General features: G+C 46.4%; 42 protein-coding genes (2 of these 42 running past the window's edge). 17 read left to right on the top strand and 25 right to left on the bottom strand.

From position 1 onward, the window contains the following. The 10 genes from Q4Q54_RS06190 to Q4Q54_RS06235 form a co-directional block, all read left to right on the top strand. Positions 1-1,182 carry the 3' portion of a glycoside-pentoside-hexuronide (GPH):cation symporter gene (locus tag Q4Q54_RS06190; RefSeq protein WP_311987978.1) on the top strand. Its footprint begins 144 nt before the window's first position, so the window shows 1,182 of its 1,326 coding nt (coding positions 145-1,326); the start codon falls outside the window, past its left edge; its stop codon occupies positions 1,180-1,182. A 58-nt stretch (positions 1,183-1,240) separates the two neighbouring features. Next, positions 1,241-2,245: a LacI family DNA-binding transcriptional regulator gene (locus tag Q4Q54_RS06195; protein WP_311987979.1), complete on the top strand. Its 1,005-nt coding sequence runs from the start codon at positions 1,241-1,243 to the stop codon at positions 2,243-2,245. Between the two features lie 688 nt (positions 2,246-2,933). Beyond that, positions 2,934-5,930 carry a TonB-dependent receptor gene (locus Q4Q54_RS06200; RefSeq protein ID WP_311987980.1) on the top strand — a complete coding sequence of 999 codons (2,997 nt, stop codon included), beginning with the start codon at positions 2,934-2,936 and terminating at the stop codon, positions 5,928-5,930. Between the two features lie 246 nt (positions 5,931-6,176). Beyond that, the gene (locus Q4Q54_RS06205) at positions 6,177-7,808 is read left to right on the top strand and encodes a tryptophan halogenase family protein (protein ID WP_311987981.1); all 1,632 of its coding nucleotides are present in this window, start codon (positions 6,177-6,179) and stop codon (positions 7,806-7,808) included. A gap of 58 nt (positions 7,809-7,866) precedes the next feature. Further along, positions 7,867-8,589, top strand: coding sequence for a SapC family protein (locus tag Q4Q54_RS06210; RefSeq protein WP_259589164.1), 723 nt, complete (start codon positions 7,867-7,869; stop codon positions 8,587-8,589). A gap of 13 nt (positions 8,590-8,602) precedes the next feature. Further along, entirely contained in the window at positions 8,603-9,622 is a 1,020-nt protein-coding gene (locus Q4Q54_RS06215; protein ID WP_311987982.1) for a cupin-like domain-containing protein, read from the top strand. A 20-nt stretch (positions 9,623-9,642) separates the two neighbouring features. Continuing rightward, complete coding sequence (locus Q4Q54_RS06220) at positions 9,643-11,154, top strand: tryptophan halogenase family protein (protein WP_311987983.1); 1,512 nt, start codon at positions 9,643-9,645, stop codon at positions 11,152-11,154. Between the two features lie 9 nt (positions 11,155-11,163). Further along, a complete protein-coding gene (locus tag Q4Q54_RS06225; RefSeq protein ID WP_311987984.1) occupies positions 11,164-11,952 on the top strand; it encodes a DUF6445 family protein in 789 nt (262 codons plus the stop codon). 241 nt (positions 11,953-12,193) lie between these two features. Continuing rightward, positions 12,194-13,747, top strand: coding sequence for a peptide MFS transporter (locus Q4Q54_RS06230; protein ID WP_311987985.1), 1,554 nt, complete (start codon positions 12,194-12,196; stop codon positions 13,745-13,747). A gap of 533 nt (positions 13,748-14,280) precedes the next feature. Then, on the top strand, positions 14,281-15,288 hold the full coding sequence (locus Q4Q54_RS06235) for an LLM class flavin-dependent oxidoreductase (RefSeq protein WP_126491377.1): 1,008 nt from the start codon (positions 14,281-14,283) through the stop codon (positions 15,286-15,288). Positions 15,289-15,436: 148 nt separating this feature from the next. On the opposite strand, the gene gabT is transcribed toward Q4Q54_RS06235, so the two are convergent. The 10 genes from gabT to Q4Q54_RS06285 form a co-directional block, all read right to left on the bottom strand. Further along, entirely contained in the window at positions 15,437-16,714 is a 1,278-nt protein-coding gene (gabT, locus tag Q4Q54_RS06240) for a 4-aminobutyrate--2-oxoglutarate transaminase (protein WP_012196786.1), read from the bottom strand. 32 nt (positions 16,715-16,746) lie between these two features. Then, the gene (gene gabD, locus Q4Q54_RS06245; RefSeq protein ID WP_012196785.1) at positions 16,747-18,195 is read right to left on the bottom strand and encodes an NADP-dependent succinate-semialdehyde dehydrogenase; all 1,449 of its coding nucleotides are present in this window, start codon (positions 18,193-18,195) and stop codon (positions 16,747-16,749) included. Between the two features lie 50 nt (positions 18,196-18,245). Beyond that, positions 18,246-19,532 (bottom strand): FAD-binding oxidoreductase, encoded by a 1,287-nt coding sequence (locus tag Q4Q54_RS06250; RefSeq protein WP_311987986.1) that lies wholly within the window; start codon positions 19,530-19,532, stop codon positions 18,246-18,248. 286 nt (positions 19,533-19,818) lie between these two features. Then, the gene (locus Q4Q54_RS06255; RefSeq protein ID WP_006080702.1) at positions 19,819-20,634 is read right to left on the bottom strand and encodes an ABC transporter permease subunit; all 816 of its coding nucleotides are present in this window, start codon (positions 20,632-20,634) and stop codon (positions 19,819-19,821) included. After that, a complete protein-coding gene (locus tag Q4Q54_RS06260) occupies positions 20,631-21,536 on the bottom strand; it encodes an ABC transporter permease subunit (RefSeq protein WP_006080701.1) in 906 nt (301 codons plus the stop codon). Before Q4Q54_RS06260 ends, Q4Q54_RS06255 begins: the two co-directional genes overlap by 4 nt. Next, positions 21,533-22,669: a polyamine ABC transporter ATP-binding protein gene (potA, locus tag Q4Q54_RS06265; protein WP_006080699.1), complete on the bottom strand. Its 1,137-nt coding sequence runs from the start codon at positions 22,667-22,669 to the stop codon at positions 21,533-21,535. The genes Q4Q54_RS06260 and potA overlap by 4 nt, the downstream gene beginning before the upstream one ends. A gap of 178 nt (positions 22,670-22,847) precedes the next feature. Continuing rightward, positions 22,848-23,948: a polyamine ABC transporter substrate-binding protein gene (locus Q4Q54_RS06270; RefSeq protein ID WP_006085019.1), complete on the bottom strand. Its 1,101-nt coding sequence runs from the start codon at positions 23,946-23,948 to the stop codon at positions 22,848-22,850. Between the two features lie 601 nt (positions 23,949-24,549). Next, positions 24,550-25,905 carry a glutamine synthetase family protein gene (locus Q4Q54_RS06275; protein WP_063884501.1) on the bottom strand — a complete coding sequence of 452 codons (1,356 nt, stop codon included), beginning with the start codon at positions 25,903-25,905 and terminating at the stop codon, positions 24,550-24,552. A gap of 2 nt (positions 25,906-25,907) precedes the next feature. Then, positions 25,908-26,669: a gamma-glutamyl-gamma-aminobutyrate hydrolase family protein gene (locus tag Q4Q54_RS06280; RefSeq protein ID WP_011846116.1), complete on the bottom strand. Its 762-nt coding sequence runs from the start codon at positions 26,667-26,669 to the stop codon at positions 25,908-25,910. Between the two features lie 433 nt (positions 26,670-27,102). Continuing rightward, positions 27,103-27,651 carry a cupin domain-containing protein gene (locus Q4Q54_RS06285; RefSeq protein ID WP_006080693.1) on the bottom strand — a complete coding sequence of 183 codons (549 nt, stop codon included), beginning with the start codon at positions 27,649-27,651 and terminating at the stop codon, positions 27,103-27,105. A 236-nt stretch (positions 27,652-27,887) separates the two neighbouring features. Here Q4Q54_RS06285 and Q4Q54_RS06290 point away from each other — a divergent pair, with 236 nt between their 5' ends. Then, complete coding sequence (locus Q4Q54_RS06290; protein ID WP_311987987.1) at positions 27,888-29,195, top strand: FAD-binding oxidoreductase; 1,308 nt, start codon at positions 27,888-27,890, stop codon at positions 29,193-29,195. A 257-nt stretch (positions 29,196-29,452) separates the two neighbouring features. On the opposite strand, the gene Q4Q54_RS06295 is transcribed toward Q4Q54_RS06290, so the two are convergent. The 4 genes from Q4Q54_RS06295 to Q4Q54_RS06310 form a co-directional block, all read right to left on the bottom strand. Further along, a complete protein-coding gene (locus Q4Q54_RS06295) occupies positions 29,453-29,965 on the bottom strand; it encodes a DUF2937 family protein (RefSeq protein WP_311987988.1) in 513 nt (170 codons plus the stop codon). A 99-nt stretch (positions 29,966-30,064) separates the two neighbouring features. Further along, positions 30,065-30,922, bottom strand: coding sequence for a sulfurtransferase (locus Q4Q54_RS06300; protein WP_311905065.1), 858 nt, complete (start codon positions 30,920-30,922; stop codon positions 30,065-30,067). A 213-nt stretch (positions 30,923-31,135) separates the two neighbouring features. Then, complete coding sequence (locus Q4Q54_RS06305) at positions 31,136-31,549, bottom strand: septal ring lytic transglycosylase RlpA family protein (RefSeq protein ID WP_220593019.1); 414 nt, start codon at positions 31,547-31,549, stop codon at positions 31,136-31,138. A 738-nt stretch (positions 31,550-32,287) separates the two neighbouring features. After that, complete coding sequence (locus Q4Q54_RS06310) at positions 32,288-33,784, bottom strand: aldehyde dehydrogenase (RefSeq protein WP_006085008.1); 1,497 nt, start codon at positions 33,782-33,784, stop codon at positions 32,288-32,290. Between the two features lie 279 nt (positions 33,785-34,063). On the opposite strand from Q4Q54_RS06310, the gene Q4Q54_RS06315 reads away from it, so the two are divergent. The 4 genes from Q4Q54_RS06315 (at position 34,064) to Q4Q54_RS06330 (ending at position 38,290) form a co-directional block, all read left to right on the top strand. Then, positions 34,064-35,428 (top strand): aspartate aminotransferase family protein, encoded by a 1,365-nt coding sequence (locus tag Q4Q54_RS06315; protein ID WP_259527129.1) that lies wholly within the window; start codon positions 34,064-34,066, stop codon positions 35,426-35,428. Positions 35,429-35,497: 69 nt separating this feature from the next. Beyond that, positions 35,498-36,988, top strand: coding sequence for a CoA-acylating methylmalonate-semialdehyde dehydrogenase (locus tag Q4Q54_RS06320; protein WP_311987989.1), 1,491 nt, complete (start codon positions 35,498-35,500; stop codon positions 36,986-36,988). A gap of 30 nt (positions 36,989-37,018) precedes the next feature. Then, positions 37,019-37,384: a cupin domain-containing protein gene (locus Q4Q54_RS06325; RefSeq protein ID WP_006080672.1), complete on the top strand. Its 366-nt coding sequence runs from the start codon at positions 37,019-37,021 to the stop codon at positions 37,382-37,384. A 183-nt stretch (positions 37,385-37,567) separates the two neighbouring features. Continuing rightward, positions 37,568-38,290: a TorF family putative porin gene (locus Q4Q54_RS06330; protein WP_311987990.1), complete on the top strand. Its 723-nt coding sequence runs from the start codon at positions 37,568-37,570 to the stop codon at positions 38,288-38,290. 102 nt (positions 38,291-38,392) lie between these two features. Here Q4Q54_RS06330 and nagP read toward each other — a convergent pair whose 3' ends face one another. The 8 genes from nagP to Q4Q54_RS06370 form a co-directional block, all read right to left on the bottom strand. Continuing rightward, positions 38,393-39,691 carry an N-acetylglucosamine MFS transporter NagP gene (nagP, locus tag Q4Q54_RS06335; protein ID WP_311988017.1) on the bottom strand — a complete coding sequence of 433 codons (1,299 nt, stop codon included), beginning with the start codon at positions 39,689-39,691 and terminating at the stop codon, positions 38,393-38,395. Positions 39,692-40,019: 328 nt separating this feature from the next. Continuing rightward, a complete protein-coding gene (nagX, locus tag Q4Q54_RS06340; protein WP_311987991.1) occupies positions 40,020-41,174 on the bottom strand; it encodes a transmembrane glucosamine N-acetyltransferase NagX in 1,155 nt (384 codons plus the stop codon). A 137-nt stretch (positions 41,175-41,311) separates the two neighbouring features. Beyond that, on the bottom strand, positions 41,312-42,448 hold the full coding sequence (gene nagA, locus Q4Q54_RS06345; RefSeq protein ID WP_311987992.1) for an N-acetylglucosamine-6-phosphate deacetylase: 1,137 nt from the start codon (positions 42,446-42,448) through the stop codon (positions 41,312-41,314). Between the two features lie 55 nt (positions 42,449-42,503). Continuing rightward, complete coding sequence (nagB-II, locus tag Q4Q54_RS06350; RefSeq protein WP_311987993.1) at positions 42,504-43,502, bottom strand: glucosamine-6-phosphate deaminase NagB-II; 999 nt, start codon at positions 43,500-43,502, stop codon at positions 42,504-42,506. 17 nt (positions 43,503-43,519) lie between these two features. Next, positions 43,520-44,455, bottom strand: coding sequence for an N-acetylglucosamine kinase (nagK, locus tag Q4Q54_RS06355; RefSeq protein WP_311987994.1), 936 nt, complete (start codon positions 44,453-44,455; stop codon positions 43,520-43,522). Between the two features lie 223 nt (positions 44,456-44,678). Beyond that, positions 44,679-47,477 carry a family 20 glycosylhydrolase gene (locus tag Q4Q54_RS06360; protein WP_311987995.1) on the bottom strand — a complete coding sequence of 933 codons (2,799 nt, stop codon included), beginning with the start codon at positions 47,475-47,477 and terminating at the stop codon, positions 44,679-44,681. A 28-nt stretch (positions 47,478-47,505) separates the two neighbouring features. Beyond that, the gene (locus tag Q4Q54_RS06365) at positions 47,506-48,993 is read right to left on the bottom strand and encodes a methyl-accepting chemotaxis protein (protein ID WP_311987996.1); all 1,488 of its coding nucleotides are present in this window, start codon (positions 48,991-48,993) and stop codon (positions 47,506-47,508) included. After that, entirely contained in the window at positions 48,993-50,084 is a 1,092-nt protein-coding gene (locus tag Q4Q54_RS06370; protein ID WP_311987997.1) for a transporter substrate-binding domain-containing protein, read from the bottom strand. The genes Q4Q54_RS06365 and Q4Q54_RS06370 overlap by 1 nt, the downstream gene beginning before the upstream one ends. Before the next feature lie 496 nt (positions 50,085-50,580). Here Q4Q54_RS06370 and Q4Q54_RS06375 point away from each other — a divergent pair, with 496 nt between their 5' ends. Further along, entirely contained in the window at positions 50,581-51,492 is a 912-nt protein-coding gene (locus tag Q4Q54_RS06375; RefSeq protein ID WP_311987998.1) for a sulfite exporter TauE/SafE family protein, read from the top strand. A 140-nt stretch (positions 51,493-51,632) separates the two neighbouring features. Here the strand turns inward: Q4Q54_RS06375 and Q4Q54_RS06380 are convergent, their stop codons facing one another. The 3 genes from Q4Q54_RS06380 to Q4Q54_RS06390 form a co-directional block, all read right to left on the bottom strand. Further along, positions 51,633-52,286, bottom strand: coding sequence for a putative 2OG-Fe(II) oxygenase (locus tag Q4Q54_RS06380; protein WP_311987999.1), 654 nt, complete (start codon positions 52,284-52,286; stop codon positions 51,633-51,635). Between the two features lie 19 nt (positions 52,287-52,305). After that, on the bottom strand, positions 52,306-53,835 hold the full coding sequence (locus Q4Q54_RS06385; RefSeq protein WP_311988000.1) for a tryptophan halogenase family protein: 1,530 nt from the start codon (positions 53,833-53,835) through the stop codon (positions 52,306-52,308). 61 nt (positions 53,836-53,896) lie between these two features. After that, positions 53,897-56,593 (bottom strand): TonB-dependent receptor, encoded by a 2,697-nt coding sequence (locus tag Q4Q54_RS06390; protein WP_311988018.1) that lies wholly within the window; start codon positions 56,591-56,593, stop codon positions 53,897-53,899. A 428-nt stretch (positions 56,594-57,021) separates the two neighbouring features. Between Q4Q54_RS06390 and Q4Q54_RS06395 the strand changes: the two genes are divergently transcribed. Beyond that, positions 57,022-57,671, top strand: partial view of a LacI family DNA-binding transcriptional regulator gene (locus Q4Q54_RS06395; protein ID WP_107946759.1) — the 5' portion only. It continues 367 nt past the right edge of the window; the window shows 650 of its 1,017 coding nt (coding positions 1-650); its start codon is at positions 57,022-57,024; its stop codon lies off the right edge, out of view.

Consider the following 57,671-nt stretch of genomic DNA (forward strand, 5'->3'; position numbering starts at 1 on the left):
CTGGTACGGTTGATTGATGCCGTCACCGATCCTTTAATGGGCGCATTGGCAGACCGCACGAACACCCATTGGGGTAAATTCAGACCCTATTTACTCTGGTTTGCCCTGCCCTTTGGGATTATCAGTGTATTGGCATTTACCACCCCAGATTTATCTGATGATGGGAAAATGATTTATGCCTTCGTGACTTACACGGCATTGATGATGGTATATACCGCCATTAATATCCCCTATTGCGCCTTAGGGGGAGTACTGACGGCCGATCCCAAAGAGCGAGTTTCGGTGCAATCCTATCGGTTTGTGTTCGCTATGCTCGGTGGCTTACTGGTCTCAGGACTTACCCTTCCTTTAGTCGAGTTTCTCGGTAAGGGGGACCAAGCAAAGGGCTATCAGCTTACAATTCTCGCCATGAGCATCTTAGGTGTTGCCATGTTTTTGGCCTGCTTCTGGGGCACAAAAGAGCGCTTACATCCGCCAGTGGATCAAAACTCCAGCTTTAAACAGGACTTTACCTACCTATTAAAGAATGACCAATGGCGAGTGCTATCCGCCGCCGCAGTTTGCCTATTATCCGGCATGGTGTTACGCACTAGCCTCGCCATTTACTATGTGAAATATTTTCTTAACCTGCCGGATATGATCACTCTTTTCATCACCTTAGGTATGGTTGGCAATATTTTTGGCTGCATTCTCGCAGAGCCATTAGCCAAACGCGTTTGTAAGGTCAAAGCCTATATTGTGTTGCAACTCATCGCCGCAGCCCTGTGCGTATTGCACTTTTTTGTCCCTAAAGATCAAGTCGTTCTCGCCTTCACTCTTTATATTGTCTGGGGCTTTACCTTCAATATGGCCACGCCATTACTCTGGGCGAAAATGGCGGATACAGTCGATTATGGTCAATACAAAACCGGCGTGCGTATCACAGGCATGATTTACTCCTCGGTGATTTTCTTTATCAAACTTGGAGTCGCAATTGGCGGTGCAGCGGCAGGATGGTTACTGGCAAGTTATGGTTATCAAGCCGATGTGGTTCAGAGTGAAACGACACTCAATGGCATCTTAATTTCATTTACCCTTTATCCCGCTATCGGCTCAATTTTGGTCGCATTTATCATGCGTCGTTATACGCTAAATAACCAGAAAGTGGATGAAATCCATCTGGAATTAAATAGAGCCACCTAATAAAATTATGCTAATCTTCAAGGCATTGTACTTTTCAGTACCTCTAATTTGAGATGATATGGCCACTATTTACGACGTTTCGGTACTTGCAGGCGTTTCACTTGCGACTGTGTCACGGGTGATGAATAAAAACACCAATGTCAGTGAGAAAACCAAACAAAAGGTATTAGACGCTATGGCTCAGTTGGACTATCGTCCCAATGCGATAGCCCAATCATTAGCGTCCAACTGCTCAAATAGTGTGGGCGTCCTGGTATCACAACTCGATGGCCCATTTTATGGACCTATGATGACTGAAATTGAAGATGCCCTGCGTGATGCGGGTAAACACGTCATTATTGCCGCGGGTAAAAGCAATGAATCCCTAGAAAAAGATGCGGTGCAATTTTTACTTGATCGCGGCTGTGATGCGTTAATTATCGATGTGGAAGCGGTTTCAGATGACTATCTTATCGATCTCTGTCAGCAGAGCACGCCAATAGTACTGATTAACCGCTATGTTGCCGCCATACGAGAACGCTGTATTTATCTCGATAACGAGCTTGGCGGTTACCTCGCGACTCAGCATATGTTGTCGTTAGGGCATAAACATATTGCTTATATATCAGGACCTTTATTCAAACTAGATGCTAGGCAGCGTCTGATGGGCCATAAGAAAGCGCTCACTGAATCGGCCATTCCCTATGAGAGTGAGCTGTTCTACGAAGGGACGTTTAAAGAGTCGAGCGGTTGCGATGGCATGCGACATTTACTCAGCCTGCAACGGCCGTTTACAGCGGTGATTTGCGCCAATGACCAAATGGCATCGGGTGCGATTTCAACCTGCCTTGAACAAGGGCTTAAGGTGCCCGAAGATTTGTCCTTCATGGGTTATGATAACATCCCGTTTCCCCAGTATATTTCCCCTAAGCTCACCTCTGTCAGCAACCCCATCCATGAAATGGGTAAAATGGCGGCGCTCTGGGTACTAAAACACGTATACAATAAAACCGATGTGGAAATCGTTAGCCATTTTACGCCTTCATTATTTGTAAGAGATTCAGCAATTAAGCGAGAAAAATAGCGAATAAATGAAGGCTAGCACTGCTCTAGCCTGACCATGTTGAACTGCAAGAATAAGCACTGCATTGCGCCTTCTTGTTAGATTTTTCGGGCCTAAGTGAACAAGCGCGGCTCAAATGACAGTATAAAAAACGACCTACAAACCCAAGTGCAACTCGCTCATAACGTACTGATTAAAGGGCATTTAATGAGTGTTAACGATGCTTTTCAGCATCTTTAAAACCCGTATTTATCGGCCTTTGAACACCTACATTCTGCCCCAACGAAAGCCTTAATAATTCCCCTTTTAGGCGTGAAAACCACTGCCGAAATGGTCAATCATCCCCGCTCGCGCGAAATAACCCTCAAATTTTGGCATTCCCCCTAGCGTAAAAACACCATTTCAAACGTCATAAAGTGAATTTAGCACACCCTTCCTCACCAATTTCATCATAAATGTGTAACAAAATATAAAACTGGTTTCATTTTAAAACAATGATTTAGAATATAACCACAAACAAAAAACGCATTATATTGCAACAATAAAGTAACTTACCGTTGACTCTGTTGATAATTTAAACTAGCTTTATGTAAGCGCTTACATAAACCTAACTCGAACAAGAATATGAGCAAGCTGTACATAATTTGTTCTACCCAAAAACAAAATCAGAGAGTTGTAGCCTGAATATCTACTCAACGGGGAGATGTAGATGGAACTTAGAACATTTAAAAAAACCAGATTGGCCACTAGCCTTTCGCTAGTCTTAGGCGTGGGCGCTATCATGCCCGCCTATGCCGCCGATACTGACAAAAAAGAAGAAAATATTGAAGTTATTCAAGTAACAGGGATCCGCGGTAGTTTAGTCCGTTCGATGGACGTAAAACGCGGCTCAGAAGGCATTGTTGATGCCATTAACGCCGAAGATATCGGTAAATTCCCCGACAGTAACTTAGCTGAGTCGCTACAACGTATTTCTGGCGTATCTATCGACCGTCAAAACGGTGAAGGTAGCCGAGTGTCGGTCCGTGGTTTTGGTGCCGATCAAAACTTAGTACTGTTAAACGGACGTCAAATGCCTGTCACCACTGGCTCTCGTTCATTCGACTTTGCCAACATAGCGTCAGAAGCCATCAGTGCGGTTGAAGTGGAGAAAACCGCTAAGGCGGAAAATCCAACGGGCGGTATTGGCGCAACGATCAATGTGCTCACCCATAGACCGCTAAGCTCGCCAGGCATGAAGGCCACTTTCGGTGCAAAGGCCGTTGATGACTCATCCACGGATAAAGGATCTACCACACCTGAGCTTTCTGGCTTGTACTCAAATACCTTTGCCGATGATAAATTTGGGATTTCTATTTCAGGTAGCTATCAAGAAAGGGAGAGTGGTAATCAACAAGCCCAAGTCGGTACCGGTTGGCGCAGTTTTCCAGGTATTGTTGACCAAGATTACAGCGGCCCCAACGCAGAATGGGGCGGCGTTCCTAAAAACGACAATCAAGTCAATCGCCCTGGCGATGATGACGTGTATAGCGTGCCACAAACCACGATTTACCGTTTTGAGGAACAGCAACGTAAACGCACCAACGGTCAATTAGTGCTGCAATACGAACCAATTGACTCGCTGCGCGCAACGCTTGATTACACTTACATGCGTAACGACATCGATACTCAAACGCACGACGTCTCGGCATGGTTTAACTTTGTGCCGTCCCAAGAAAATATTTGGAGTGATGGCCCAGTTTCATCACCACTCGTTTATTCCGAAACCTACGATGCACCCGCCGACCTTTCAATGGCTGCTGGCGATTTCGGCACCCGCGACCAAAGTGGTTCACTGGGTTTTAACTTAGCTTGGGAAGCCAGTGATAATCTGACGTTAAACTTGGATTACCATAACTCCTACGCCGAACGTACGCCTAACAATGTCAATGGCAGTACGAGCAACCTCAGTACCGCCGCCTTTATTCGTACCAGTGCAGCGACCGATTTTAGCGGTGATGTCCCAGTACTCGCCGTTGGTGGTGGAAATGCGGTTCGCCCAGAAGATATGCGCGTGACAGGTTCAACCTTCACCAATGCCGTCAATCGCTCCGAAATCGAACAGCTGCAAATGTCGGGTAAATATGATTTAGCCGAAGCAGGCAGTATCGATTTTGGTATTGCGATGTCAGACGTGAATAACCACTCCCAACAGGTTGATATTCAACGTAACGACTGGGGTGGCGTTGGTGCAGCGGGCGATTTAGACGCAGCTTGGTTCCCAACCAGTTCAGTTATCGATAAATTTGATGGTTCAAAAGGTAATTTTGCAGGTTATAACGGTAATGCCTCGACAGATCCGCTAAACACTATGTTTCTGTGGGACTTTGAAGCGGTTCGCGCCCGTGCTGCAGAACTCTATGCAACCAACATAGTGGGTGATTGTGGTAATGGCTTCTGCCCTTCTACCGATTACTCCAAAGGCACAGACCGTTTCACTGAAGAAAAATCTCAATCTGCCTATATTCAATACAACTTCGCCAGCGAAATTGCCAATATGCCCTACGATGTGCATTTCGGCTTACGCTACGAAAAAACAGATGTTGAATCGACTTCTGTTGTTTCCTCCTATGATACAGCTACTTGGATTGCAGAATCTGAAATCGCGCTAACGAGTTCTGTGGATAATAATCGCGTTTATCAAACTCAAAAGGGTGATTACGATTACCTACTACCTAGCTTCAATTTTAATATTGAAATGCTGGAAGATGTGTTCGTCCGCGCCGCCTTTAGCCAAACAATTGGTCGTCCTGATTACACCTCGATTCAAGGTGGCACCACAGTAGGAACGCTTGCCTATCGCAACGGTGGTAGCGGCTCTGCGGGTAACCCAAGTTTGTTACCACTTGAGTCAACAAACTACGACCTATCGACAGAATGGTATTACAACGATGCCAGTTACGTCTCAATCGGTTATTTCCGTAAAGATGTGACTAACTTTATCAGTAGTAACCCAGAAAACTCAGACATCTACAACATTCCGGATCCAGCGCACGGTAAATATGTTGATGAAGCCATTGCGGCAGGTGCCACCACTGCAATTCAACAACGCCAATGGATTTATGACAAATACGGCGCAACCGATCCGAATGTGAAGATCAATCCTGATAACGGCAATATCGAGATTACCGGTAACCCAGGAGATCCATCGTTAAACTTCCTCATTACTAACCCAACAAACAGTGATTTAAGTAATGTGATTGATGGTTGGGAGTTTTCTATCCAGCACTTCTTTGGTGAGTCAGGATTTGGTATCCAAGCCAACTACACTATGGTGGATGCCGGGGACAGCTATGATAACACTAACTTAGGTCGCCCTGGTGATGCGACCCAGAACGTGATTTTAGGGATCAGCGATACCGCAAACTTAGTCGGTATCTATGAAAACTATGGTTTCTCGGCCCGTATCGCCTATAACTGGCGTGATGAGTTCTTAAACTCAACAGGTCAGGATACTGGATCTAACCCTAAATACACCGAAGCTTATTCGCAGGTGGACTTTAACATAGGCTACGACGTTGAAGCGGTTGAAGGTTTAACCATCTTCATCGAAGGCTTAAACATCACCAATGAAGCCACGCGTGTACACGGCCGTGCGACGGAACAAGTCCTTAACTACACCCAGACGGGTCCGCGTTACAGTATAGGTGCACGTTACACTTTCTAGTCGTACCGATTTAAGAGCAACAGATCTTTACCCTAAGGTCGTATGAGGTATGCCATAGATGCCTCATTTTTATCAGGATGACAGCAGGCTACACGGACGTAGCCGCTCTTTTTAGTCAATATGAGTAAAATAAATACTGGAAATCGCAGTAAAACTATTCAATCCTAACGCAAGCGCTAACCGCGTTAGTGATAACGAAAAAATAAAAGCCTTTTATAAACAACAATAAAAGATTAGGCACTCGATATGCAGCAAGCAACTCACACAGCCATTAATAACATTGTCATTGTCGGTGGCGGCACAGCCGGTTGGCTAACCGCTGCCCTTTTGGCCGCCGAGCATAATGTCGATAAAGGCCAGCTTGCGCACTCGCCTAAACTCAATATCACATTAATAGAATCCCCCGATGTGGCCACTATTGGCGTCGGCGAAGGCACTTGGCCTTCGATGCGTAACACCTTAGATAAAATCGGCATCAGCGAAACCGAATTTATCCGCCAATGCGACGCGAGTTTCAAGCAAGGCTCACGCTTTATTCACTGGCAGTACGATGATACTGAACATACTAAACCATTCGGTTCTAACCAATATTTACATCCCTTTAGCTTACCCCATGGCCATCAAGAGTTAGACTTGTGTCCCTTTTGGTTGCCTCACAGTGACAAGGTCAGTTTTGCTCAGGCGGTATCCAACCAAGATGCGCTGACTCAGCTAGGGCTGGCGCCTAAAACCATTGCGACGCCGGAATATCATTTTCAAAACAATTACGGCTATCACTTAGATGCGGGGAAATTTAGCCAACTGTTAATGCAGCATTGCACCGAAAAACTGGGGATAAAGTACATTCGAGATCATGTCACTCAGGTTCAAAGCCTTGATAATGGGGATATCGAAAGCCTTGCGACCAAAGAACATGGCGTGATCTTAGGCGATATGTTTGTCGATTGTTCTGGCACTAAATCATTGCTGTTGGGCGAGCATTTTAACGTGCCCTTCCTCTGCCAAAAAGCTGTGCTGTTTAACGACAGCGCCTTAGCGATTCAAGTCCCCTATGCCGAAGAAAACAGCCCTATCGCCTCATGCACACTCTCGACGGCGCAGCCCAGTGGCTGGATCTGGGATATAGGTTTACCGACTCGCAAAGGCGTGGGTTATGTCTATTCATCGGCCCATTGTAGCGATGACGAGGCTGAACGAACCTTAAGAGCCTATTTAGCCAATGACACATCAACTAATCCTCAATCGGCATCCAGCAACGCAGTTGATCGTCGTAAACAAGAATATCGAAAGCTGAATATCAACCCCGGCTACCATGCAAAATGCTGGCAAAACAACTGTATCGCCATCGGCATGGCGGCAGGCTTTATTGAACCTTTAGAAGCATCGGCATTGGCTTTAGTGGAATGGACGGCAAATACCTTAGCCACACAACTGCCAACGCATCGCGGCGTGATGGATACAATTGCCCAGCGAGTGAATGAACGCTACGAGCGCCACTGGCAGCAAATCATCGACTTTTTGAAACTGCATTATGTCGTGAGTCGACGCGAAGTAGATGATTACTGGCGCGATCATAGAGACGCCGCATCCATTCCTGAAAGATTACAGCAGCAACTCGACCTATGGCGTTATCAAGCGCCAAGCAGCCACGACATTAGCTACAAAGAACCCTTATTTCCGGCGGCGAGTTTCCAATATGTGCTTTATGGTATGGGGTTTAATACTGCCCTGCCCACCCATATCAAGCCGTCGCAACAGCAAGTTGCACAAAGACTTTTTAGCGAGAATCAGCAAAAGGTCCATGCATTGAGCCAAAGCCTTCCGAGCAATCGCGACCTATTAAACAAGGTCTGGCAATTTGGTTTCCCTAAGATTTAGCAAAAATAACAAGAATAACTCGCGGCAGTGAGAACCAACAAAGGACAAAGGTAACCCTATGAACCAACACGTATTACTTAACAGCGTAGATCATAAAGATATTAAAATTATCACTGAGCGTAATGCTAAGTACGGCGATAATGTCTGGTTCAGTGTCACTTTTCCGGCGGAGTTTCGCAGCGTACAGGCGCATTATCCGATTTTTTTCCAAAAGGATCAGACCACAGGCCAGTTCTTTGCAGTGGCGCTTTATGGTTTTCAAAATAATGAGAATCTGTTTTTAAATAATGGCACTTGGCAGGCTTCTTACATCCCTCTCACCCTACGTCGTCAGCCGTTTCTTATTGGTCAGCAAAGCGTGCGCGAAGACGGTGTCGAGCTAAAACAAAGGGTCATACATATCGATATGGCGAGCCCAAAAGTCAGCACAACCGAAGGCGAAGCTTTGTTCCATCCCTATGGTGGGAATACGCAATATCTGGATGACATTGGGGATATGTTAGAAGGTATCCACCACGGGCTTATCGACAGTAAGCACTTTATCGATTTGCTTATCGAACATAAGTTGCTGGAATCCTTTACCTTAGATATCAAGCTCGACAATGGCCACCAACATCAAATGATGGGTTTCTATACTATTAATGAAGAAACGCTAGCGGCCCTTTCGGCAGAAGTGCTCGCTCAATTACATGCTAAAAGTTATCTAGAGGCGATTTACATGACCTTGGCCTCACAGGCAAGAGTACGTGACTTGCTTAACCTTAAAAATGCGCAAGGTTAACTAGGTCGCAGCCATGAGTCTTGATGTGATTAAACCTAAAACTAATGTCGTCAAACACCTTGAAAACTGCTCAACCGAGGAGATGCTCGCGCTGATTAAAGATGCTGAGCAGCCTTTGGTATTTAAAGGACTTTGCGCAAACTGGCCTTTAGTGAAAGCAGGACTTGAGTCCAGCGATAGCGCGATGAAGTATCTGGCCCAGTTTTACCAAGGCATGCCCGTCACCGCCTATTATCTAGCGCCTGAACATCAAGGCCGCGTATTTTATAACGACACTTTAGATGGGTTTAATTATCAGGCGGGTAAGTTAGATTTGCGGCAAATCTTCACGCAGCTCACTGCGCCGCAAGCCGCCAGTATTTATATGGGCTCAACCGATATTAATCAGTGCTTACCCGGACTTGGCGACGACAATAGTTTCAATCTTGCACCTTTGTCACCGCTCACCAATATCTGGCTTGGCAATCAAACTCGTATCGCTGCGCATTTCGACTTTCCCCATAACTTAGCCTGCAATGTCGTCGGTCGACGCACTTTTACCCTGTTCCCGCCGGAGCAAGTCAGCAATCTGTATATCGGCCCAATGGAGCTTGCCCCAGGCGGCCAAGACATTAGCTTAGTCGATATGGATAACCCAGATTTTGACCGCTTTCCTAAATTTGCCAAGGCGATGGAAGCCGCGCAAGTCGCCGCACTGGAACCCGGTGATGTGTTATTCATCCCCAGTATGTGGTGGCACCATGTGCGTGGAATGGATGACTTTAATGTGCTCATTACCCATTGGTGGCGAGATACGCCCGGCTATCTTGGCCGCCCCAATAATGCCTTACTGCACGCGATGTTAAGTTTACGCTCCTTACCCAAGGCCCAGCGCCAAGCGTGGAAAGCCCTGTTCGAACACTATATTTTTGACCATGAGGATGGCGATCTAGAGCACATTCCTAGTGCGGCCCAAGGTATGCTGACCACCCCACTCGATGAAATCAACGCCCGAAAACTGCGGGCAGATTTAACCAATAAGCTCAAACGTTAGCCCAGTTGAGGATATAAACGATGACAACAGCCATAAAAAGAGTCGTGATAGCGGGTGGCGGAACAGCCGGATGGATGGCTGCTGCGGCGCTCACTAAGTTGATGGGCAAACACTTAGAAATTGTGCTGGTCGAATCCGATGAAATTGGTACGGTCGGCGTGGGCGAAGCGACGATTCCCACATTACATATTTTCCATCGATTACTCGGCCTCAAAGAACAAGAGGTCATGGCAGCGACAAATGCGACCTTTAAACTCGGGATCTCCTTTGAAAATTGGCAGGATATCAATAAAAACTACCTGCATTCCTTCGGTTTTTTAGGTAAAGATTGTTGGGCCTGTGGTTTTCAACATTTTTGGTTAAAAGGTAAGCAGCTTGGCATGGTGAGTGAAATAGGCGACTACTGCGCCGAACATCTCGCCGCCCGCCAAGGACGCTTTGCCGTATTGCCAAACCAAGATTACAACCATGCTTACCACATGGACGCCAGCCTCTATGCCAAGTACCTTCGAAAAATGGCCGAACAACACGGCATTCACCGTATTGAAGGAAAAATAAAACAGGTATTACAGCATCATGATAGCGGCAATATCAAAGCGCTCGTCCTAGAGAATGACGAAACAATCGAAGGGGATTTGTTTATCGATTGCACCGGCTTTCGCGCACTGCTGATCGAGCAAACACTTAATACTGGCTTTGAAGATTGGAGCCATTATCTCCCCTGCGACAGTGCGATTGCGGTGCAAACCCAGTCCGTGGGAGTGCCTATTCCCTATACTCGCTCGATTGCTCGCGACTCGGGTTGGCAGTGGCGTATTCCACTGCAAAATCGCACGGGCAATGGCCTGGTCTTTTGCAGCAAATTTATCTCCGATGAGGATGCCACTGAGTTGCTCCTCGCGAATCTTGAAGGGGAACCGCTGAATAAGCCTAGGGTTATCAAGTTTAAAACCGGCACCCGTCGCCTGCATTGGCATAAAAACTGTGTTGCCGTCGGGCTGTCCGGCGGCTTTTTAGAGCCACTGGAATCCACCAGCATTCATTTGATCCAACGTAGCATTATCAGGTTGATGCAACTATTCCCGTCGGCGGGCATAGTGCAATCCGATATTGATGAGTTTAATCAACAAACTAAACTCGAAATGGACAATATCCGCGACTTTATTATCTTGCATTACAAGGCCACGGAACGCGAAGACAGCCGTTTCTGGCGTTATTGCAAAAACATGGACATTCCGGCGTCGCTCAAACATCGTATCGAAATGTTTGCCGACAGCGGTAAGGTCTATAAATACGGTAGCGAACTCTTTGGCGAAAGCTCATGGATCCAAGTGATGATGGGCCAAGGCATAATGCCAAAACACTATCACCCGATAGTCGATGTGATGGAAGAGCCTGAACTCGAAGCCTTCTTAAACAACATAAAATCAACCGTTAAACGCAAGGTAGAAAGCCTACCTGCCCACATCGATTTTATTCAGCACTATTGCCCATCTGAGGTTTTAGCCAACACTAAACCTATGCCAATGTGAGGGACAGGGATGCAAACAATAGATCGCAACGCTGATACGAATAAGTCACAGGCAACTAAGCAACAAGCAACTAAGTCACAGACAATTAAGTCACAGACAGTCAAGCTCACGCCTCAGCTAGTTTATCTTGGCAATGAAAAGACGCCCTTGATTATTATCGATGATGTTGCGGCGGATCTGTTGCCAATACGCCAGTGCGCTTACACCCAAGCGCACTTTTCTGCCGATAACGGGTCTTTTTACCCCGGCGTGCGTGCTCCCTTGCCACAGGCCTATGTCACCGATGTACTCAATCTTGTGTACCAACTGATTTATGATGTGTACCAAATCCCTTCGAGCTTAAGCATCAAATTACAGGCATTGTATTTCTCGCTGATCAGCACCCCCGCGAGTGAGCTTAAACCGCTGCAATGCCTGCCGCATTTTGATACTCCCTCACCGCACTATTTCGCGCTGTTACACTATTTAAACGACGGTCCCCATGGCAATACGGCGTTTTTCCGCCATATTCCGACGGGCTTTGAGCGGATAAATGAAGAGCGTATGCCAGACTACTTTAAGTCGGCTCAGCCTCTGGTCGATGACATTACTCGCCATCCGTCGGGCTATTGTGTTGAAAGCGACAGTCATTATGAGATTTATCATCAAGTCGAGTATCGCCCGAATCGTTTAGTGATTTATCCCAGTAATTTACTGCATTCCACCTTAGTGAACCCACAAACCGATATTGATGCCAACCCAAGAACAGGCCGGCTAACGAGCAATATTTTTATCGAGTTTAAACCCTCAGTCCGCTAACCCAGCGATTCACAAAGTGTTATATCACTGTTACTGACGCTGACGACTTTAGGTTTAGCTGGGTTTATTGACGTCCCCAAAGTCGTAGTTAACACAGTCCAACGCCTTAAACACACATTAAAATTCATCAATTCATTTGTAACAAAGTCTGTTTTGTCAGCCTCTGCCATTGGTTTGCTTGGGTTATCGCCTTATACTTTTGAACTCAAATATTAAAACAACAATGTTGGAAGCAAGCGATATGACTATTGGGACTGCTCCGGTAAGTAAAACACATTCATTTATGACTGTGTCTCTTATCGAATTATGGGAACGCTTTGGTTATTACGGCATGCAAGCGCTGATTGTGTACTTTATGGTGCAGCGCCTTGGCTTTGATGACTCACGTGCAAACTTAGTGTGGAGTGCCTGTGCGGCGCTCATTTATGTATCACCGGCGATTGGTGGTTGGGTTGGGGATAAGATCCTCGGCACTAAACGCACTATGCTGCTCGGCGCGGGGATTTTGTCTCTGGGTTATGCGCTGATGGCCGTACCCACTGAAAATACGTGGTTTATGTTTTCAGCGCTCGGTGTGATTGTGGTCGGTAACGGCCTGTTCAAACCGAATGCGGGTAACTTAGTTCGTAAAATTTACGAAGGTGACGATTCTAAAATCGACAGTGCGTTTACCATCTATTATATGGCGGTCAACGTCGGCTCAACCTTCTCTATGTTGCTGACGCCTTGGATTAAAGATTACGTCAACGCCCAGTATGGTAACGAATTCGGCTGGCATGCCGCTTTTGCCGTGTGTTGTGTCGGTATATTGGTGGGTTTAGGCAACTATGCACTTATGCGTAAGAGTTTAGTCCATTACGGTTCTGAGCCAGATACTCGCCCAGTGAACAAGAAAAGCCTCGCAATTGTGTTAGCTCTATCCGCATTGTCGGTTGTCGCTTCGGCCATTATTCTGGAATATGAAGCGGTTGCCCGTGTCTTTGTTTACGCCGCTGGCATAGCCGTATTGGCCATTTTCTTCCACTTGATCCGCACCAGCGAAACCAGTGAACGAGCGGGACTGATTGCGGCGCTGATCCTCACAGTGCAAACCGTATTCTTCTTTATCTTCTATCAACAAATGTCGACCTCGCTTGCACTCTTTGCATTACGTAACGTGGACTGGGATTTCCAAATTTTTGGTACCCATTTGTGGACTTGGTCACCGGCCCAGTTTCAAGCATTGAATCCATTATGGATTATGGTGTTAAGTCCAATCTTGGCGTGGAGTTATTCGTGGGCGGGTCGCAATGATAAAGACTTCTCTATCGCGGCGAAATTTGCCCTGGGTTTTGCCGTCGTCGCTATCGGCTTCTTTATCTATGGCTTTGCCGGACAATTCGCCGTCAACGGTAAAACTTCTTCATGGATCATGATCTGGGGCTATGCCTCTTACTCTTTAGGCGAATTGCTGGTGAGTGGTCTTGGTCTTGCCATGATTGCCCGCTACGTACCTGCGCGTATGGGCGGTTTTATGATGGGCGCCTATTTCGTCGCCTCAGGTATTTCACAGTATCTGGGCGGTGTGGTCGCTAACTTCGCCAGTGTGCCAAAAGATTTAGTCGATCCACTGCAAACCTTGCCAGTATACACCAGCCTATTTAATAAGTTGGGTATCGCGGCTGTGGTCTGTACCTTTTTCGCCCTTGCGGTATTACCGCTAATGCGTCGCCTGACTGAGACTCACCATTCACATAATAATACTGAGAATGAAAGTGCTGCAGCATCGCTACGGGATGTGAAAGCCGAGCAGTAATGCTCGACTGACAATAGCGATTTATCTATTGCATAACATCAACTGCCGATAGCCCTGCTATCGGCAGTTTTTTTATCACTTCACTTAGTTATACCCTTGTGTTGCAACTCATAACCAAATGAGCTGTAGCGAACCTCACCCAATCCCGCAGTGACAGGCCTAGCGCTGAGTTGCTGAGAATAAGATCTTCAGTTCCACATTATCGTCCCTCACGCTGGGATGACTTCACCGTCTCGATTTGTTACAAAGCAAGTATGAACCAAGACGCACTCGGTTTAATAACGCTGCTCAAGTGCAAACTCAAATTGACATGACTAATGAAATAACGAAGGGGAAAAGAGTTAACCGTTCAAGCTTGAGAAGCGCGGTACTTAGCCCCATATCAATAACACTGAATACCTTTTTATTCATCAAGACTGAGCCGTTAACGCTTGTTCTTCGCTATGCGCCTAACAATGCCACTAGCAATGCGACTAACACTGTTAGCAACGCTTGTTTTCGCTAGCAAAAGACGGCAGTCACTTGGAGACACTATGTCACAACAGACATCAATATTGGCCGATATTCCCTTCTCGCTATTGGAACTCGCGCCCATGCGCCAAGGTTCGACTGTGGGTGGAACGCTGCACAACAGTTTGCAGTATGCCAAGGAAGCCGATCGCCTCGGCTTTAATCGTTTTTGGTTTGCCGAACACCACAATATGCCCGGTATCGCCAGCGCGGCGACCTCAGTATTAATTGGTTATATTGCTGGCAATACGCAGCGTATTCGCGTCGGCGCGGGTGGCATTATGCTGCCAAACCATGCGCCATTAGTCGTCGCCGAGCAGTTCGGCACCCTTGAAAGTCTCTATCCTGGTCGTATCGATTTAGGACTGGGACGCGCACCCGGCAGCGATCAAGTTACCAGCCGAGCACTGAACCGCGATACCAGTCGCGCCGAACAATTCCCTGAAGAAGTCAGTGAATTACAAACCTTACTCGGCCCTTACAATGGTCGCCATGCGGTGCGAGCGATTCCTGGAGAAGGCACTAATGTGCCGATTTGGTTATTGGGTTCGAGTCTCTTTAGCGCACAATTAGCGGCACAGCGCGGTTTGCCCTATGTGTTTGCGGGCCACTTTGCCCCACGTTTTCTTTACGATGCGATTGAAATCTATCGCCGCGACTTTAAACCTTCTCAAGTGCTTGATAAGCCCTATGTGATGTTAGGTTTGCCGCTCGTTGCTGCCGACACTGATGAAGAGGCGCAATTTCTGGGCACGACCTCGAAACAGCGCGTACTGGCGCTTATCCGTGGTCACGAGTTATGGTTAAAACCTCCGGTTGAAACGATGGATGGCTTATGGAGTGCGCAAGAAGAAACCTATGTCGATAATTTCTTAGGTTTATCTGTCATTGGCGGCCCAGCGACGATTAAGCATCGTTTGGAAATGATCGTCAAAGAACTTGGCGTGAATGAGTTTATCTTTACCAATGACTTGTACGACCTTGATAAACGCAAAAAAGCGCTGCAGATCCTAATGGAGATTAAACAGTAGCCATTCAGTCAACTGACTCGTGCTGAAAGCCATTGGCAGTAAAAATGGCAAACGCCAAAACAATCGCCACTTCCATAAAAAATCCCGCCGAAGCGGGATTTTCATTATGTAAAACTGTCATCTAAAACAGCTTTATATCAAAGCAATATTAGCTTTTCAAAACGGCATCGAAGCTGGCTTTGAGGATACCAAGGCCTGCATCAATTTGTGCATCCGGCGCGGTTAATGGCACCAAAATACGCAGCACATTACCGTAAGTGCCGCAGGATAATAAAATCAATCCACGGTCACGGGCATCACTCAATACTTGCGCGCAATAGTGCGGTGCAGGTTTGCCATCTTCCATCAATTCAATGGCGATCATCGCGCCTAAACCACGCACATCGGCGATTTGAGCATGTTCGACCTGCATCACGTTCAATGCAGACTTAATGCGCTCACCTATGGTATTGGCACGATCTAACAGCTTTTCTTCTTCAAACACTTCAATAACAGCAAGCGCCGCGGCGCACGCTAACGGGCTGCCACCATACGTACCGCCAAGACCACCCGGACCAATGGCATCCATCACTTGCGCGCGGCCAGTAATGCCAGAAAGTGGGAACCCACCCGCGATAGATTTAGCAAAAGTAGTGATATCTGCACTCACGCCCATTTGCTCCATGGCAAAGAAAGTGCCGGTACGGCCAGCGCCCGTTTGCACTTCATCGGCGATCAGCATAATGCCTTCACGATCGCATAATGCGCGCAACCGCTGCATAAAGGCGGGTGATGCAGCATAAAAACCACCCTCGCCCTGTACTGGCTCTAAAATAATGGCGGCAATATCACTTGGCTCGGCATCATTTTTAAAGATGCGTTCAATCGATGCCATCGCATCATCATCGGACACGCCGTGCATCTCGCACGGGAACTCGGCACGGAACACATTCGCCGACATCAGCCCCATACCTTTACTGTAAGGCGCGACTTTTCCGGTCAGTGCCAAGGCTGCGATAGTGCGACCATGGTAGCCAGAGGTAAACGCAATCACGCCAGCACGTTTGGTATAGGCACGCGCCACTTTAACTGCGTTTTCAACCGCTTCTGAACCACTAGTGAATAATGCCGTCTTCTTGGCAAAATCCCCTGGCACCAATTGATTGAGCTTTTCACACACTTGGATATAGCTCTCGTAACCAAGCACCATAAAACAAGTGTGGGAGAAATTATCCAGCTGAGCCGCAACCGCCGCCTTCACTTTAGGGTGAAGATGACCGGTATTAAGCACAGCAATGCCGCCCGCAAAATCGATAAACTCGCGACCTTCAACATCCCACACGGTCGCGTTTTCGGCGCGCGCGGTAAAGATCGGGTGAATTTGCCCGACACCACCCGCAACTGCGGCTTGGCGACGTGCCATCAATGAATCATTGGTTGTTGTCATTTAGTGTTCCTCACACGCCAAATCGGACCGTATTAAACGGACATGCAGATGTACTTCATTTCTAAATATTCTTCGATGCCGTACTTAGAACCTTCGCGGCCCAGTCCAGAGGATTTCATCCCGCCAAAGGGTGCGACTTCCGTCGAAATCAAGCCAGTGTTGACCCCAACCATGCCGTATTCCAAGGCTTCGGCGACTTTCCACACCAGTGAAATATCGCGGCCATAGAAATAAGCGGCAAGGCCAAATTCAGTATCGTTAGCTTGTTTAATCACATCGTCGACATCGCTGAATTTAAACAGCGGCGCGAGTGGACCAAAGGTTTCTTCGCGGGCAACGAGCATGCTTTTATTAACGTTAGTCAGCACGGTTGGCTCGAAGAAATTACCGCCAAGGTCGTGGACTTTACCGCCTGCGAGCACAGATGCACCTTTAGCTATGGCGTCGATAAGATGACTTTGCACTTTTTCGACTGCGGCAGCATTGATCAACGGACCCGTAGTGATGCCCTCCTTGATGCCCTCTCCAACCTTAAGCTTGCCCACTGCAGTGCTGAGTTTTAAGGCGAACTCGTCGTATACACCGTCTTGCACATAAATGCGGTTAGCGCAGACGCAGGTTTGGCCAGCATTACGATATTTAGCAATCATAGCGCCTTCGACAGCGGCATCGATATTGGCATCATTAAACACGATAAATGGCGCATTGCCGCCAAGCTCTAGCGACAGTTTTTTTAAGGTAGGCGCACATTGCGCCATTAATTTAATACCGATATTGGTTGAGCCAGTGAAAGACAGCTTACGCACTATCGGGTTGCTGCACATTTCATTACCAATCTGCACCGCATCACCCGTTAACACACTAAATACGCCCGCAGGAATACCGGCACGCTTAGCGAGTTCAGCCATCGCTAATGCGGTAAATGGTGTTTGGTGTGCCGGTTTTACCACCATAGTGCAACCCGCAGCTAACGCTGGAGCAGCTTTGCGAGTGATCATCGCCGCAGGAAAGTTCCACGGCGTTATCGCAGCGGTTACACCGACAGGCTGCTTGATCACCATCAAGCGCTTATCCCCTTGATGCCCAGGAATGGTATCGCCATAAATACGTTTCGCTTCTTCGGCAAACCACTCGATAAACGAAGCGGCATAGGTTACTTCACCTTTGGCTTCTGCCAGCGGTTTACCCTGCTCAGTCGTCATGAGCAATGCTAAGTCATCACTGTTTTCATTGAGTAATTCAAACCAACGCCTTAACTTAGCGCCGCGCTCTTTGGCTGTGAGCGCTCGCCATGCAGGTAAAGCCGCTTCTGCCGCCTTAATCGCCATCTCAGTTTCAACTTGTCCCATATTAGGAACATGACCAATCAGGGCATTTGTTGCGGGATTAACCACCTTTAGCGTGTCACCAGAAACGGCATCACACCATTGACCATTAATAAAAGACTGTTGATGTAGCAAACTCGGATCATTTAATTGCACAAGGATTTCCTCGTATTGTGAAGCAACCTAGCTTCTTAAAAGTGATGATATTAGAGACCCAGTTTGTCTCTTAACGTGTAATACCAAGCTCCGATAGCACTAAAAGGGACGCGAAGTGCGTGACCACCGGGGAATGGATAATGTGGCAATGCAGCAAAGGCGTCGAAGCGCGTGGCTTGGCCGTTGAGCATTTCGGCCAGTAACTTGCCTGCCAGATGGGTATAAGTGACACCGTGACCACTGCAACCCTGTGAATAATAGATGTTCTTACCGATACGACCGACCTGTGGCAGACGCGATAGCGTTAGCAGAAAGTTACCTGTCCACGCATAATCGATCTTCACATCTTTTAATTGCGGGAAGGTTTTGAGCATATTCGGAATAATGATCGATTTGATATCCGCCGGATCGCGAGCGCCATACACTACGCCGCCGCCGTAAATCATTCGCTTGTCGCCAGACAGACGGAAATAATCGAGCAAATAGTTACAGTCTTCGACGCAGTAATCCTGCGGTAATAAGCTCGCCGCCAGATCGTCGCTCAAAGGCTCTGTGGTAATCACTTGCGTGCCGCAGGGCATAGATTTCGCCTGCAGCTCTGGCATTAACTTACCTAAATAAGCATTACCCGCCACGACCACAAACTTGGCTTTGATACTGCCCTGCGCCGTATGCACAACTGGGCTATCGCCTTCATCGACACTCAGCACTGCTGAGTCTTCAAAAATCTTGCCGCCGAGGGATTCGACCGCACGCGCTTCGCCAAGAGCTAAGTTAAGCGGATGAATATGGCCGCCGCTTTTATCGAGCAGACCACCGACATAACGCTCAGTATTTACCACACCGCGAATGCCTTTGGCATCGAGGAGTTCGAGCTGATTAACATGACCGTGGCTTTCCCACAGTTGCTTTTGATGGCGCAGATGACCCATTTGTTTTTCGTTCATCGCGGCAAACACGCCGCCATCTTTTAGATCGCATTGAATGTTGTACTTAGCAATCCGATCGCGGATGATTTTTCCGCCCTCAAAGGCCATTTGGCCAAAGAGTTTACCTTGTTCTTTGCCGACTGTTTTTTCAATAGTATCAATGTCACGGCTAAAACTATTGACGATTTGTCCGCCATTACGGCCCGAGGCGCCCCAGCCAATGCGAGCGGCTTCTAACACCACCACACTAAAGCCAGATTCTAATAAATGTAGCGCAGCAGAAAGGCCCGTATAACCCGCGCCAATCACACAAACATCGGCTTCAATCGATTCCTCTAGGCGCGGACGTTCAACCTTATCGTTGGCCGATGCCGCATAATATGATCCAGCGTGAGCTATGGCAGACATGTTGTTCCCTTGAATTCTAATGTTCATTATTTTAAACAGCCATCACATCCTACACCTTCAGAAAACGAAACACTAGCCAGAAAAGTGCAATAATTTACATTTTGTTTGATATTTCAAACACGCAATAATCTTAAGCTCAATGATGTCATGCTACTTAAGCTTAGCGATGTCATATTAATGGTGTCGAGTCGCAGAACAAGCCTGCAAAGCAAAGCGGATGATGGGAGTGGTGACAATTAACAAGGGTGGCTTTGGCGATACCAAAGCCACCCCAAGATTAAGCAAACTAGTTCATCGGTGTGCGGTCGCGTTTCTCTGCCCGCCTTGCCATATACCAAGACAAGAAGGCGATTAAGGAGACACACAGAATGATCAGCGTCGCTAAGGCGTTGATCTTAGGCGAAACCCCTAAACGTACCGAGGAGAACACCACCATAGGCAGCGTCGTTGCACCTGGGCCCGAGGCAAAACTTGCGATCACTAAATCGTCTAAGGACAAACTGAATGACAACAACCAACCCGCCACCAGCGCCGGCGAAATCATAGGCACAGTGATCAGGAAGAAGGTCTTTAGCGGTGTTGCCCCTAAGTCCATTGCCGCTTCTTCGATAGACATGTCCAGCTCGCGCAATCTTGACGACACAACCACAGCCACATAAGCAGCGCAGAAGGTCGAATGCGCAATCCACACAGTTAACATGCCGCGCTCTTTCGGCCAACCAAACAAGTCGGCCATGTGCACAAATAGCAGTAGCAAAGACAGACCTGTGATCACCTCTGGCATAACCAGTGGTGCTGTGATCATGTTCGATAATGTCAGCTTCGCCCATGAACGCTTAAAGCGCGTCATCACAAAGGCCGCCATAGTGCCGATAATCACTGCCATGGTTGAGCTATAAAAGGCAATCCGCAAACTGGTCCATACAGCGTCTAAAATCTGTTGGTCTTGAAATAACTCGCCATACCATTTAGGTGAAAATCCGCCCCATACCGTCACTAATTTAGAGTCGTTAAAGGAGTAAATCACCAGCACTAACATAGGTGCATAAAGGAAGAACAAGCCAAACCACAACATCGCTGAAGAAAAACTTAACTTTTTCATAGGTCTTTCTCCAAACTACGCGCCTGATAGCGATGGAATAAGGTAATAGGAATAATCAATAAACCCAGCATTACAATCGCCAGTGACGAAGCCACAGGCCAGTCGCGGTTATTGAAGAATTCTTGCCATAAGACTCGACCTATCATTAAGGAATCTGGACCACCGAGTAACTCAGGGATCACAAACTCACCCACAGCAGGAATAAACACCAACATAGAACCGGCAATCACACCGCTTTTTGACAGCGGGAAAGTGATTTTCCAGAAGGTATTTAAACGGCTTGAGCCTAAGTCAGACGCGGCTTCAATCAAACTCATATCGAGTTTCACTAAGGTGGCGTACAAAGGCAAAATCATAAAAGGTAAATACGCATAGATAATGCCGATATACACGGCAATATTGGTATTGAGGATTTGTAACGGCTCAGAGATGATTCCCAGCCACATCAGCGAATGGTTGATGATCCCTGTGTTACTTAAGATCCCCATCCAAGCGTAAACCCGGATTAAAAATGAGGTCCAAGAAGGCAACATGACTAACAGCAGCAATACGGTTTGCAAACGCGCTGGCGCACGGGCAATCGCATAGGCCATTGGATAGCCAATAATCAAACAGCCGATGGTCGAGATTAACGCCATTTTCAATGAGCTGAGATACGCCATGTAATACAGCGAATCATCAAGCAACATCAAATAGTTACCAAAATGCAGGAAGATATTTAACACATCATCGGCATATTGGAACGTGGCTTCATAGGGCGGGATCGCAATCGCCGCCGTCGAAAAACTCAGTTTAAGGACAATCGCAAATGGCAAGGCAAAGAACAATAACAGCCAAGCATAGGGTATGCCTATGGTCCAAATGCGGCCTTTGAGCCACTTTAATTTAGTCGGTATCTTCATGATCTCAACACCACGCCACTGGTGTCCTCCCAACTGATGAACACTTCGTCATCCCATGTGGCATGATCGGCGCGGCGTTCACGGTTAGTCATACTGCACTGGACGATTTGACCATTCTCTAAACGAATGTAATACACTGAAATGCCGCCTAAATACGCGATATCGTGTACGATTCCTTTCGCCCAGTTGTACTGACCTTCAGGCTGTTCACGGCTAATAATGGTCTTTTCAGGACGCACAGCGAGCCACACATTTTTGTCTTCGACGTTGGTCGACACCCCGTAACCGACATAGAAAGATTGAGCCAACTCATTAGGTTTAATGATCAAATGGTCGACTTCATCCACTTCAATCGCGCCACCAAATAAGTTCACAGTGCCGATAAACTCGGCAATCATGCGGCTGTTCGGGCTTTCGTAAATGTCCATGGGCGAGCCAGTTTGGGCAATCCAACCGTCGCTCATAATGGAAATGCGCCCCGCCATTGTCATGGCTTCTTCCTGATCGTGGGTCACCATCACGCAGGTCACACCGACACGCTCAAGAATTTCAACCACTTCGAGTTGCATCTGGGTACGCAGTTTTTTGTCCAATGCGCCCATAGGCTCATCGAGCAGTAATAATTTCGGCCTTTTTGCCAGTGAACGGGCCAAGGCAACACGCTGACGTTGACCACCGGATAACTGATGTGGCTTACGTTTACCATACTGCTCCATGTGCACTAACTTGAGCATATCTTGTACACGCTGCTCAATTTCGGCCTTAGGTAACTTGTCTTGCTTCAAGCCAAAGGCAATGTTTTGCGCCACTGTCATGTGGGGAAACAGAGCATAGGATTGGAACATCATATTGATCGGACGTTCGTATGGGGGTAAATCTGTGATGTCTTCGCCATCGAGGAAAATACGGCCAGAGGTGGGCTTTTCAAATCCCGCTAACATACGCAATAACGTCGACTTACCCGAGCCTGAGCCGCCGAGTAAGGCAAAGATTTCGCCTTTATTGATGGTTAATGACACGTCGTCGACAGCCCGTACGTCATCGAATAACTTGCTTACCCGCTCAATTCTGAGCAGTACTTTTTCTTGCGTCTTTGTTGTCGGTTTATTGGTGACGCCCGAGGTGATTGCCATAGTACTTCTCCACCCGAAAATGATGCGTCAATACGCTCAAACTCTGGGTTCAACACGATTAATGAATGAAAAGAGGTTAACCAAACTGTGTCAAATCCTATACGTGGATGAACTATGCATAGGATTGGACATAGCAAGTCTGCCAAGCTAGGGGCAAGCTAGGCTTGCCCCTTATCGACTATTGTCCTGACTTCACTTTGGTCCAAACACGGGTTAATACGCGTTGGATTTTCAAAGGACGGATTTCACCAATATAAAGTTTATCTAACACTTCTTGTGGTGGATAAATCGCGGGATCGGTGCGGATAGCCTCATCAACCAGAGGTTGTGCAGGATCGTTCGGGTTAGCATAGGCCACATAGTTAGAGATAGGCGCTATGACTTCTGGACGGAGGAAATAGTTAATCAGCGTCAGTGCATTATCTGCGTTAGTCGAATCGGCTGGGATAGCTAACATATCAAACCACAGGTTGGCGCCTTCTTTTGGAATCGAGTAACCAATCTTATTGCCATTACCCGCCTCTTCAGCACGCGCTTTAGCTTGGAATACGTCGCCAGAGAAACCAAAGGCCACACAAATGTCACCGTTTGCTAAGTCTGAAATATAGCGAGATGAGTGGAAATAGGTCACGTAAGGACGGATTTTTTCCAGTAACTCACCGGCTTTTTCATAATCGCTTGGGTTGGAGCTGTTAGGATCTAAACCTAAATAAATCAGTGCTTGAGGCACCATATCGTCGGCAGAGTCCAGCATAGCAAAGCCACACTTAGAGATTTTTTCAGCATATTTAGGATTGAAGATCAGTTCCATTGAGTTGAATGGCGCATCTTCACCCACAGCCGCTTTCACTTTATCTATGTTGTAACCAATACCATTGGTTCCCCATAAATAAGGCACGGCATACTGGTTACCCGGATCGGCTTTCTCAAGTAGCTTCATCAGGGCTGGATTTAAATTTTTAAAGTTAGGTAGCTTAGCGCGGTCTAAAGGTTTGAAAGCACCCGCTTTGATTTGCTTAGCGAGAAAGTGGTTAGAAGGGACAACGATATCGTAGCCACTACGACCAGACAGTAATTTAGCCTCAAGCACTTCGTTACTATCGAACACATCGTAAATTACCCGAATGCCCGTTTCTTTCTTGAAGTTTTCTAAGGTATCTTCCGCGATATAATCTGACCAGTTATACACGCGAACCACTTCTTCCGCTTGGGCCGCTGCGCTCGCTAATACGCTCGCAGTGACCAGAGCTAGAGTGGTCATCTTATTAAATAGCTTCATGCTTTCTCCTTTCTCGGGTAGCAGAATTGCTTAAGCAAATTCTGACATTGTGTCACCGGGCTATCCGGATATTGTTGTTATTTTCGACCAATGCTACACCTTACAAACCGCATCGGCAGTCTCTACGGCACGGGATCCATGCCACCTTTATATCTTGCTGCAATTTGTTAAGTATCAGGTTTCGTGCCAAATTTTCGAGGCATCGGTATTGCATTAACACTCAAAAAATTAGACTAGATATGACACTGCTTGTACATATTGCAACATTAAGGCAAATGCCTCAAGTCCCTAAGTAATCGCAAAAACCACTAAGATAAAACACATTTTAAATATGACTAACAATTAGTTAGCGACTCTAGCAAACGAGCGACTTAAAACAGTTAGGCCTATTTCACTTTTCTAGCGGACACACATCTGAATTGAATAATCACTTTAATCAACAAGCCATTAAAAACCATCAGATTATTTAACAAGTGAGTTGCACCGGTTGGGTGCAACTTCACTAAAACAGTGCAAATCACCATCTTGTTGTTACCGACGCTAACCTCAGATTTGTCTGGGTTAACGCGGTAACACAGCTAGTGCACTTAATCCAAAAACATTACACAGTGAGCAATAGGAATTCACGTTCCCATGAACTGACCACACGGCGGAAGTTTTCAAGTTCAGCCTGTTTCACCGCCACAAAACCTGTGGTGAAGGCTTCACCTAAATACTCCTTACAGGCATCACTTTCTTCCATCGCCGCTAAGGCTTCTTCTAAGGTAAGCGGTAAACAATGGGTGTTGTTGCTGCGGCTTTCGTTGGCTTTACCTTGCACTGGCGTAGAAGGTTTTAGCTCCTCAACCATACCGATATAACCACACAATAAGCTCGCGGCAATGGCCAAATAACAGTTTGCATCGGCGCCGGGAATCCGGTTTTCGATACGACGGTTTTGTGGCGAAGACTCGGGAATACGTAATCCACAGGTGCGGTTTTCATCGCCCCACTCTAAGTTCACTGGCGCCGAAGTACCGGGTAGGAAACGACGGAAAGAGTTTGCATTGGGCGCCATCAGCGGCAGCAACTCAGGGATGAATTTTTGCAGACCGGCAATATATCCCAAGAATAACTGGCTCTTAGTGCCATCTTCATTGGTGAAAATATTTTTGCCCGTCTCTTTATTGATCACACTCTGGTGAATGTGCATTGCACTACCAGGTTCGTCAGTCACAGGTTTAGCCATAAAAGTAGCGCAAACATCGTGCTTAAGTGCCGCTTCGCGCAAGGTGCGTTTAAAGATAAACACTTGATCAGCAAGGGACAATGGATTGCCGTGGCTGAAGTTAATCTCCATCTGAGCTGGGCCATCTTCATGGATTAAGGTATCGATATCTAGACCTTGAAGCTCACACCAATCGTACATGTCTTCAAACATAGGATCGTATTCGTTGGCAGCATCGATAGAGAAAGACTGGCGACCCGCTTCGGGGCGACCTGAACGGCCAATAGGTGGCTTTAGAGGTAAATCGTGGTCGTCACTACGACGGGTCAAATAGAACTCCATTTCAGGAGCGATAACCGGTTCCCAGCCCTGTTCGTCATAGAGAGACAAGACTTTTTTCAATACGTTACGTGGTGACAGCTCAATCGGATTACCCATTCTGTCGTAGCAATCGTGGATCACCTGCGCCGTGGCTTCGATGGTCCAAGGCAACATAAAGACAGCGTTTTCATCGGGAACACAGACAAAATCGATGTCGGCTGCATCGAGCAAACTGTAGTAAACATCTTCATTCACAAAATCGCCGGTGACGGTTTGTAACAGCACGCTTTCGGGCAAACGCATGCCTTTTTCATCGAGAAACTTATCGACTGGTGCAATCTTGCCGCGGGCGATGCCAGTCATGTCACTGATAACACATTCGACTTCTGTGATTTTTCGTTCTTTTAAAAAAGCGATTAGCTTATTCATTATTATTTCACTCGAGTTGTAGCCCTGCGCCGGCATGCATCACCGAAGGCATTGAAAAGGGAGAGGTAAAACGGATTTTCGCTCACCTTCCACTCTGGATGCCATTGCACACCGAGGGCAAATTCTTTAGTACCTATTACGGAGAAAGCCTCCACTAACCCATCTGGAGCATAAGCTTCTGGCCGCAACCCAACACCCAGACGCTCCACGCCTTGAGTATGCACAGAGTTGACCTCTGCAGAGTTACGGCCCCAGGCCTCGTAAATAAGCCCCCCGGGCTCAACAGTAATACTGTGAGAAGCCCCATATTGCACATCTAAGGATGCGGTTTTATCTTCTCTATGTTCAATAAAGCCACCCACCTCATATAGCTTCTGGTGCAAACTGCCACCAAAGGCCACATTCATTTCTTGAAAACCGCGACAAATACCTAATACAGGTACCCCAGCAGCAATAGCGGCGTGGATCAGCGGCAAAGTCGTCGCATCACGTTTAGGATCATGGTGTGTACCAAGCTCGCTCGGTTGGCCTGCATAAAGATGGGGTTCTACATTAGAAGGAGAGCCAGTAAACAAAATACCGTCAAGACGTTCTAAAATCATGTCTATCGGTAAATCGCCGCCTAACGATGGGATCACTAACGGCCAGCCTTTCGCGCCATTAACTACACCTAAAAGGTATTTTTCACCAACAATATTAAAGGGATGTGAACCCAGTTGTTGATTACAAGCAATAACACCTATGAGGGGCAAATCGGCTGACATATCTCACCTTTAGAATTCGTTTTACTAGCATAACGAACACTTTGTCTTTAAATGTTCATTTTTTCACACAGTACACCGAAATTTCACACTAGGCAAGAGGTTAAGCACTTGTTAAAGATTATTTCATCCACTTGTGTTTAATAAGCATAAATAACATGTAGTTAAACCTATATTTTGGTTATTTAATGTTATTTCATGTGAATAAAATAGTGCTTCAGCGGGCAAAAAGCTCACTTTTAGCAGCGTAAATTAAACCGTATTCGCGCTAAATTTGAACCAATATTATTTACACAAAGAAGAGGATATATAACAAATATGACAGGATTAGAAAGGAGGTAAATCCGCAGTTGTGTTGAATAACAGTATTACGCCACTCACTTCTAGTGAATAAGTGGCCTAATATGTTGAATAATAGGGTAAGTTGATGACTTAACTAGAAGTTCGCAGGCGTAGTCGCACTCACCAGACGGCAAGGTTCATCAAAGGGATTGCGGAATCTATGGGGCACTTCACTGTTAAAGTAGTAACTGTCACCCGCTTCCAAAATATACACTTCATCACCCACAGTGAGTTCGAATTTACCTTCGATCACCATGGCAGCCTCTTCACCTTCGTGCTTCAGCATTTCTTCACCCGTATCTGAACCGGGCGGATAAATCTCACTCATTACTGACATAGCGCGATTCGGATAATCACGGCCGATCAGTTTAAATTCAAGTGGTCCAGTGCCGATATCCAGTAATTCATTGGATCGATAGACGACCTTTTGCTCACTATCCGCAGAGGCTTCAATGGAGAAAAAATCCACTAAAGACATAGGGATACCCGACAGCACTTTTTTTAGAGAGCTGACTGACGGGCTAACACTGTTTTTCTCGATCATTGAAATCGTACTGTTAGTCACACCAGCACGTTTGGCCAATTCTCGTTGAGATAAGCCTTTCATTTTTCGAACAGTTTTGAGGCTGGCTCCAATATCCAAATTTCACATCCCCCTGAAGGCTCGGGTCAACCCCGATAGATGACGAACAGGTTGTTCAGGATAAACACCATCCAGAACGCATTTTCGCCCAAAAAGCGCGTGTTTTAATGCTTTCATTGTATTCTACATAAAAAGCGTGTTAAATAAAACGAACACTTTTTTGCGTCATGTTAAAAGTGTGATGAGTATACTGAGACAAGTCCAATTTACAATAAAAACAATTTTTTGGAGCCATAATGGCAAGCAAACCTCCAGTGCACAGCGAACAGTACCCACACTCTTATTATGTTGATACTGCTAAAGAAATTTACGCGCACCCACAACTCGAAGGCAATATCAGTGCCGATGTCTGCATAGTGGGCGGCGGCTTTAGCGGTATCAATACCGCCATAGAACTCGCACAGCGCGGCATGAGTGTCGTCCTATTAGAAGCCAAGCGCATTGGCTGGGGCGCATCGGGGCGAAACGGCGGCGAACTCATTCGCGGCATAGGCCATGACCCTTCGCAATTTCACAGTGAAATAGGCACTGAAGGTGTTCAAGCAATTCAACAGATGGGCTTTGAAGCCGTCGAAATTGTGCGAAATCGCATACAAGAACACAGTATCGACTGCGATCTGCAAATGGGTTACTGCGACTTAGCAGTTAAACCTCGCCACATGGATGAGCTTGAAGAAGAATTTAGCGCACTCAAGGCCATGGGTTATCAGCAAGAAATCAAGCTGTTAACTAAGCCACAATTAGGTGAAGTCATAGGCTCAGATTTTTATCAAGGTGCGCTGGTCGATATGGGCAGCGGCCATTTACACCCGCTGAATCTTGCTCTGGGTGAGGCACGTGTCGCCCGTAATCTCGGCGCGCAGTTATTTGAATACAGCGCCGCCGAAAAAATCATTCAAGGCGCTAAACCTAAGGTCATGACCGCCAAGGGCGAAGTCACTTGCCAATACTTAGTACTGGCTGGCAATGCCTATATTGGCCACAAACTTAACAGTTTTGTTGGGGGTAAAGTATTACCCGCTGGCAGTTATTTATTGGCGACCGAGCCCTTAACTGAGGCCCAATGCGCGAGCATTATCCCGCAGAATATGGCCTTCGCCGATATGCGAATTGCCTTAGATTACTTTCACTTATCCGCAGATCGTCGACTGCTGTTTGGTGGCCTTTGTACTTATTCGGGTAAAGATCCCAAGGATATTGAAGCGGCACTGAGACCGAATCTGGAGAAGGTGTTTCCACAGTTAAAAGGCGTGCGCATCGATTATGAATGGGGCGGCATGATAGGCATTGGGGCTAACCGTATGCCACAAATTGGTCGCCTGCCCGATGCCAATAATATTTTCTACGCCCAAGCCTATGCAGGACATGGCGTGAATGCCACTCACATGGCGGCAAAACTACTGGCCGAGGCCATTTGCCAACAGGCGGGACACTTCGATGTGTTCGCTAAAATCAAACACATGACCTTCCCCGGCGGCCCGACATTCCGCTCACCTATGCTCGCGGCTGGCATGCTGTATCACAGATTTAAAGACTTGTTTTAAAAGCTTATTTAAAGCACTTTTTCAAGAACAGATGTTAAGAGCTGGTCTTAAGGGCTGGTTTTAAGCTCTAACGCATGATGCCCATCGGATAAACAATCCGATGGGCATTATTGTTGTAAGCACGAGCCATTTAACCACTCGTCATTTAGATACGAGTCATTCAACTGCAAGTCATTCTTTACTATTAAGGCTGCAACAACGCTAAGCCTCGCCTAAGAGATAGCCTCGGTCTGAGAACCATAACGGCTTTTTAAAAGCTAATTTGCTCTCGCTAATCTCTGCCGCTTTCTACGCCTTGCCCACAGGATAAAAGGGATAGACCCGAGATAATGCACGACTAACGCCACCACAACGCCAAAACCAATCCCACTGATGGTTAAAGGTATTCCTGGCTTAAAGTTACTGACGGTTTTCTCAAGATAATCAAAGCGAACGGGATTAAACATATAGGCAGTTTTCTCAAACAAATTGCCCGTGTTAAACATCGCCAAGCCTTGTGTTAACTCTTTATAAAGCGCGATTGTCTGTACCTTTTGCTCGGCGTCGGCACGCACGCTAGGCTCCTCATTTTGCTGGTGACGGGCAATCATGGCCTCAGCATCGGCATAATGATATTCCTTAGCCGTTGCCTCGTAGCCTTCTACCTGCCATTGGGTCGATGCATAGAGTCCAGCGAGAAATTGCTGATAATGATCAGCCAGTTGCGGCAACTGCAAGGCAATCACAAGAATCAACCCAAAAACCAACTTCTCAATCAATCTGCCTATCAAGGGATCCTCCTTGGTGATCTAGCCAAACAACGCAGCGGTTATGACACCGCAATGACATAATGCTCAAAACTGTACTGACTCAATCAATGCACGGCACAATTAGCACTCAATTGGCAGATCGGTACGACTGCCCCAATCCGCCCACGAGCCATCATAGAGGATGGGATGTGTATGCCCTGCCGCAACCGAAGCCAAGATCAAAATACACGCCGTAATCCCAGAGCCACAGCTAAATATCCGTGCGGACTTGTCCGCTGCTAGCCCTTGATAAATAGCCTGTAACTCACTGGTCTTTTTGATTTTATTGCCATCAAGCACTTGAGCGAAGGGTAAGTTAACCGAGCGAGGAATATGCCCTGAGCGCACACCGGGGCGCGGCTCACTCACTTGGCCTAAAAAGCGTGGCGCACCACGGGCATCGACAATCGCGGTTTCGGCATCTTCGATACGTGATAACACGGCCTCGGCATCCATCACCCGCTCGGGGTGGTATTGCAGCACATCAGCTAATGTATCGATATCCGTCGGGCCGTAATCGACGCCTTCGGCTTGATAACGCGATGAGGTGATGCGGTCTTCTTCAATCCACTGAGGCAAGCCACCATCGAGTACATAGACTCGATTAAAACCCATAACTTTAAAGGTCCACCACGCCCGTGGAGATGAATAAATGCCTTGGTTATCATAGATAACAATCACACTGTCGGCCTCAATCCCAAGTTGCGCTATCCCTTGGCTGAATTGCTCAAACGTCGGCAAGGCATGGATTTGAGTTGAAGTCTTATCGCAAAACACATTTTCCAAGTCGAATCGACGTGAGCGCGGAATGCAAATAGGCTCATCGTAAACTAGGGGCTCTTTACCAATAACGGTTTCCATACTGGCATCGAGCAAGACTAAATGGGGATCGGTGAGGTGTGCTTCGAGCCACTGCGTACTTACTAGTGGGTATTCCATAGCGGGTCCTTTTACTGTTATCCAAATCTGCCGCTAGTCTCTCACCAAATGCCGTAAAGCCCAAATATCGGCTTAACAAATTGTCTGCTTTGGGATTTTATTTAAAAGCGTCGACTCGGTTTAATACACTCAATCATTAAATTGCGGCGAAGCAGTGTTTCAAGATAGCTTTTCGAGACAGCCCTTTCGAAATAATCCTTTTCAATATAGCCGCTATTTAATCACTTCAATTTTCACGTCAATCAAACCAGAGGAAGTGTTGCCTATGCTACTGAACGCCGATTTAGACAGATCAATTATACGACCACGCACGAAAGGCCCTCTATCATTGATTTTCACAATCACACTTTTGCCGTTATCGACATTGGTGACCTTAACGTTCGAGCCAAAGGGTAACTTTTTATGCGCCGCTGTCTTTAATTTATGCTGGTAAAGCTCACCACTGGCCGTCTTCCTATTTTGATGTTTATCCCCATAAAAGGAAGCCTGACCCGATTCAGTGAATCCCACCCAGTTACCATTCTCCCCCGTCTGCATTGAAGAACAGCCAGCCAAAAAGCTTAGCAATGCCAGCACAGCTAGTTTCACGAAATTGAACTGCCTAATTGGGTTTTGAAGTGCATTCATTTGAAGTGCATTCACATGACACCCTCTCTAATGAGTGAACGCTTTGCTAACGAGCAATAGACTCAGCAAAAGTCACGGGGAAAATAACGAACAACCTTAGATGGCAAAGCTCGAAGCTTGCATCCTAGAAGATCAAAACCAGAAACAATAAATTTCCACGAGGCTACAGCAGTTGCACGCTAAAATCACGTACTTACAGGTGAATGCTCTCTGTTTGAAGTCAAAAGGTTGCGGACATACTGACTTAAAAACAGACAGAATAGCGTTAAAAATAGAGGCCTAGTACGACTAAATAACTTGTTTGAAAACTTAAATGCTGACCCCTACTGATGGGCAAGCCATGGTGTTCACTCACCGACACGCAGCAAGTCCGTCCGTGGATGCTCGACCGCCCCATCCATGGGGCGGACGGTCGTCTCGCTAATCACCATAGCTCACCTTTTTGGCATTAACATAACCTGTAGATTTAAAAGCTTTACGCAGCACGCTTTTGGACATGAATGTTTTAGAAGGGCCCTCAGGGATACTTCTTGTGAAATAAAGGGAGGTGGCGAGTCACAGGGGAAACAATGGCAATTAATGCGTAATGCACGCAACTCAACTGTCTTGCTTTGGGATAAGCCGCCCTAAAAATAAAAAACCTCTTTCCATGTAATATGAAAAGAGGTTTTAGTATTGAGCGAAAGCGGCTCCTTCTTTTATATAGACAAAAAAAGAGCAGTTATAAAAACAGAGCGTTTATAACACGATCCAAGTCGCTTTCAGTTCTGTGTATTTGTCGAAGGAGTGCAGAGATTTATCTCGGCCATTACCTGACTGTTTATAGCCACCAAACGGCGCTGTCATGTCGCCGCCATCGTAATGGTTGATCCATACCATGCCAGCGCGCAGGGCTTTGGCGGTTTTATGGGCCTTGCTTATATTCGATGTCCACACGCCAGCGGCTAAACCGTAAATAGTATCGTTGGCGATTGATATCGCTTCTTCCATGCCATTAAATTCAATGACAGATAACACAGGGCCGAAGATCTCTTCACTGGCAATTTTCATTTGGTTGTTTACGTTAGAAAATACCGTTGGCTGCACATATACACCGCCCGTATCGGCCATGACTTGGCTGCCACCGTGGACTAAGGTCGCACCTTCATCTTTACCCGCTTTGATGTAACTGAGTACTGTGTCTAACTGTTGTTTATCAACAACGGCGCCGCTCACAGTGGCAGGGTCGAGTGGATGACCCGGATGCCATGAGGCTAACTCCTCTGCGATAAGCGCGATAAGCTCATCTTTCACCCCGGATTCCACCAGCAAACGCGAACCTGCGGTGCAAACTTCACCTTGGTTAAAGGCAATCGCTTCGGCCGCAGCAACAGCAGCGGCTTTCAGATCTGGTGCGTCATTAAAGACGATATTGGGGCTCTTGCCTCCCGCCTCTAACCACACGCGTTTCATGTTCGACTCGCCAGCGTAAATCATTAATTGCTTGGCAATTTTTGTCGAACCTGTGAACACCAACGTATCCACATCCATATGCAGAGCTAAGGCTTTACCCACAGTATGACCAAATCCTGGCAACACGTTGAGAACGCCCTGTGGGATCCCGGCTTCTATGGCGAGTTGCGCCATGCGGATAGCCGTTAAAGGTGACTTTTCAGAGGGTTTTAATACTACACTGTTACCCGTGGCAAGTGCAGGCCCGAGCTTCCAACACGCCATCAGCATAGGGAAGTTCCACGGCACAATTGCAGCGACAACACCGACAGGTTCACGGGTGATCATGCCAATTTCATTGTGAGCGGTTGGTGCGAGTTCATCGTAAATTTTATCAATCGCCTCGCCAGACCAGCGAATCGCACGGGCGGCGCCCGCCACATCCACTGCTTTGGAGAAACGGATCGGTTTACCCATGTCGAGGGTTTCTAACAATGCGAGTTCATTGGCATTTTCTTCGAGTAATTCGGCGAAACGTATCATCACTTGTTTGCGCTTTACCGGAGACTGCTGTGACCAAACACCAGACTCAAATACGCTGCGGCCATTGGCAACCGCAAGATTGGCGTCCGCAAGATCGCAACTCGCCACTTTTACCAGCAAGCGGCCATCGATAGGGCTAATACAATCAAAGGTGTTACCCGAAACGGCATCTTGGTATTCGCCATTGATAAACGCCTTCCCATTAATAGACAGGCTGGCAGCAAGACTTTCCCATTCGCTGCGTTTCTTCGGTGTGCTCATGATGACCTCTTAATAGTTCGCATAGGTGTGGTTTATCGTTCATCGACAAGAAATAGTGACCAGTGACGACATTAGCGCAAATGCTACACATCATCACAGTCGTAATCCGAGCTTCAGATTACGCTGTTTGAGCAATAAAATTCAATATTTTTTACAAAAATAGCTTTTTTGCCACAAATAACTGCACACAGCTCTTCCATGTTCATTATTTCTAACATAGCATAGCAAATATTAGCCACCCTAAAACAAGACCTGAAAATACAGGACAAGGTAGACACTATGGCCGATTTGCCGCTCAATTCCTCAAGTGATGCTTCACATCAATCTTCAACTGAGCATCCCTCACTTGAACATTTCTGGATGCCTTTTACCGCCAACCGCCAATTCAAAGCCAACCCGCGGTTACTCACCAAAGCGGAAGGCATGTATTACACGGATATTGATGGCAATAAGGTATTAGATGCTACCGCCGGTTTATGGTGTTGTAACGCAGGCCATGGTCGCAAAGAAATCAGCGAAGCGGTCAGCAAACAAATTAAAGAGATGGACTACGCGCCCTCCTTCCAAATGGGTCACCCTATCGCCTTTGAACTTGCCGAGCGCTTAGTCGAGCTAAGTCCTGAAGGATTAAACAAAGTCTTCTTTACTAACTCAGGTTCTGAGTCCGTCGATACAGCACTTAAGATGGCACTTTGCTATCACAGAGCCAACGGTCAAGCCTCACGCACTCGCTTTATCGGGCGCGAAATGGGTTACCACGGTGTCGGCTTTGGCGGCATCTCTGTGGGTGGGTTAAGCAATAACCGCAAAGCATTTAGCGGCCAATTACTGCAGGGCGTCGATCACTTACCTCATACCTTAGATATCCAAAATGCGGCATTTACCCGTGGACTCTCACACTTTGGCGCTGAAAAAGCCGAGATATTAGAACAGCTTGTTACCCTGCATGGCGCCGAAAACATTGCCGCCGTAATCGTTGAACCAATGTCGGGTTCAGCAGGGGTGATATTGCCGCCACAAGGTTACTTAAAACGTCTGCGTGAAATCACTAAAAAGCATGGCATCCTACTGATTTTTGATGAAGTCATTACCGCTTTTGGCCGCGTTGGCGCCGCCTTCGCGAGTCAGCGTTGGGGTGTTATTCCAGACATTATCACCACGGCTAAAGCCATCAATAACGGTGCGATTCCTATGGGCGCAGTGTTCGTGCAAGATTTTATCCACGACACTTGCATGCAAGGCCCTAATGAACTGATTGAGTTCTTCCACGGCTACACCTATTCCGGTCATCCAGTCGCTGCAGCGGCGGCGCTTGCCACCCTATCGATTTATGAGAATGAGCAATTATTCGAGCGCAGTTTTGAGCTTGAACGCTACTTTGAAGACGCCGTGCACAGCCTCAAAGGGTTGCCGAATGTGATTGATATTCGCAACACAGGGCTAGTCGCTGGGATTCAATTCTCCCCTAACGCTCAAGGCGCGGGTAAACGGGGTTATGGCGTATTTGAACACTGCTTCCGTCATGGCACTTTAGTGCGAGCCACGGGCGACATTATTGCTATGTCACCGCCACTGATTGTCGATAAACGCGAGATAGACCAAATGGTTAATAGCCTAAGCGATGCCATTAACGCCGTTGGATAATAGCGCCAGCTGTTCGTTCCACTCTCACATTTAACACCCCGCTGCGGCGGGGAACATCAAAGGTTAACTATGCTCAAGATCACTCACTTTGTTAATGGTCAGCACACCCCTGCCAGTACCAGAACCCAAGATATTTTTGAACCCGCCACGGGTGAACTACGTGGCCAAGTCTCACTCGCAAGCGAAACCGAAGTGGGTGAAGCCATCGCAATCGCTAAAACCGCCTTTGAAACATGGTCACAAGTCACGCCGCTCAACCGCGCTCGAGTGTTATTTAAATTCAAAGCCTTAGTTGAGCAGAACCTAGATGAAATGGCGCAGCTTATCACCCGCGAGCACGGCAAAGTGATCGACGATGCTAAGGGCGAGTTGATCCGTGGTCTCGAAGTGGTCGAGTTTGCCTGTGGTATTCCGCACTTGCTTAAAGGTGAACACACCCAGCAAGTCGGTGGCGGGGTCGATTCTTGGTCAGTTAATCAAGCTTTAGGTGTTGTCGCAGGCATAGCGCCCTTTAACTTCCCCGTGATGGTTCCCATGTGGATGTTCCCAATCGCGATTGCCTGCGGTAACACCTTTATTATGAAACCCTCAGAAAAAGACCCAAGCTCGGTGATGCGTATTGCTGAGCTGCTTAAAGAAGCGGGTCTTCCCGATGGCGTGTTTAACGTTATTAACGGCGACAAAGAAGCCGTCGATACCTTACTCACCCATAAAGATGTGCAAGCGGTGAGCTTTGTGGGCTCAACGCCTATTGCCGAATACATCTACAGCACAGCCTCTAAACATGGCAAACGCGTGCAAGCCTTAGGCGGCGCGAAAAACCATATGTTACTCATGCCAGATGCGGATTTAGATCAAGCAGTTAGCGCCTTAATGGGTGCAGCTTACGGCAGTGCTGGCGAGCGTTGTATGGCAATTTCAGTCGTGCTGGCAGTAGGCGATGTAGGCGATGCGTTAGTGGAAAAACTGCTACCGCAAATCCAAACCTTAAAAGTCGGCAACGGCCTGACGCCAGAGATGGAAATGGGTCCGCTGATCTCAAAACAGCACCTTGCCAAGGTCACCCAATACGTTGAAGCCGGTGTGCAAGAAGGCGCAGCGCTGCTGGTCGATGGCCGTAAACTGAGTGTTGAAGAAAATCAACAGGGTTATTTCCTCGGCGCCTGTTTGTTCGACCACGTCACGCCTGAAATGAGCATCTACCGCGAAGAAATCTTTGGCCCAGTGCTAGCGATTGTGCGCGTGAAAGATTACCCAACGGCGCTTGAGCTGATTAACCAACACGAATTTGGCAATGGCACGGCGATTTTCACCCAAAGTGGTGAAGCGGCGCGACATTTTTGCCACCACGTGCAAGTCGGTATGGTTGGAGTGAACGTGCCGATCCCGGTGCCAATGGCGTTCCACAGTTTTGGCGGTTGGAAGCGATCACTCTTTGGGCCGCTGCATATGCATGGTCCAGATGGCGTGCGTTTTTATACCAAACGTAAGGCAATTACTGCCCGCTGGCCCGTAGGTAAACAGACTCAAGCCGAGTTTGTAATGCCTACGATGAAATAGCCGAATGTCAGCTCAACAAGGAAATCGCAAATGACTGTGAGCATCAACGCCATTATTCGCTTTGCTACGGCGCAAACACCCGTCGAGACCTATCAGTTACCGGCGGAAAAGTTGTTAGCAGGCAATCCAACTCAAGGGCTAGAGAATCATTATTCTAGTCCTTGTGATCAATTTCACAGTGGAATTTGGCAAAGTGAATCAGGCGCTTGGAAAATAAACTACACTGAATACGAGTACTGCGAAATCCTCGAAGGAATAAGTGTTATCACAGATCTTCAAGGTCAATCGCAGACGTTCACTGTGGGCGACAGGTTTATTATACCCGCGGGCTTTCAAGGCACTTGGGAAGTAGTGGAACCCTGCCGCAAGGTTTACGTCATTTTCGAACAAAAGTGAGATCAACGAGGCTGATGTTAGCCTCAAAAAAGCTAAGTTATCTTAGCAATAACTCGCCATGAGGTCACAGCAACGGGTTTTCCTAGGCTGTTGTTTGGCAAACCAACGGATGCACTGGCGCGATTGAATAATCATGGCCGCCAGTAACACGTCCGAGTCAACAAAGAAAATGGGAGAAATACCGTGTATAACAATCTGAATAAAAAACGGCTGGTACAGCTTGTCGGACTCGCGCTAACCACGACCCTATTCTCCGGCATGGCCACCGCCGAAGTAACAGGGGAAATTAGTCTCACTAACGACTATCGTTTCCGCGGCGTTTCACAAACCGCTGGCGATCCTGCCCTGCAAGGCGGTATCGATTGGAGCTTCGACTCGGGTTTCTCTGTCGGTGCTTGGGCAAGTAACGTGGATTTTGATGAGCCAGGTTATAACGGCCCTGCAATCGAATACGATTTCTATGTCGCCTATGGCGGTGAGATCAACGAAGATCTGACCTACGACATTACCCTTAACCGTTATAACTACTCAGGCGAAAGTGACATTGGCTATTTTGAAGTTACAGCTGGCATGGATTATAAAGGCTTTCGCGCCGCTTACTGGTACACCAATGACTACGGCGGTAGTGATTTAGACTATCACTATGCTGAGCTTAACTATTCCTATGAATTTGTTGAGAACTGGAGTCTCGATCTGCACTACGGCTATAACGTTGGTGATGCATTGGATGACGGTGAAGGCTTTGATAGCTACTCAGATTACTCTGTTGGCGTATCGACTGAACTGTCAGGCTTTGGGCTTTCTCTCGCTTGGTTAGGCACAGATCTTAGCGGCGACCAAAAGGTCTCTGATGGCGCATTTAAAACCTCGGATACCGTGCTTGCTAGCGTAAGTTACGCGTTCTAATTTAGCCTTAGTATAAAGTTCGGAAGAACCGCTTAGATAAACTAAGACACAAAAAAGCCCTCATCATCGAGGGCTTCTTTTTAGCGACTCAAGCTGACTTGTCTACCAACTACGCATTTTATGGCCTTTCACCGCGTAGAACAGGATGAACAGATAACAGGGCAACATCACAATATAACCGCCCTGCATGCCCATATCAGTCGCCGAGCTCATTAAGCCCCAAGACACTGGACCAAAGGCGCCACCAGCAATCCCCATGATGAGAAGCGCAGAACCTGTGCTGGTCAATTTGCCCATCCCAGACAATGCTAGCGGCCATACTGCAGGCCAAACGATCGCATTGGCTAAACCAAGGAAGGCAATCATCAACAGGGTGTCGGGCAGCGCAACGCCACCAAAAGGCACTAACACAACATTGGCGATAGCGTAGGAGTTATTGTCGCCGAACAAAATCCCGCATGTCAGTAACAAACCCAGAATAGCCGACACCATTAAAGCCTTAGGCTGTGAAATAAAGCGAGGAATTAACAGGATACCAAGCGTGTAACCTAGCACCATACACACCATAGTATAGGAGGTCATCACCCCGTAATGTTCAACTCCGAGTGATAACGCAAAAGTGCCTATAGTGTCACCGGCAATCACTTCCACCGCCACATAAACAAACAGTGCCAACACGCCAAAGGCTAAGTTAGGGTGAGACAGCGCCGCTTTAAGTTGGCCTTTATCGGTATTTTCAGCCACTTCATCTTCATTGGATAATTCTGGTAATGGGGATTTTTTTACCGCTAGCGCTAAAATACCGATAAAAATCGCCATGCCTAAATAGGGGAATACTAGACCATCAGCCATTTCTTCAATTTGAATTTGAGTCAGCTCAGTACCAATACGGTCTTTAAAGCTGTCTAAAATCAGTGCAGAGAACACCAAAGGCGCAATCACACCCGCACCTTTGTTCAAAATACCCATCACACTCACACGGGCAGCGGCGGATTCTTCAGGGCCTAAACGCACCACATAAGGGTTAACCGCAGTTTGTAATAGAGTTTGGCCCGCGCCCATCACTAATTGGGCGAAAAGGAATAAGGCAAATATTTGGGTTTCCGCGGCGGGGATAAACAGTAAACCCGCCAGCATCATCACACCCATGCCAATCGCCATACCATTCTTATAACCGACTTTGCGAATAAGCCAGGCGGATGGCAAGGCAGTAAAGGTCACTGCGATATAAAAAGAAAACAGGATCAACGACGCTTGAAAGGGATTGAGTTGCAATATTTGTTTCAAATATGGCATCAAAGACCCATTCAACCAAGTGGCGAATCCGAGGATGAAAAAGAGAGCGGCCACTATGGCCATGGGGAGAAAGCTGCTTTTTTGCTGGCTTTTATCGAGTGTCATTTCCATAAACCTGCTTCTTATAGTAATTAATTATTGAGGTGATAACGGGGTTTAAATTAATGCCTAAGTTCCCGAATATCCGTATCGCGACTCGTCCGCAATGGCTAATGTTATCATCCAAACTCACCATTGTTTCAGTGATGTTAAAACAAATAACACAAAAAGACAACGCTGTCATTTAATAAATTCTCGCGAATATTCCCTCGTAATCATCAATTGGCCGATAGCTAAGTTGTAAGTAAGTGATGACTCACATCCAGAAAATAATGTAAAAAAAGCCGCAGACACTGAGTGCGTGCGGCTGATCTCAAGCTATTAAGCCAACTGACTAAATTCTGACAAAAATATTGCGGCGATACATCCAATATAAAACCAGCCACTGCACCGCGAGCAAGCTGATAACCGCAGCTAACGCTTGAGCGCTTTCAGGCAAGGCCAGCACTAAGCCACCAAACACGCTTTGAGCGATATATTTCCAATCCACTAAGCTCGACGCTAAGTAAATAATGATGGCGTTCGAGCCTATCACCACGAAGAAAAATGCGGATTTTTGCCACTTAAGCACATCGACTAAGGCATAGAATACCGCCAGCAGTATCATGCTCCAGCCCGACGTCACAAGCACAAATGAACTGGTCCACAGCTCTTTATTGACCGGAATAACAAGATCTAACAGCCAACCTAAGACTAAGAAAATGCCACCCGCAGCAGCGAGCAACCCCACTTTGGCCCACTCACCTTTAGGATGGGATTTAACAATAAAGTGACCGACAAACACACCCGTTAACGCATTGACTATGGAGGGAATAGTCGACAGTAAACCTTCAGGATCGGGCGTGCGTCCCTGATAGCTCACGCCGGGTAATAAAATCGAATCGACATAGGCATTGATGGATTCCGTTGGCGAGAGCACGCCGGCCTGTCCACCAGGGAAAGGCAACCAAAGTTGCATTGCGCCATAACCAAGCAAAATGCCCAAGGCGACGATAATTTGGGTTCGTAGACTCGTGTGCCACACCAATAATGCGGCAAAAAACCATGCAAAGGCGATTCGACCTAACACACTGGCATAGCGAATTTTTTCAGGATCGGCAGGCGCGCCAGTTCCCCAACCGTGATTGTATAAAATGCCTAGTAACAGCAATAAAAAGAGTCGTTTAATCCCGTGACGATACACAGGTAATCGCTCCTTCATAGGTAATTTATCTAAACGTTTAGGGGATAAACCTAAGGCCACACCAGAGAGGAAAATAAACAGCGGAAAAATCAAATCGTAGAAGTGAAAACCATGCCATTGGCTATGGTGCATTTGCTCATCGCCCCATTGCCAACCTGCCCAGCCCGTTAAAATAAGCAAGCCACCAAACAAAGCCTCACCGCCCAAAATCCAAAACATATCGAAGCCGCGCAGTGCATCCAGCGACATCAACCTAGGTTTATTCACCTTTACTGGCGCAATTGCATTTGTCTGTGTCGTCCCCATGCCATCATCCTTTATTATTGTTATTAAAAGCTTTTAGTAAAGTTGAGCAAAACTAATGCTGTACAATAAAAAAACTTAGCCCCTGTCATCAAAATACGACAAGGGCCAAGGTTAACGCTTTGCTGACTCAACGCACACTAAGGGCGAACATAAACGGCATTTCCAGCAATGTAGTTTGCCTGCACTTTGTTGTGCGCATCGAGCAAGACAAAATCAGCCCTATGCCCCAGTGCTAAACGGCCAGCTTTATGGTCAATCCCGAGGAACTGCGCGGGATAAAGCGCCGCCATTCTCAAAGCTTCCGCCAAAGGCAAACCCAACAAGTTGACGGTATTATTGACCGCAGTCGCCATATCGAGCACACAGCCCGCCAGCTCGCCTGTCACGGCATTTAATCTGTCACCGACTCGCAGCACTCGAGTACCAAAGAGCTCGAAGCTAGTCTCATCGTCCATTCCGACAGGCGGCATAGCATCGGTGACTAACATCATCTTGCCCCTCGGTTTTGCCCGTAGTGCAACCTTTGCCGCCGCTGGGTGCACATGGTGACCATCGACAATCAAACCACACCACGCGGTTTCACTCTCAATCGCCGCGCCAACCATGCCCGGCTCACGGGAGCCCAGTGGTGACATCGCATTATAAAGATGGGTAAAGCCCGTCGCGCCTGCCGCTAATGCTGCAACTACAGTGTCGTAGTCGGCATTAGAATGGCCCAAACACACCTTCACGCCCGAAGCGACAAGCGTGCGGATCACCTCTGGCGACACATTCTCTGGCGCAAGCGTGACCACTTTAATCCCCAGATCTTGACGACAAAATACCGCGAGTTCAGCCTCTGTGATTTCGCGAATAAAACCCTGTGGATGTACACCTTTTTTAGGCACAGATAAATGCGGCCCTTCAAAATGCACCCCTAAAACGCCTGCGCTACCTTTGACTAAAGCCTCAGCCACTGCATCGGCTGCATTTGCCATCACACTGACATCATCTGTGATAAGCGTAGGTAAAAATCCTGTCGTACCAAAACGCGCATGGGCACGGCCGATAGTTTCAATGCAATTAACACTCGGATCGGCATTGAATAACGCCCCGCCGCCACCGTTCACTTGCACATCGATAAAACCTGGTACCAGCGTTCCGGCTTGGCGGATGTCCTTCGCGCCAACAACCGTATCAAACGCCAGAATGTGCCCGTCTTCAACAGTCACAGGCACATCTTGATGGAAATATTCACCATCGAAAATACGCTCGGCGATCAGGGTGATTTTCATCGCAAACCTCTTTCAATAAATAACACGAGTGACTTAAGTCTTTAATTTCGGCAGCTTAGAGCGTTTGCGTCACTTTTTTAAGGCCAGCCGGTTGGTCAGGGTCGATACCGCGGGCAATCGCAACCGCAGCCACGTCGATATAGAAACGCTGTAATAAGGCTAACGGCGCCACACGGGGGTGAATGTCGGTCGAGGTTTGATTCAGATGCACTAAATCGGCGCCGCGTTGGCTCACATTTTCAATCTGTTCGATGTGGCTAGCGTAGGATTCATCACCAATGCACACATCGACGATAGTGAGTTTTTTCTCAACTAAGGTCACAGGACCGTGGAGGAACTCGGCGCTGCTGAATGCTTCGGCATGGATTGAGCACACTTCTTTCAGTTTAAGCGCGATTTCCTTAGATACCGCATAACCTAAACCACGGCCAAGTACGACTAAGTTCTTCACGTCGGTAACAGATTCTGGCGTGAGTTGTGGCTCAGCGTCCACCGCCGTTTGCAGCGCTTGGGGTAAAGATGCGACGGCGCTAGCAAGCGATTCGCTTTGAGTCCAAGCGGCGGCAAGTTGTAAAATCGCCGACAAGGTCGCGAGGTAACTCTTAGTCGCGGCAACGGCTTTTTCTTCGCCGGCGCGTAAAGGTACAACCACATCGACGATATCTTTAATCGGTGCGGTTTCATCATTCACTAAGGCAACACAAAAAGCGCCGGCATTTTTTGCCATACGCGCCTGCGCCAAAATATCAGGGCTGCGGCCAGATTGTGAAATCACAATCACTAAACCGCCTTCGAGTTTCAAGGTCTTACCATACACACTCGCCACTGATGGGGCTGCGGCAAACGTCGGTACACCCGCTTCGATTTCAAATAAGTACTTAGCGAACACACCCGCATGATCCGATGAACCACGACCAACGATCATTACAAAACGGGGATCGAAGGCGCGCAGCTTTTCACCTAACTGCTGCATGATTTCAGCGTTAGCTTCTAACTGACCAGCGATTTTTTGCGGTGCGGTGCGAGCTTCTTGCTCCATAATAGTGTTTGTCATGTCTTTTACCTTCACGTTCAAATACAGGATTTGGCTTCAGTGCCTATTTGCACTGACAACGACTTATTAAATTCTTGCTGGGCGAAATACATAGCACCGAGTTCGGGTGGGGCTAAGGTTTCTGAAATTTTGGCAACTACATCGGCACCGAGCCAAGCTTGTAAAGGCTCAGCAAGGCCACCGATCATCGAAAAACGCACCGGATTTAGGTAAAATAACTTACGCGCCATGTCGCTAATATAATCCGCGCCTTCTTGCACTATCGCCGTCGCGACTGCGTCACCTTCATTGGCGCAATCAAGCACACTTCTGGCTAATACGGCGTAACAACTTGATGATTTACCCGCTAGATTTTCGACAATGCCGAGCGCATCTGTGACGTTAAAATAATTAAGCAGCATATCGGTTAATTGGGTCGGCGCGGCAAAGCCATCGAGTGCTAACAACACGTGTTCGGCGGCCTTTAATCCCAGCCAAGCACCGCTGCCCTTATCACCTAATGCAAAACCATAACCGCCAATACTCAAGCTGGTATCACCAACATGGGCATAACCGCAAGAACCTGTGCCCGTGATGATCACTGCGCCATCGGCACCGCGGTGGGCACCAATACAAGCCGTATGCAGATCTGTGGTGACATACATGGCCGCAAAAGGATGCTGCCAGTTGATCACGTCTTGATATAACCGAGGGACATTTACGCCAGCAAGACCAAGACCCGCCACCAGCAAGTGACTATCGCTCTCGTTCATGCCCGCATCCAGCAACGCCAGGCGAGTCGATGCTTCAATGGATTCAAATGTTTGTGTGAGACCATGCAGTGGATTTGCACGCCCAGCAACACCTGTCCCTAAAACGGTACCGTCTGCGCAGTAGATGGTGGCTCGACATTTACTGCCGCCGCCATCTACACCTATAAACAGTTGTTGATCTTTTGTCTGGACTAACCCCATGACACCCCTCTTCACCTATCAATGCAGCGCTACCGTTGCTTATTATTTGCCGTTAATACAGCGCTCAACTTTAGTTAACTCAATGTTACAGCAAAAATGACAGCGTTGTCATTTACTTTTTTAAGTGATTTATGATCTAAAATCAAATTTAGGCAATCACTGACACAGAAAAACAAAAAGGCTGTATTTTATCTTTAAAATACAGCCAGATATAAAAATCAATTTAGTTAACGATTAAACTTCTCCCTTTACGAACACCATCTGCAGCTATGGCCCGGACCTCAATCGGTGCAGTGACCGCCTGTCCCGCTTGATAAGCTTGCCATTGGCCATTTAGGCTTCGGTATTCCAGTTTGAGCCCGGGATAGGCGATATTGGCAAACAGCTTGCCCTCACGGATCTCGGCGCCGACCGTCGGTACGCGATAATCAATCCCCGCTTTATCTAACTTAATAAACTCTTTGTGGCCTAAGGTATTCGCGAGTTGTTGCCAATCCTTTGCCTGTGCATCACGCATGGTCAAAGTAAAAGCGCCCGAGCTTTGATTATATACAGCGCCTTGATATTGATAAGGTACTTCCCATGCAGCTTGATGCCAAGCACGCTCAGCCAACATCAATAAACGCGGGAACACCATGTATTCAATCGTATCGTCACTGCGAATCGACTCACTCCAAACCTGCCCTTGCAAGCCAGTAAAAGGTTTGCCTCTCTCCCTTGGACCCGAGATTTTTTTACCCGCCTCATCAAGTTTTATTCTGTCGTCCGCTTCGAACGGCTGATTTTGAATATCGGTCCATTGCTCGGCGTTGGCGGCCAAGTTGTCTGGCATAAAGCTAAAGACTTTATGGCTGTTGGTCGCGCGGCTCGCCCAGTAATAGCCATGCTCCTTGGGATCGGCCTCATAGGGGAAATCAAAGTACAACACCTCAGGATTAGAGAGCACGGTTTCCCAACCAAGATTCGCCTGCTGATTGGCGCGCTCATAGCCTTTATGGGCAATCACATCCCAAATATTAGACTGCACTTTAGCGGGCATATTCTCAGGGCGAACATGGCTCATGCCATCGCTCCACCCCGCAGCTTCAATGCCTTTGGCCGCTAACATAGTCGAAATTCGCTCGATAAAATAAGCGCCTAAGTCATCTATCGACTTAACGCCTTTATCGTTATTGGCAACAAATGCTAAACACTGGGGTGATTGTTTCCAAGCTCCCGCCGTTTCATCGGCACCAATGTGGTAACGCGTCAATGGTTGACCCGCGGCTTGATGTAGCTTGGCAATCTCATCAATCACCTTATCGACAAACTGATAGGTCGATTCCATGCACACGTTAAGCGTATTGTCGTCGTAATATTGCACTGAAGAATAAACCGTTTTGTCGTTTGCATCGGATAACAAATATTGCTCAGCTGCAGTGGTTTGCCCTTCAGCTTGCAATTGACGAGCGCCCGCATCTAACGCTTTTACAGCTGTGCTAGCTTGATTTGCCGTTTCCTGCACAGGAACAACCTGCACTTTGCCCGTGTTTTTAAGCTCTACGTCTTCAGCCTGTAATCGACGAAAACGCGCATCCATCGCTTTAATCGCGGCGCGGCTATGACCCGGCATATCCATCGATGGGATCACTTGAATTTGACGCGCCTCGGCATATTTCACTATGTCGATATAGTCTTGTTTAGTGTAGTAGCCATTGACGCTAGTATCGCCAAACGGTCCACTGCCTAACTGCGGTAATAGGCAGGTATTTTCATCTAAATCATGGCAACGTTTACTGCCTATGTCGGTTAATTCAGGCAGACCATCGATTTCTAAACGCCAACCTTCATCGTCAGCCATGTGTAAATGCAGTTTATTGAGCTTATAAGCCGCCATTTGGTCGAGCAAATCCAGCAACAATTGTTTGCTGTGGAAATTACGTGCCACATCAATGTGCATACCACGGAACGGATAACGTGGGCTGTCTTCAATGGTCATGGCATTCACTTTCAGCGAATTCACATCCACAAGGCTTGCTAATGATGACAAACCGTAAGAGAAGCCCGCCGCATCATTGGCAGCGATCACAATTTCAGTTGGCTGAATATCTAAGCGATAACTGCCCTCATTCCCTTTTTGGCGGGCAAACTTCACCGTCATGCCACTCGCAGATTCAGCCACCCCCAGGCGAGCTAAACGTGCCACCGCCGCCGCAACTTGACTCTTTTGCTCTGGGTTATCTTGCTGATATTCGAGCTTAATACCACCAGCAAGGGATACTGGTGTATCAGTTGAATGGATCTTCACCTTTTGTGGCGTTGGGATAATGGTATCCAAAGCCAAGGCGGCATCTTCACTCACGCTTTGATTGGCTTTAAATAATTGCGCGGCATCGGCTGGCGCGAGTTTATCCGTTTCAGTGCGTTGATATTGGGTTTTAAAATTCGTAAACCCTTCAACATACGGACGCGTCTCTAAACCCGTTTCGGCATCTTTCCCTACCTGAGTGCTGGCGATAATGACGGGTTCTAATCCTTTTGCTGCGAGGTAATAGTTTGGCATAGCGTCGGTTTCAGCCAATTGCCACGGCTCACCACGGAACGTCAGTTGCTTTTTCTCGCCCTTAACAAATCCCTTAAAAGCGGCCGTTGGCGTAATACGATGTAAATCGCCTTTAACGTGCGTTATCGTCAATTCACCGCTTTCAACCGATTGCACAGGGCGCATTTGGCTTAAATAAATTTCCCAATCCTGGCTGGCTAAATCCATACCGGGCACGAAATCAATTTGAGCGACAAAACAGCGACCATCGGCTTTATCTTTTAGGCACTTATCGTCTGGCACATTGGTCACAACACGGTAAGTTACGACTAACGAATCCCCGAGTTGTTGTAACTGCGCTTGAGTTAATGCGTCCTGAGCTTGCAGTGTTTGAGCCACAGCCTTATCGGCTGACGCTGCGGAAGGCGTCACAGGCGCCTCGGAACAGGCCGCTAATCCTAAAGCCAGTAAAATGGCGCTTGCTGAGAGTGTTTTTTTCATGATTATCCTTATCTAGCTCCAGAAATGGCTACAATCTGAAGGAAGTTACTAACGTCCGCAGTCTTTCCCCTTGGTGAAACAGTCGCTCGCTCGAGTGCGCTAAGTGCTCGCTATCGAGTGAGGCTGAACCTGAGACATTGGCAAGATCATTTAACGTACGAGAAATCGCTTCGGTGACGCAGGTTTGCTCCTGTGCCGCATGGAAAACTTCGATGTTCATATTACTGATATTTGAGACTAAATCAGTCACTTTAGTGAGTACTAACTTAATTTCTTCCGAGCGGTTTACGCCCTGAGTTGAGAGGGCTTGGCTCGCTTGCATCACAGTGACCGTTTCTGCCACTCGGCTCTGAACCTGCTGGATCATTTTCTGTATTTCACCTGTGGCTTGTTGAGTTCGGCTCGCCAGCGTGCGCACTTCGTCGGCAACCACAGCAAAACCGCGCCCTTGTTCACCCGCCCTTGCCGCTTCAATGGCAGCATTAAGCGCCAGTAAGTTGGTCTGTTCGGCAATACTGTTGATCACTACGACCACTTCATCAATCTTTTGGGTTTCTTGCTGTAACTGTGAGACGGACAATGCCGAGCGAGCTAATTCAGATGCCAGCTTGCGGGTAATATCTAATCCCGAATCGAACTGACGCTGACTGTCATCGACCGCTTTATCGGCCTGACTCGCCGCATCCGCGGTGCGCTTGGCATTAATGGCAACTTCGTTAGCACTGGCACTTAGCTGAGTTACAGCCGTCACAGCGGCCTCGGTTTCTTTTAATTGGGTTTGCACGCGATCATTGTTGGTTTGCGACAATGAGCCAAGCGCTTTGGCATCGCCCAGTAATTGCCCTGAAGTTTCGTGCACTCTGGAAATCGTGGCGTGAATTTGCTCTACAAAACCATTAAATGCCTTGGCAAGCTGACCAATCTCATCCTGACTCTCAACGGGTAATCTGTGGCATAAATCACCGTCACCGCTGGCAATTTCTTCCATGGCGCGGACAACATTCTCCAGTGGATTAATCACTAAACGTTTAAGAATGATAAAGATAACAATTAAACTGCCACCGAGAATTAACAGCGCCTGCAAGAAATAACCTAAGAGTAAATCTGACAACTGAGCGCGAATGGGCAACATAGAAAACTGGATGGCCAATTGGCCCGTCGGATTACCTTGGTCAGCAAAGTGAATTTCACGTTTTACCAGATACTCATCGGCCACCGTTTGAGCCTGTTGACTCTCGGCTAACACTTTACCGCGATGGTCGCTCACCACGATATGATAAATCTGCGCAGATTTAAGCATCACAGATAACACGGCTTGGATTTGTTCAAAATCGTAGGTGAAGATGGGCTGCGCCATAGTGACTTGCAAATTGGCGACGGTATTGTCTTCAAACTCAGTTTCACTGGCGGCCAATTTATCGCTCGCCAACCAGTATGATGCGCCAAACAAAACGCTGACTATCATAAAAATCGCTGCCGCTAACCCAATCTGTACTTTTAAGGCTAATGTTTTCATTATTTTGCACCTTGCATACTAAAGAGATCTAACCATAATTCTTTGCGCTCTATTGGCGTTAACGGGCTTAAATCAGGCGTATCGAGACGAATAATGACCCTTTGTTCAAACTTAGCCTCACGGTACAGTTGCTCAATTTTTAGCTCACGATTGAACATCTCATCAAAAGAGCCGTCGCTTACCATACTTTCGAGTCCAGCTAAAATGGCCGCCGCAAGTTCGGGGCGCTTAGGGGACACAAAGAAATAAGCTGGCGAGCGATATTGAAGCAGAATATGGCTATCAACCTTAAGTGCGGGATCGGGGTGACTTGCGAGTTCTTCACCAATTTCCTGGGCGCCGAGGGCAAGATAATCAAAACGCCCACCTTCTAACATGGGGTATAAATTGGTGTACTGATAACTCGTAACGACGGGTAATCCATTGGCCTCTAGAATCGTGGCATCGGGCCAATAACGATTTTGCCCCGCCTTTAACTGCCTAAAATCCGCCATGGTTTTCACCTTGGAGAATCGCGTTTCATCCGCTTTGCGGATAATCAGCAGTCGATTACCGAGTAATCCTTTAAACAATGGAATGCGCACGGGTAGCACAGTTTCTTCTAATTCTTTTGAGGTCATACTCCAAAACACATCGACCGTTCCAGCCAGTGCTTCTTCGACCTTGCGTTTTTGATTCATCTGAGTCGACATTTGCTGCACTTTATAGCCGCTATCCGAACGGCGCAGTGCTTCCTTAAGCAAATTTAGCTGCCAAGTCTGCTGTATGGTGGTGACGATTGTTTTTGAAATCGGCGCCTGAATGTGAGAAACGTCAGACGTAATGACGTCAGAGGAACCGGAATTAGAGTTTGAGTTTGAATTTGAATTAGAATTAGGGTTTGAGTTAGCGGCAAAATGACTTGAGGCAATATCGGCTGCAAACACAGCGAAGGATGAGGCTGAAAGCCCCGTCAGAGCCATGATAAACAGTGACCAGCAAGCTGCTCGTTTAGTGATGATAAGTATGGTCGTTAGTGTAAAAACATAACGAATGACACTCATCATGCCCGTCGCAATGACGCGCATCGCAGCCGTTAAATGAATCGCCATAAATTGCAGCCTCTTTTTATTATCTGGTTTTTACCAGTGAGTTTTATTTATCTATGCCGCTAACGTTCAAATGCTGAGGTAGGCATTGAAGTCATATTGTAAAAACACCCTAAAAAAATGGCTGGGCACTGCTTACAGTACCCAGCCCACGCTAGTTTCTGGGGAGAGACTATCAAAATATCAAAGACAAACGTATCGCCGCCCGACAGCAATACTCCTGCCAAACACATGATAAGGAGACCTCATCCTCTCATGCAGACCTTACAAACAACGTATCACACAAGCAGATGACAGCGCTGTCATCATTAAAGTACACAAGAAAGAACAGGATTTCTACATTTTTTTGACAATTATTGTTGTTTTTTATGAAAAGACATACTTAACCATTATTATTCAATAGCTTAAAATGTTTAATTTATTTATTCAAGCTTATGTGACAACGTTGTCTTTCATTGGTAACATGGCGATAACATGACAAAGATCACGGTAGCTATCGATGAGTCCCCTTAACACATTAGTGCCCAGTAATACCCAATCTGCTCCGCGCTTAACTCGGCACTACCGAAACCTCAGTTTGATATTGCTACTTTGTGGAGCTTGGTTATTTTGGGCGAGCCATTTTCATTCGCCATTTGATCTTATCCAAGAATATGGCCGCTTTATTTTTCTGGGTATTACAGGAGCGATATTTGCCAATTCGACGGGAGCTGGCGGTGGCGTCATCTTTATTCCCGTTTTTTCGAGCCTCAACTTTAGTGAGTCTCAAAGTGTTGCGACTTCATTTATGATCCAGTGCTTTGGTATGACAGCAGGCGCGATTTCATGGTCACTGCATTATAAAAAGCGCCACCTAGAAGATGCCGCCTGGTCTGGTTTTGTGAAAGCAGCATTACTTGCCGCCTTCTTTTCAGTATTAGGTTTCTGGAGCAGCCAACTACTACAGCTCAACTCCCCCTCTTCGCTACACACAAGTTTCAGCATCTTCTCGATTGTACTCGGTATCGCCATCGTTATTAGTTGCAAAAGTAGCACGCCAATAACTCGTGCTATAAGGCCAGTCGATTTTCTTTGGTTCGCTCTCATTGGCTATTTCGGCGGCATTATCACAGCTTGGTTATCGGTAGGCGTCGGTGAATTAGTCGTCATTTATCTGATGTTACGGGGACTATGCGCCAAAATGGCGGTCGCCACCGGTGTCATTGTCTCTGCAATTACAGTTTGGTCGGCAAGTCCTATTCATATTTTTTCAACAAATAGCCATGCCCTCTTTGAGTTAGTGTTATTCGCAGGCCCAGGTGCCGTTATCGGAGGATTACTCGCTCGTAAATTAGCGCTATATCTCCCAGTAAAAGTATTAAAACTTTTTTTCTCCATTTGGATAATTTTGACGGGAGTTGTTATGCTGTAACATGTTTCATGCTGTAAGTTAAAATAGACTATAAAATTAATAAAATGCACAAAGCCTTGAAGATATAATTTATATTAAGTACTGTTAGTTTAAATACTACCACCCCAAATAATTCACTAGAATAAATATTGATTAAGTCGCTATTTATTTAATGGTGGGAAGCCAACTTCAATAACTAAGCATGTACGTGGTAAGTGGCTCTTGTGTACCGTTGTTCCATGTAAAAATCTTGCGTCATGACATACAAGTCGACCTGTTTTTGATTTGACAAGATATTGTTTCTCAGCCGGATATTCGTAACAATGATTCCCTCGCATAATACTGTTATCTCTATCATTAATAAAAACCAAGTCGGCACTTTCATCTGGTACATCGGTATAATATATTGCAACTAGATGAGGAATCGTCCAGTCATTATTAGCATGCCTATGGGCAATTGCATCACAATTATACGCCATCCTATTCGCCCAAGTTCGGTGATACTTAAGCTTCTTTACATCACGAGTATTATGGAACCCCAATAAAATAGCGGATTCAAATATACGTCTCAGAATCCAATCCCCTAAAGGGTTAGTTTTGAAGTTTAATAATTGTGGAATTGGATGGGTTTTGTAAAGATGTGCAGTTGATAATGCCCGTCCTCCTTTCGCATCAGGAACGTTCCCTTCATTGATCACATCAGGAAGTGAAAACAGCGATTCAAGTGTACTGTATGTTTCGTGTTTACCATCAAAACTATCATATTCGTCGAAATCAAACACACAAATAGCTTGTTCAAATACAGGCACTAACATTTAACATCCTCATTACTATCTACTTAAGCGTCTTACCTTCAACAGCGCGCATTAATCCTTCCAACCATTCTCTATGATTTAAGAGTAAGGTTTCAGCTCGCCCTACTAAGAGGTCATTATCAGAGAAAAGTGTCTCACAATGTTTAATTTCTTGCTGAGATAAAACTGAATGATTCGTTTTAAATTTCATTCCATATAAAACATACAAAAAATTCTTATGATCAAATAAATCAAAACGACTAAAAAAGTCAGACTGATGCGGTGGACGTAATTTGAATCTAGCTAAACGCTGTTTTAACTCAAATGAAATAGTATCCTCTTTTTGATTATCTAACCAAAATGATGAATCTTTCCGGTCAGAAATACAATAGTGCAACTTAATGAAGTCAACAACACGCTCCCAAACATACGTAATAACACTATTATAATATGAAGTAGAGATGCTAATATCCTCAATAGTTCGAGGAAAATGACGAGCTAACAGTTCAGCAGAAAAATCGGAAACTAATATAGATGTCGCCTCAAGTGGCTCAACAAAGCCTTGGGCCAATCCTAAAGCAACACAGTTTTTATGCCAGAACTCCTTCCTATAACCAATCTCCATCGGAATTTTACGCGGCTTGAATTGAGCTTTATCGACTTGTAAGTAATCGGCATATAACGTTAAAGCCTCCTCATCACTCATGTGCCGACTTGAGTAAACAAAGCCAGTTCCGCGACGTGTAGTGAGTGGAATATCCCATATCCAACCTGACTTATGGGCTGTCGCAGTTGTATAGGGATTGATATTTTCTTTAGCATTCAGAGGTACTTGCTGCACCAAAACAGTATCCGTCAGTAACTCGCTTGATTTACTTTCAAAAGGAACTTTCAGTGCTTTATCAATTATGATTGAAGAAAAACCACTACAATCAACATAAAAATCAAAAGCTAACGATGAATTGTCAGCAGTGATTAAATGTGAAATTAGTCCAACTTGATCCTGTTCAACTCCTACAATGGTGGCAAATTGATGCTTAACATTAAACTTTTTTTGTGCGTTCTTTGCTAATAAACCTGCAAACTTTAATGCATTAAAATGGTAGGCATAAGATAAGGCCCCATCATAGTCTCCCGAGCCTTTACGCTTAGGGGATAAACCTAAGTCACAAATCCTTGCCTGAATGCCAACATCATCAAATGGACGTTGACTCGCGTGAGAAACCCAGTAACTTGAGACATCAATACCTGCAGGGTAAGGGGCATCGAAAGCATGATAGTAATGGTTGTCTCCATGCACATTTTTATCGAGCCAATTAACAAACTTGATTCCTTGCTTAAAAGTAGCATCGCAAGTCAGCAATAGCTCTGCTTCGGAAATGCCAAACCGCTTCAATCCCTTCGCTAGATATGGAACACTTCCTTCACCTACACCGATTGTTGGCACATCTAACGACTCAATCAAAGTAATCTCTATTTCAGGATCATGGCACAACTCAGCCCCAAGGTGATTTGCAGCTAACCATCCAGCTGTTCCGCCCCCTATAATTGCAATACGTTTGATTTTCATAGTGTTTGTTTACCTATAAAAAAGCCCAGTCAAGACTGGGCTTTTGAATTACAACAAAGTGTTAGAATACAAAGCTAGCACCAAGTTTATATGTAGTTTCGCCTTTAAATGACCAAGCAGGGAAATCATCTTGAAGCGCAGGCTTAACTTCAGTACCTACGCCGGCAGCACCATATTGAACGTCATCTTCAGCTGTTAAGTTAACAATTTCAAGACGTAATGCAATAGCTTCTGTCACATTCCAACCTAAAGTCACATCGAGTGTACCAAAGGCATCATGCATACGGTTGCCGTAATACTTACCATATTCACGAACCATGTACTCAGAACGCCAGTTATAAGCGGCACGTGCTGAGAAATCATCATTCTCCCAGTAGCCGACTAAGTTAGCACTATGCTTTGATGACTCAGTAAACATACCTATGTTGTCAGTATAAACTTCTGAAGGTGCACTACCATCTGCATATGTATAGTTCGCATTAACACCGAAACCGTTATCAAATGCATGGTTTAACTGCAGTTCAATACCATCGATCTCACCACCACCAGCATTTTCATAATTATTAACAGTCCAGTTATCAGCTGGTACCGCTAAATCATTATTAATTACGCCAATTTGCTGATTATACTTAGTAGTTGCAACGATAAAGTTACTGATATCTTTAATAAAGTATGTAGCAGAAACCAAGTTACCATCACCATAGTAGTATTCAAGGCTTAAATCCGCCTGAGAAGACTTCATTGGTTGTAAACCTGGATTACCATAAGTAATCTCTTCATTGCCTTTTCTGTCATCAGGATAACCAGTCGAAACTGATAAGAATAAATTATCATAGTTAGGACGAGTGATCGCTTGTCCTGCGGACATACGTAAGATCAAATCCTGCGCTAAATCGAATGAAATGTTAAAGCTAGGTAAGACATCACTATAGCTGTCTTTAACGCTATGAAGCTCTTCACTCCAACCTTGGTTAACAGCTAAAATATCAGCTGGTGAGTTATCAATAACATGGCCGCTCGAAGTTACATCTGTTTGGATATAACGTAAGCCAAAGTTACCGCGGAAACCTTCACCATCAAACGAGAACATGCCATACATAGATAGGTTATCTTCTTCGATCAAACCATAAGCAGAGCGGCTATAGGCAAATTGATCAACCAGAGACTCTGTGGCATTAATCATAGCGTCTAGGTCAGCTTTAGGAATCGTCCAACCGTCATAACCTAACTTCATTGTGCCACTGTAAAGATCAGAAGTTTTAAATTCATTTGTTTTGGTTGGATCATAGATAGCGCGGTATTCGCTCTTCTCGAACTCATGTTGTGTGTAACGAACACCTGTTTCAAACTTATTGATAACACCTAGGTCAAGGTCAAAATCAACATCTAATTGAAGATAAGTTTCTTCATCAGAGTTAGGTCCTTTAATCCCCGTCCAAGTTGATGTTCCAACAGTTGTATCCAGTTGGTCTTGGGTAAAGCCCATATCACGACCATTAATATCTACTTGTTTACCAGTAGCATCAACAGTACCTGCCCACTTAACCTGACCAAACTTATCACCCCACCAACCATAACCAAAGTTAGCACTCATTTGAGTACCGCCTTCAGCTTTTGTCTTTCCTGCAACGCCTGAAATCGCGAAACCATCACCTTTATAGTCAGCGTTCAACTCAAAGGTATCTGACGTCATCTCACCTTTACGCGCCCAGTTTTGGAAAAACACATCTGATGGCGCATTTTCAGGAGTGACACTTAACGTACAAACACCTGCTGCATTGAATTGTTTACATGCAGACGGATTAGTTGTGTTCCCTGGTCCAGCAGTGCCATCAGTAGGAGAGCCTGCCCAGTTTGTATCGGTTTCAATATACATGTTAGCGCCAATACTATCGGCACCGAGTTTCAGTGATAGTATGTGGGCACCAAATTCTAAATTATCCGTTGGTCTGAATTGTAGTGTTGCATCTAGCGCAGTTCGCTCTTGCTGCTGCAAGAAACTAGATGGCTGAACAGAAGAACGTCCACCCCAATCTAAATCCGCTTCAGTACCAGTCCGTAAATACTCACGGTCAATATATGAACCCGCAACTAAAACACCAAATGTCTCGTCATCATTTTTCCAGCTATACAAACCTGATAATTCAGGTGCTACATCTTCATTTACAGTTCCATATTCGCCCTTTGCAGAAACAAATACAGAATTAGCATCCATATCTAGAGGCTTACGGGTTTTAACGATAACAGTACCACCGATACCACCTTCAACAAGATTGGCTTGAGTGGACTTGTACACTTCCATGCCACCAATCAGTTCAGAAGGCAGCATAGAATAGTTGAACGAACGGTCGACGTTCATTTGATCGTACCAACCAGTAGAAGCTACGTTCTGGCCATTTAAGGTGGTCAGAGTCATTAAAGGATCTGTACCACGGATAGAAACTGAACTACCTTGACCAAATGTACGACCCACAGTTACGCCTGGGACACGACCGAGAGCTTGGCCGACATCAGAATCAGGAAATTTACCAATATCTTCCGCAGTAACAGCATCCACTACTGCGTTAGAAAATCGTTTTTCATTGATATTGGCTTTATTTGAAGCGCGAATACCGCGAACTTCAATTTTTTCAATATTTTCTGGTGCTGCGGTGGTTGCCGCGGCATCTGCAGCGACAGCGCTGATGGATACAGCACTGCCGAGTAGGATAGCAATATTTGTTGCTAGTACAGTTTTCTTAAAGATTGATGGTCGCATCTCGTTTCCCTTCCATAACTTTATTATCGTTTTAGTATTCATAACCATTCCCTGCGGAATGACAACGCTGTCATGTCTAGTGCAAACATTACACAATAATTAACAGGCTTGCCACAACAAAATAACGATGGAAGCAAAAAAATGTCATAAAGCAGAGTTTTGAATCAGTAATTTTATTAAAAATCATTATAAAACATGAGCTTTAATATTATGACGTAAATTTACAACTCCAAGCATAATTGTAACAACGATAAATTAACGCCAATTTGTAACAATTCAGGATTGCTAAGCACATCAAAAGCTCGCACTATAAGACGCATAAGTAAGAAAATACTGATAAAAATGTAAGCTTGTAAATTGCTGGTAAAGAATTTACGTTCATAGAACAGTTAACCCTTCGCGACCTTAGACAAAGAGTTTTTACATCAATGAAAGTCACTATCAACGACGTAGCTAAATATGCTGGAGTGTCTATCAAGACAGTATCCCGTGTCACAAATAACGAACCTTCAGTAAAGCAGGCCACAGTTGACAAAGTGAACGAGGCGATAAAAGCGCTTAACTACCAACCGAATTTAGCGGCGAGAAACCTCGCGGGTACTAAATCCTATGCTATTGGTTTTATTTACGATAATCCAAACGCTTACTACATTATTGATATGCAAAATGGGATCTTGGCAGCCTGTAAAGACAAGGGCTATGAACTTGTCATCCATCCTTGCAATGCCAAATCAGAGACCATTTGTGATGAGCTTACAGCACTAGTCAAATATTCTAGGCTAGCGGGATTAGTACTGACGCCTCCCTTGTCAGAAGATCCGAAAGTACTCAAAGCGCTTACTGAGATTGATGCTAACTATGTGCGCATTATTGCAGGTGAAAAGGACAACGATCAGAATGGATTGACTATTTTAGTCAACGATAAATTTGGTGCAGTTGAAATCACCCAGCATCTGATTGACTTAGGACACAAGCATATTGCTTTTTTAAGTGGGGATTTACACCATGAATCCACTAAAGAGCGGTTACTTGGTTTTAAACAGGCATTAACAATAAATGGCCTAAAACTGAATGAAAA

This window comes from Shewanella sp. SP2S2-4, from assembly GCF_031932025.1.
Lineage (GTDB): Bacteria > Pseudomonadota > Gammaproteobacteria > Enterobacterales > Shewanellaceae > Shewanella > Shewanella baltica.

Coding starts and splice junctions, on each gene's coding strand:
- Q4Q54_RS06235 (WP_126491377.1), top strand. CDS start 14,281: ATGTCACAACAGACATCAATATTGGCCGATATTCCCTTCTCGCTATTG.
- Q4Q54_RS06310 (WP_006085008.1), bottom strand. CDS start 33,784: ATGAGCACACCGAAGAAACGCAGCGAATGGGAAAGTCTTGCTGCCAGC.
- Q4Q54_RS06215 (WP_311987982.1), top strand. CDS start 8,603: ATGAGTCTTGATGTGATTAAACCTAAAACTAATGTCGTCAAACACCTT.
- nagK (WP_311987994.1), bottom strand. CDS start 44,455: ATGGGGTTAGTCCAGACAAAAGATCAACAACTGTTTATAGGTGTAGAT.
- potA (WP_006080699.1), bottom strand. CDS start 22,669: ATGGCAATCACCTCGGGCGTCACCAATAAACCGACAACAAAGACGCAA.
- Q4Q54_RS06200 (WP_311987980.1), top strand. CDS start 2,934: ATGGAACTTAGAACATTTAAAAAAACCAGATTGGCCACTAGCCTTTCG.
- Q4Q54_RS06370 (WP_311987997.1), bottom strand. CDS start 50,084: ATGGCGATTCATTTAACGGCTGCGATGCGCGTCATTGCGACGGGCATG.
- Q4Q54_RS06270 (WP_006085019.1), bottom strand. CDS start 23,948: ATGAAGCTATTTAATAAGATGACCACTCTAGCTCTGGTCACTGCGAGC.
- Q4Q54_RS06260 (WP_006080701.1), bottom strand. CDS start 21,536: ATGAAGATACCGACTAAATTAAAGTGGCTCAAAGGCCGCATTTGGACC.
- Q4Q54_RS06390 (WP_311988018.1), bottom strand. CDS start 56,593: ATGCGACCATCAATCTTTAAGAAAACTGTACTAGCAACAAATATTGCT.
- Q4Q54_RS06305 (WP_220593019.1), bottom strand. CDS start 31,549: ATGAATGCACTTCAAAACCCAATTAGGCAGTTCAATTTCGTGAAACTA.
- Q4Q54_RS06290 (WP_311987987.1), top strand. CDS start 27,888: ATGGCAAGCAAACCTCCAGTGCACAGCGAACAGTACCCACACTCTTAT.
- Q4Q54_RS06210 (WP_259589164.1), top strand. CDS start 7,867: ATGAACCAACACGTATTACTTAACAGCGTAGATCATAAAGATATTAAA.
- Q4Q54_RS06375 (WP_311987998.1), top strand. CDS start 50,581: ATGAGTCCCCTTAACACATTAGTGCCCAGTAATACCCAATCTGCTCCG.
- Q4Q54_RS06380 (WP_311987999.1), bottom strand. CDS start 52,286: ATGTTAGTGCCTGTATTTGAACAAGCTATTTGTGTGTTTGATTTCGAC.
- Q4Q54_RS06300 (WP_311905065.1), bottom strand. CDS start 30,922: ATGGAATACCCACTAGTAAGTACGCAGTGGCTCGAAGCACACCTCACC.
- Q4Q54_RS06250 (WP_311987986.1), bottom strand. CDS start 19,532: ATGTCTGCCATAGCTCACGCTGGATCATATTATGCGGCATCGGCCAAC.
- Q4Q54_RS06280 (WP_011846116.1), bottom strand. CDS start 26,669: ATGTCAGCCGATTTGCCCCTCATAGGTGTTATTGCTTGTAATCAACAA.
- Q4Q54_RS06360 (WP_311987995.1), bottom strand. CDS start 47,477: ATGAAAAAAACACTCTCAGCAAGCGCCATTTTACTGGCTTTAGGATTA.
- Q4Q54_RS06275 (WP_063884501.1), bottom strand. CDS start 25,905: ATGAATAAGCTAATCGCTTTTTTAAAAGAACGAAAAATCACAGAAGTC.
- Q4Q54_RS06230 (WP_311987985.1), top strand. CDS start 12,194: ATGACTATTGGGACTGCTCCGGTAAGTAAAACACATTCATTTATGACT.
- nagX (WP_311987991.1), bottom strand. CDS start 41,174: ATGGGGACGACACAGACAAATGCAATTGCGCCAGTAAAGGTGAATAAA.
- nagA (WP_311987992.1), bottom strand. CDS start 42,448: ATGAAAATCACCCTGATCGCCGAGCGTATTTTCGATGGTGAATATTTC.
- nagP (WP_311988017.1), bottom strand. CDS start 39,691: ATGACACTCGATAAAAGCCAGCAAAAAAGCAGCTTTCTCCCCATGGCC.
- Q4Q54_RS06385 (WP_311988000.1), bottom strand. CDS start 53,835: ATGAAAATCAAACGTATTGCAATTATAGGGGGCGGAACAGCTGGATGG.
- Q4Q54_RS06205 (WP_311987981.1), top strand. CDS start 6,177: ATGCAGCAAGCAACTCACACAGCCATTAATAACATTGTCATTGTCGGT.
- Q4Q54_RS06325 (WP_006080672.1), top strand. CDS start 37,019: ATGACTGTGAGCATCAACGCCATTATTCGCTTTGCTACGGCGCAAACA.
- nagB-II (WP_311987993.1), bottom strand. CDS start 43,502: ATGACAAACACTATTATGGAGCAAGAAGCTCGCACCGCACCGCAAAAA.
- Q4Q54_RS06220 (WP_311987983.1), top strand. CDS start 9,643: ATGACAACAGCCATAAAAAGAGTCGTGATAGCGGGTGGCGGAACAGCC.
- Q4Q54_RS06320 (WP_311987989.1), top strand. CDS start 35,498: ATGCTCAAGATCACTCACTTTGTTAATGGTCAGCACACCCCTGCCAGT.
- Q4Q54_RS06255 (WP_006080702.1), bottom strand. CDS start 20,634: ATGAAAAAGTTAAGTTTTTCTTCAGCGATGTTGTGGTTTGGCTTGTTC.
- gabT (WP_012196786.1), bottom strand. CDS start 16,714: ATGACAACAACCAATGATTCATTGATGGCACGTCGCCAAGCCGCAGTT.
- Q4Q54_RS06365 (WP_311987996.1), bottom strand. CDS start 48,993: ATGAAAACATTAGCCTTAAAAGTACAGATTGGGTTAGCGGCAGCGATT.
- Q4Q54_RS06195 (WP_311987979.1), top strand. CDS start 1,241: ATGGCCACTATTTACGACGTTTCGGTACTTGCAGGCGTTTCACTTGCG.
- Q4Q54_RS06315 (WP_259527129.1), top strand. CDS start 34,064: ATGGCCGATTTGCCGCTCAATTCCTCAAGTGATGCTTCACATCAATCT.
- Q4Q54_RS06225 (WP_311987984.1), top strand. CDS start 11,164: ATGCAAACAATAGATCGCAACGCTGATACGAATAAGTCACAGGCAACT.